At 67.4% G+C, this 55,408-nt stretch carries 57 protein-coding genes (1 of these 57 cut by a window edge); 27 read left to right on the plus strand and 30 right to left on the minus strand.

Translation table 11 applies throughout. The annotated features are described in order from the left end of the window. Nucleotides 1-214: 214 nt before the first annotated feature. A complete protein-coding gene (locus tag FDK12_RS03650) occupies nt 215-673 on the plus strand; it encodes a GtrA family protein (protein ID WP_137368309.1) in 459 nt (152 codons plus the stop codon). A 135-nt stretch (nt 674-808) separates the two neighbouring features. Further along, on the plus strand, nt 809-1,552 hold the full coding sequence (locus tag FDK12_RS03655; RefSeq protein ID WP_137368310.1) for a hypothetical protein: 744 nt from the start codon (nt 809-811) through the stop codon (nt 1,550-1,552). 60 nt (nt 1,553-1,612) lie between these two features. Here the strand turns inward: FDK12_RS03655 and FDK12_RS03660 are convergent, their stop codons facing one another. From FDK12_RS03660 to FDK12_RS03670, 3 genes are all read right to left on the minus strand, one after another. Then, complete coding sequence (locus tag FDK12_RS03660; protein ID WP_317616709.1) at nt 1,613-3,442, minus strand: immune inhibitor A domain-containing protein; 1,830 nt, start codon at nt 3,440-3,442, stop codon at nt 1,613-1,615. A 221-nt stretch (nt 3,443-3,663) separates the two neighbouring features. Next, complete coding sequence (locus FDK12_RS03665) at nt 3,664-4,800, minus strand: aminotransferase class V-fold PLP-dependent enzyme (protein ID WP_137368311.1); 1,137 nt, start codon at nt 4,798-4,800, stop codon at nt 3,664-3,666. Next, on the minus strand, nt 4,801-5,772 hold the full coding sequence (locus tag FDK12_RS03670; RefSeq protein WP_137368312.1) for a D-cysteine desulfhydrase family protein: 972 nt from the start codon (nt 5,770-5,772) through the stop codon (nt 4,801-4,803). Nucleotides 5,773-6,085: 313 nt separating this feature from the next. Here FDK12_RS03670 and FDK12_RS03675 point away from each other — a divergent pair, with 313 nt between their 5' ends. After that, nucleotides 6,086-6,673, plus strand: a complete 588-nt coding sequence (locus tag FDK12_RS03675; RefSeq protein WP_137368313.1) for a GNAT family N-acetyltransferase — start codon at nt 6,086-6,088, stop codon at nt 6,671-6,673. Nucleotides 6,674-6,751: 78 nt separating this feature from the next. Here the strand turns inward: FDK12_RS03675 and FDK12_RS03680 are convergent, their stop codons facing one another. The 5 genes from FDK12_RS03680 to FDK12_RS03700 form a co-directional block, all read right to left on the minus strand. Beyond that, nucleotides 6,752-7,741 carry an MsnO8 family LLM class oxidoreductase gene (locus FDK12_RS03680; RefSeq protein ID WP_137368314.1) on the minus strand — a complete coding sequence of 330 codons (990 nt, stop codon included), beginning with the start codon at nt 7,739-7,741 and terminating at the stop codon, nt 6,752-6,754. A gap of 214 nt (nt 7,742-7,955) precedes the next feature. Continuing rightward, complete coding sequence (locus tag FDK12_RS03685) at nt 7,956-8,369, minus strand: universal stress protein (protein WP_137368315.1); 414 nt, start codon at nt 8,367-8,369, stop codon at nt 7,956-7,958. After that, a complete protein-coding gene (locus FDK12_RS03690) occupies nt 8,366-9,892 on the minus strand; it encodes a tripartite tricarboxylate transporter permease (RefSeq protein ID WP_137368316.1) in 1,527 nt (508 codons plus the stop codon). The genes FDK12_RS03685 and FDK12_RS03690 overlap by 4 nt, the downstream gene beginning before the upstream one ends. Before the next feature lie 9 nt (nt 9,893-9,901). Next, a complete protein-coding gene (locus FDK12_RS03695; RefSeq protein ID WP_223263074.1) occupies nt 9,902-10,507 on the minus strand; it encodes a tripartite tricarboxylate transporter TctB family protein in 606 nt (201 codons plus the stop codon). Nucleotides 10,508-10,509: 2 nt separating this feature from the next. Next, nucleotides 10,510-11,526, minus strand: a complete 1,017-nt coding sequence (locus FDK12_RS03700; RefSeq protein ID WP_137368317.1) for a Bug family tripartite tricarboxylate transporter substrate binding protein — start codon at nt 11,524-11,526, stop codon at nt 10,510-10,512. A gap of 135 nt (nt 11,527-11,661) precedes the next feature. On the opposite strand from FDK12_RS03700, the gene FDK12_RS03705 reads away from it, so the two are divergent. From FDK12_RS03705 to FDK12_RS03760, 12 genes are all read left to right on the plus strand, one after another. Continuing rightward, a complete protein-coding gene (locus FDK12_RS03705; RefSeq protein WP_137368318.1) occupies nt 11,662-12,546 on the plus strand; it encodes a LysR family transcriptional regulator in 885 nt (294 codons plus the stop codon). A gap of 135 nt (nt 12,547-12,681) precedes the next feature. Next, entirely contained in the window at nt 12,682-13,596 is a 915-nt protein-coding gene (kdgD, locus tag FDK12_RS03710; protein WP_137368319.1) for a 5-dehydro-4-deoxyglucarate dehydratase, read from the plus strand. A gap of 9 nt (nt 13,597-13,605) precedes the next feature. Next, the gene (locus FDK12_RS03715) at nt 13,606-15,216 is read left to right on the plus strand and encodes an aldehyde dehydrogenase (NADP(+)) (RefSeq protein WP_137368320.1); all 1,611 of its coding nucleotides are present in this window, start codon (nt 13,606-13,608) and stop codon (nt 15,214-15,216) included. 59 nt (nt 15,217-15,275) lie between these two features. After that, nucleotides 15,276-16,544, plus strand: coding sequence for an enolase C-terminal domain-like protein (locus FDK12_RS03720; RefSeq protein ID WP_137368775.1), 1,269 nt, complete (start codon nt 15,276-15,278; stop codon nt 16,542-16,544). 91 nt (nt 16,545-16,635) lie between these two features. Then, complete coding sequence (locus tag FDK12_RS03725; protein WP_137368321.1) at nt 16,636-17,556, plus strand: AEC family transporter; 921 nt, start codon at nt 16,636-16,638, stop codon at nt 17,554-17,556. A 66-nt stretch (nt 17,557-17,622) separates the two neighbouring features. Next, nucleotides 17,623-18,804: an L-talarate/galactarate dehydratase gene (locus FDK12_RS03730; RefSeq protein WP_137368322.1), complete on the plus strand. Its 1,182-nt coding sequence runs from the start codon at nt 17,623-17,625 to the stop codon at nt 18,802-18,804. Continuing rightward, nucleotides 18,801-19,484 carry a FadR/GntR family transcriptional regulator gene (locus tag FDK12_RS03735; RefSeq protein ID WP_137368323.1) on the plus strand — a complete coding sequence of 228 codons (684 nt, stop codon included), beginning with the start codon at nt 18,801-18,803 and terminating at the stop codon, nt 19,482-19,484. The genes FDK12_RS03730 and FDK12_RS03735 overlap by 4 nt, the downstream gene beginning before the upstream one ends. Nucleotides 19,485-19,679: 195 nt before the next feature. Continuing rightward, on the plus strand, nt 19,680-20,846 hold the full coding sequence (locus FDK12_RS03740) for a Gfo/Idh/MocA family protein (protein ID WP_137368324.1): 1,167 nt from the start codon (nt 19,680-19,682) through the stop codon (nt 20,844-20,846). Continuing rightward, nucleotides 20,843-22,057, plus strand: a complete 1,215-nt coding sequence (locus FDK12_RS03745; protein WP_137368325.1) for a dihydrodipicolinate synthase family protein — start codon at nt 20,843-20,845, stop codon at nt 22,055-22,057. Before FDK12_RS03740 ends, FDK12_RS03745 begins: the two co-directional genes overlap by 4 nt. Next, nucleotides 22,054-22,935, plus strand: coding sequence for a sugar phosphate isomerase/epimerase family protein (locus FDK12_RS03750; RefSeq protein WP_137368326.1), 882 nt, complete (start codon nt 22,054-22,056; stop codon nt 22,933-22,935). The genes FDK12_RS03745 and FDK12_RS03750 overlap by 4 nt, the downstream gene beginning before the upstream one ends. A gap of 120 nt (nt 22,936-23,055) precedes the next feature. Next, the gene (locus tag FDK12_RS03755) at nt 23,056-23,901 is read left to right on the plus strand and encodes a metal-dependent hydrolase (RefSeq protein ID WP_137368327.1); all 846 of its coding nucleotides are present in this window, start codon (nt 23,056-23,058) and stop codon (nt 23,899-23,901) included. Nucleotides 23,902-23,983: 82 nt separating this feature from the next. After that, the gene (locus FDK12_RS03760; protein ID WP_137368328.1) at nt 23,984-24,223 is read left to right on the plus strand and encodes a hypothetical protein; all 240 of its coding nucleotides are present in this window, start codon (nt 23,984-23,986) and stop codon (nt 24,221-24,223) included. On the opposite strand, the gene FDK12_RS03765 is transcribed toward FDK12_RS03760, so the two are convergent. Continuing rightward, the gene (locus FDK12_RS03765) at nt 24,220-24,915 is read right to left on the minus strand and encodes a DsbA family protein (protein WP_137368329.1); all 696 of its coding nucleotides are present in this window, start codon (nt 24,913-24,915) and stop codon (nt 24,220-24,222) included. The genes FDK12_RS03760 and FDK12_RS03765 overlap by 4 nt on opposite strands. Nucleotides 24,916-24,976: 61 nt before the next feature. Further along, nucleotides 24,977-25,171 (minus strand): hypothetical protein, encoded by a 195-nt coding sequence (locus FDK12_RS03770; protein ID WP_137368330.1) that lies wholly within the window; start codon nt 25,169-25,171, stop codon nt 24,977-24,979. Between the two features lie 132 nt (nt 25,172-25,303). Between FDK12_RS03770 and FDK12_RS03775 the strand changes: the two genes are divergently transcribed. Next, complete coding sequence (locus FDK12_RS03775) at nt 25,304-26,767, plus strand: protein adenylyltransferase SelO (protein WP_137368331.1); 1,464 nt, start codon at nt 25,304-25,306, stop codon at nt 26,765-26,767. A gap of 59 nt (nt 26,768-26,826) precedes the next feature. Here FDK12_RS03775 and FDK12_RS03780 read toward each other — a convergent pair whose 3' ends face one another. From FDK12_RS03780 to FDK12_RS03795, 4 genes are all read right to left on the minus strand, one after another. Further along, nucleotides 26,827-27,630 carry an ABC transporter permease gene (locus FDK12_RS03780; RefSeq protein WP_137368332.1) on the minus strand — a complete coding sequence of 268 codons (804 nt, stop codon included), beginning with the start codon at nt 27,628-27,630 and terminating at the stop codon, nt 26,827-26,829. An 11-nt stretch (nt 27,631-27,641) separates the two neighbouring features. Continuing rightward, on the minus strand, nt 27,642-28,571 hold the full coding sequence (locus FDK12_RS03785; protein ID WP_137368333.1) for an ABC transporter permease: 930 nt from the start codon (nt 28,569-28,571) through the stop codon (nt 27,642-27,644). Between the two features lie 178 nt (nt 28,572-28,749). Further along, nucleotides 28,750-29,949, minus strand: coding sequence for an extracellular solute-binding protein (locus FDK12_RS03790; protein WP_137368334.1), 1,200 nt, complete (start codon nt 29,947-29,949; stop codon nt 28,750-28,752). Between the two features lie 50 nt (nt 29,950-29,999). Further along, entirely contained in the window at nt 30,000-31,067 is a 1,068-nt protein-coding gene (locus FDK12_RS03795; protein WP_137368335.1) for an ABC transporter ATP-binding protein, read from the minus strand. 182 nt (nt 31,068-31,249) lie between these two features. Between FDK12_RS03795 and FDK12_RS03800 the strand changes: the two genes are divergently transcribed. Continuing rightward, a complete protein-coding gene (locus tag FDK12_RS03800) occupies nt 31,250-32,032 on the plus strand; it encodes a winged helix-turn-helix domain-containing protein (protein WP_189636257.1) in 783 nt (260 codons plus the stop codon). Continuing rightward, nucleotides 32,029-32,841, plus strand: coding sequence for a cache domain-containing protein (locus FDK12_RS03805; protein ID WP_137368337.1), 813 nt, complete (start codon nt 32,029-32,031; stop codon nt 32,839-32,841). Before FDK12_RS03800 ends, FDK12_RS03805 begins: the two co-directional genes overlap by 4 nt. 44 nt (nt 32,842-32,885) lie before the next feature. On the opposite strand, the gene FDK12_RS03810 is transcribed toward FDK12_RS03805, so the two are convergent. Further along, nucleotides 32,886-33,947: a glycerophosphodiester phosphodiesterase family protein gene (locus FDK12_RS03810; protein ID WP_137368338.1), complete on the minus strand. Its 1,062-nt coding sequence runs from the start codon at nt 33,945-33,947 to the stop codon at nt 32,886-32,888. A gap of 197 nt (nt 33,948-34,144) precedes the next feature. On the opposite strand from FDK12_RS03810, the gene FDK12_RS03815 reads away from it, so the two are divergent. Then, entirely contained in the window at nt 34,145-34,600 is a 456-nt protein-coding gene (locus FDK12_RS03815) for a VOC family protein (protein ID WP_137368339.1), read from the plus strand. Next, nucleotides 34,597-35,094, plus strand: a complete 498-nt coding sequence (locus tag FDK12_RS03820; protein ID WP_137368340.1) for an SRPBCC domain-containing protein — start codon at nt 34,597-34,599, stop codon at nt 35,092-35,094. The genes FDK12_RS03815 and FDK12_RS03820 overlap by 4 nt, the downstream gene beginning before the upstream one ends. A gap of 41 nt (nt 35,095-35,135) precedes the next feature. Here the strand turns inward: FDK12_RS03820 and FDK12_RS03825 are convergent, their stop codons facing one another. The 12 genes from FDK12_RS03825 to FDK12_RS03880 all read right to left on the minus strand — a co-directional run bounded on the left by FDK12_RS03825 (nt 35,136) and on the right by FDK12_RS03880 (nt 47,311). Continuing rightward, nucleotides 35,136-35,654 (minus strand): gamma carbonic anhydrase family protein, encoded by a 519-nt coding sequence (locus tag FDK12_RS03825; protein WP_137368341.1) that lies wholly within the window; start codon nt 35,652-35,654, stop codon nt 35,136-35,138. Further along, entirely contained in the window at nt 35,651-37,111 is a 1,461-nt protein-coding gene (locus FDK12_RS03830; protein WP_189636258.1) for an aldehyde dehydrogenase (NADP(+)), read from the minus strand. The genes FDK12_RS03825 and FDK12_RS03830 overlap by 4 nt, the downstream gene beginning before the upstream one ends. A 26-nt stretch (nt 37,112-37,137) precedes the next feature. Continuing rightward, complete coding sequence (locus tag FDK12_RS03835) at nt 37,138-38,112, minus strand: C-terminal binding protein (RefSeq protein ID WP_137368342.1); 975 nt, start codon at nt 38,110-38,112, stop codon at nt 37,138-37,140. Beyond that, on the minus strand, nt 38,112-39,302 hold the full coding sequence (locus FDK12_RS03840) for a fumarylacetoacetate hydrolase family protein (RefSeq protein ID WP_137368343.1): 1,191 nt from the start codon (nt 39,300-39,302) through the stop codon (nt 38,112-38,114). The genes FDK12_RS03835 and FDK12_RS03840 overlap by 1 nt, the downstream gene beginning before the upstream one ends. A gap of 35 nt (nt 39,303-39,337) precedes the next feature. Then, nucleotides 39,338-40,222 (minus strand): amidohydrolase family protein, encoded by an 885-nt coding sequence (locus FDK12_RS03845; RefSeq protein ID WP_189636259.1) that lies wholly within the window; start codon nt 40,220-40,222, stop codon nt 39,338-39,340. Continuing rightward, on the minus strand, nt 40,222-41,010 hold the full coding sequence (locus tag FDK12_RS03850) for an enoyl-CoA hydratase (protein ID WP_137368345.1): 789 nt from the start codon (nt 41,008-41,010) through the stop codon (nt 40,222-40,224). The genes FDK12_RS03845 and FDK12_RS03850 overlap by 1 nt, the downstream gene beginning before the upstream one ends. After that, a complete protein-coding gene (locus FDK12_RS03855; protein ID WP_223263076.1) occupies nt 41,007-42,185 on the minus strand; it encodes a CaiB/BaiF CoA transferase family protein in 1,179 nt (392 codons plus the stop codon). Before FDK12_RS03855 ends, FDK12_RS03850 begins: the two co-directional genes overlap by 4 nt. An 84-nt stretch (nt 42,186-42,269) precedes the next feature. Beyond that, nucleotides 42,270-43,637 carry an ABC transporter substrate-binding protein gene (locus tag FDK12_RS03860; RefSeq protein ID WP_189636260.1) on the minus strand — a complete coding sequence of 456 codons (1,368 nt, stop codon included), beginning with the start codon at nt 43,635-43,637 and terminating at the stop codon, nt 42,270-42,272. A 64-nt stretch (nt 43,638-43,701) separates the two neighbouring features. Further along, entirely contained in the window at nt 43,702-44,586 is an 885-nt protein-coding gene (locus FDK12_RS03865; RefSeq protein WP_137368347.1) for a carbohydrate ABC transporter permease, read from the minus strand. Beyond that, a complete protein-coding gene (locus FDK12_RS03870) occupies nt 44,583-45,584 on the minus strand; it encodes a carbohydrate ABC transporter permease (RefSeq protein ID WP_104116727.1) in 1,002 nt (333 codons plus the stop codon). Before FDK12_RS03870 ends, FDK12_RS03865 begins: the two co-directional genes overlap by 4 nt. Then, a complete protein-coding gene (locus FDK12_RS03875) occupies nt 45,577-46,476 on the minus strand; it encodes an NAD(P)-dependent oxidoreductase (protein WP_137368348.1) in 900 nt (299 codons plus the stop codon). Before FDK12_RS03875 ends, FDK12_RS03870 begins: the two co-directional genes overlap by 8 nt. A gap of 67 nt (nt 46,477-46,543) precedes the next feature. Continuing rightward, complete coding sequence (locus FDK12_RS03880) at nt 46,544-47,311, minus strand: RraA family protein (RefSeq protein ID WP_104116725.1); 768 nt, start codon at nt 47,309-47,311, stop codon at nt 46,544-46,546. A 193-nt stretch (nt 47,312-47,504) separates the two neighbouring features. Here FDK12_RS03880 and FDK12_RS03885 point away from each other — a divergent pair, with 193 nt between their 5' ends. Continuing rightward, on the plus strand, nt 47,505-48,218 hold the full coding sequence (locus FDK12_RS03885; protein WP_137368349.1) for a GntR family transcriptional regulator: 714 nt from the start codon (nt 47,505-47,507) through the stop codon (nt 48,216-48,218). A gap of 112 nt (nt 48,219-48,330) precedes the next feature. Here FDK12_RS03885 and FDK12_RS03890 read toward each other — a convergent pair whose 3' ends face one another. Continuing rightward, nucleotides 48,331-49,350, minus strand: coding sequence for a TerC family protein (locus FDK12_RS03890; protein WP_137368350.1), 1,020 nt, complete (start codon nt 49,348-49,350; stop codon nt 48,331-48,333). 223 nt (nt 49,351-49,573) lie between these two features. Between FDK12_RS03890 and FDK12_RS03895 the strand changes: the two genes are divergently transcribed. From FDK12_RS03895 to FDK12_RS03905, 3 genes are read left to right on the plus strand one after another with little or no spacing between them, the layout of a single operon-like run. After that, entirely contained in the window at nt 49,574-50,275 is a 702-nt protein-coding gene (locus FDK12_RS03895; RefSeq protein ID WP_137368351.1) for an MSMEG_4193 family putative phosphomutase, read from the plus strand. Between the two features lie 15 nt (nt 50,276-50,290). Then, entirely contained in the window at nt 50,291-50,842 is a 552-nt protein-coding gene (locus tag FDK12_RS03900; protein ID WP_137368352.1) for a DUF3090 domain-containing protein, read from the plus strand. Next, complete coding sequence (locus FDK12_RS03905) at nt 50,842-51,609, plus strand: SCO1664 family protein (RefSeq protein WP_137368353.1); 768 nt, start codon at nt 50,842-50,844, stop codon at nt 51,607-51,609. Before FDK12_RS03900 ends, FDK12_RS03905 begins: the two co-directional genes overlap by 1 nt. Before the next feature lie 229 nt (nt 51,610-51,838). Here the strand turns inward: FDK12_RS03905 and FDK12_RS03910 are convergent, their stop codons facing one another. Further along, on the minus strand, nt 51,839-52,309 hold the full coding sequence (locus FDK12_RS03910) for an Lrp/AsnC family transcriptional regulator (protein ID WP_223263077.1): 471 nt from the start codon (nt 52,307-52,309) through the stop codon (nt 51,839-51,841). 148 nt (nt 52,310-52,457) lie between these two features. On the opposite strand from FDK12_RS03910, the gene FDK12_RS03915 reads away from it, so the two are divergent. Then, nucleotides 52,458-53,426, plus strand: a complete 969-nt coding sequence (locus FDK12_RS03915) for a DMT family transporter (RefSeq protein WP_137368354.1) — start codon at nt 52,458-52,460, stop codon at nt 53,424-53,426. Between the two features lie 27 nt (nt 53,427-53,453). On the opposite strand, the gene FDK12_RS03920 is transcribed toward FDK12_RS03915, so the two are convergent. Next, nucleotides 53,454-53,948: a MarR family winged helix-turn-helix transcriptional regulator gene (locus tag FDK12_RS03920; RefSeq protein WP_137368355.1), complete on the minus strand. Its 495-nt coding sequence runs from the start codon at nt 53,946-53,948 to the stop codon at nt 53,454-53,456. A 103-nt stretch (nt 53,949-54,051) separates the two neighbouring features. Between FDK12_RS03920 and FDK12_RS03925 the strand changes: the two genes are divergently transcribed. Both FDK12_RS03925 and FDK12_RS03930 read left to right on the plus strand, forming a co-directional pair. Further along, nucleotides 54,052-54,984: an NADP-dependent oxidoreductase gene (locus FDK12_RS03925; RefSeq protein ID WP_137368356.1), complete on the plus strand. Its 933-nt coding sequence runs from the start codon at nt 54,052-54,054 to the stop codon at nt 54,982-54,984. Between the two features lie 407 nt (nt 54,985-55,391). Beyond that, nucleotides 55,392-55,408: the 5' portion of a hypothetical protein gene (locus FDK12_RS03930; RefSeq protein WP_137368357.1), read on the plus strand. The gene runs 775 nt beyond the window's last position; only the first 17 of its 792 coding nucleotides appear in the window; its start codon is at nt 55,392-55,394; its stop codon lies beyond the right edge, outside the window.

Below are 55,408 nucleotides of genomic sequence, written 5' to 3' on the forward strand. Positions count from 1 at the left end.
ACAGCAACACCTTCAGGAAGGGCCGCACCCCATAGGTGTGGCCCTTCCTTTTCTGCGTGCGCCAGGACTACCTGGCGAGGAAGGCGAGCAGGTGGTGGCTCCACTCGTCGCGGAGCGCTCCGCTGGCCACGGCGCCTCCGGCTCTCTCATTGACGATTAGTAACTTAGGTTGCCTAAGTAGTAGTTTGGAGGGTTGTCGGGAGAGGGAGCGGGTGTGAGCGGAGCGTTGCAGCGCCTCGGTTCCTTCACCGCCGTGGGCACCGTCGCCTTCGTCGTCGACATCTCGGCCTTCAACATCCTGGCGTCCGGTGTCGGCGTCGGGCCGATCACTGCGAAGGTCATCTCGGTGGTCCTGGCCACGGCCGTCTCGTGGCTGGGCAGCCATTACGTCACCTTCCGGGAGTTCGCCGGCCGCCCTAAGCGCCAGGAAGCACTGCTTTTCGGACTCACGAACCTCGCCGGGCTCGGCATCGCAGCGGCATGCCTCGCCGTCTCCCACTACGTCTGCGGACTCACCAGCCCTCTCGCGGACAACATCTCCGCGAATGTCGTCGGGGTCCTGCTCGGCAATGTGTTCCGCTACATCGCCTACCGCTTCTTCGTGTTCCGACCAGCGGCACAGGCACCGGCACCTGTCGGCACAGCCGGCACCTCGCTCCACCACAGGCCCTGACGTCCACAGCAAGGGGGCGCTGCGATGTCGGTGATGGATAGGAACAGGAACCGTCACGGCGTAGCATGAACCCGAACCATCAGCATGCTTCGCACTTCATCTGCCGGCCCCGTCCCCCTGTGAGAAGACCCTGCCATGCGCGTCCGCACGACGATCCCCGCCCTGGCGCTCAGTAGCGCCTTCCTCCTGGCCGCACCCCCGCTGGCGTCCGCAGTGTCGCAATCACCACCATCGAATCGGATGGTTGCACAGGCGGGCACGGTCACTGCTCCCCCTCAGCGGGAAGCGACCAGCCCGCCCGGTGATGCAGCACTGACCGGACCGCCATCCGAGTCCCCGCCGGTACCGGAGCCAACCGAGCCCGCGGTGGATCCGTCCGCAACCCCCTCGGCGAGCGGGCAACCGGTCGCTACCCCCAGTGGTGGGGCGCCCACCCCGATCGATCTGCCCGCCGTCGCGCGGGAACCCGCCCCGACCCCGGCTGTTCCCTCGCCGTCCGCCGGGCCTCCCTCGCCGGAAGAGTCCGAGCCGTCCGCCGAGCCCCCGCCGCCCTCACCTGTAGAGCCTGCCGCTCCCCCTGCCCTCCTGGCTCCTCCGCCCCCGCAGCAGCCGGGCGGGGCCGCCGTCGGGGCAGGAGCCTTCCCAGCTCCCGCATCGCTCCCCGGCATCCCGAGCCCGTCGTCGCGAGCGGCCCGGGTGTCTCCCCCGGCCACACCGACCCTGCTGCCACAGGCTGAATCGATCGTGACCGAGGCGCAGATCAGCGCCGGCCCCCCGCTGCGGTACCTGGCAGCAGGGATCCTGAGCATCGTTGCAGCTGTCCTGGCCCTCGCGATCGCCGTGGTCTCGCAACCGCGGCGCCGGCGGCGCGCCCACTAGGACACCGGACGGAGGAAGCCGGGAGTCACCTCCCGGCTTCCTACGTCTCCGGACTGCCTGCTAGCGCACCTGCAGGGTCATCATCCCGGTCGGATTGGACTGGATGACCTCGATCTTGGTTCCCGTACCTGCGACCACGACGGAGCCCTGCGGGTTCGCGGCGTCGTAGTAGGCGGTGGGATCGGTGTCGTCGAAGACGGCGACGCCTGCCTGCGACGGCGCCCGGAGGGTCGTCATGCCCGCCGAGGTCTCGCGGTGCAGGTTCAGCGCATCGGTGGCCTGCTTGCCGAAGGTGGCGTCGAAGCTCTGGATGCGGTTACGCACCACCGTGCCGTCGGACCAGGTCAGGGCCTTCGGGTGGGCGTCCACGGGCAGGGCGAGGCCTGCACCGGGGTGCTGGCGCGTGTTGTTGTTGCTCTGTGCAGTGTTCCAGTAGGTGATGCTCAGGCCGTCCTGGTAGGCGTAGTGCTCCACGGTGTCAGGCGCGGTGAGGCCCCAGCCGAAGTTGTACGGACCGGTGGCGAGCGTTGCGTCGTAGCCTCCGTACACGCGGTTCTCCGCGATGTAGAAACGGTCCTTGCCGGCGGCGTCCTTCGGCAGGTTCACGACGACGGCCTGCGGAGCCTTCGTGGCGTGGAACGACGGGCCGATCTTGTGGGTCGACTTCTGGCCGGCGGTTGCGACGTCGTAGTCCAGCCAGCCGAGCTGCAGCTTTTCCCAGGCGCCCATGTGGTTCGGCGTGGTCCCGATGGCTCCCTCGCCGTGGCCGAGCCATGACCCGGAGCTCATGAGCGTCCAGAACCCGGTTCCGTTCTCGCCGCCGCTGGTGTCGTACAGGTCGGGCAGGCCGAGGTCGTGTCCGTACTCGTGCGCGAAGACTCCGAGACCGCCGTTCTCCGGCTCGGTGGTGTAGTCACGGATCCAGACGTTCGAGTCGCCGATCCTGATGCCGCCGTACGGGTTGGCTGCTGGGCCGGACGTGCCTCGGCCTGCCTGGCCCACGGCCCAGCGGTGCGACCAGATGGCCGACGACGCCGCGCCGGCCTCCTCGCCCTCGCCCGCGTGGATGGCCTGGAAGTGGTCGATGTAGCCGTCCGCCTCGTCGAAGTCGCCGTCCTTGTCGAAGTCGTAGCGGTCCCACTGGTCGAAGGTCGCGAGGTACGCGTCGATCCCGGCAGGCGTCCTGCCTGCGGCGATCTGCGAGTCGTACCAGGCATCCGCCGTGTCCTGCACGAAGCGGGTCATGTCCGCCTGGCTCTCGGTCTCGCCATAGCTCGCCGAGTTGTAGGGCACGGTGACCCAGTCGCTGACGTCGCCGTCGACCGTGTAACGGCCGCTCGACATCTCCTCGTAGACGCCCTTGAGGGATTCACCCTCGTTGCTGAAGAACATGTCGAGGTAGTGCTCGCGGTCGAAGGTGTCCGACCAGTAGGTGGAGTTGTCCACCGTGCGGTCCGGCTCCTTGATGGTGTTGTGCGTTGGGCCCGCCGTCGAGGTGGGGAAGCGCGGATCGACCATGTCCCCGAAATCGACGAGGAAGGACAGGATCTGATCGCTCTCCTGCAGTCCGTACTGCGCCCACTGGCCGGGGGCTACCTTGACGGCCTTGGAGCCGCCGCGGTCCTCCACCGTGGCCTCGCCGGAGATGACCTTCGCCAGTCCCTGCTGGTTGAGCCGGCGGCGTTCTTCTGCCGCGGGATCGGCGCGGTCGTCGAGCTTCCCGGCCGCACCATCGGCACTGGGCGAGGACGCGAAGGACGAGGTGGCGGCGGTTGAGCCCGCCGCGCTGCCGGTGGTGGCCTGCGCGCTGACAGGAGCAAGCACGACGGCGCTGGTCACGGCGAGCGCCATCGCGCACCGCAGCCCCCGGGTACGAGTGGTGAGATTCAAGGGTTCTCCTTAGTGAAATGTCCCAGCTGATGAGGAGCACACCCAGGTTAGGTGCCTGAGGTTACGAACATGTTGCCTAAGTCACACGTTCTGACGGGACGTTAGCACCGGTCGCGGACACTTCCGAGGACCGGCCCCCTTCCATGGGCCAACCCTTGCAGCGACTCTGGTGCAACCGGGAAGCGAGCCCTATAGTGCGGCGATCGCTAGGACGGAGCCCGCTAGGCGAAGTCCGCCAGCACCTTCGCCGCCTCGCTGAACACCTCGGACCGCGTTGTCGCGTGGACGGAGAGTCGAATACGGTCCTCGCCGTGCCGGGTGGCGGAGATGCCAGCGGCGGCGAGCGCCGCATGGGCATCGGCAGCCCGTCCGGACACCCCGGCCACCACGATGCCCGCGCGTTGCTCCCTGTCCCGCGGCGAGAGAACCGGCACGCCGGCAGCGTCGAGTTCCTCGATCAGGGCGGCGGCATGCGTCGAGACGATGCCGTCGATCGCTCGGGCTCCCACCGACTCCATGAGCTCGAGGGCTTCCGCGAAGGCACCGGTCGCGTAGGGCGACAGGTTGGAGACGGAGAAACGCTCGGCGCCGGGCAGCGGCCGGTGCTCCACGCCGTCGTACCGTCTGGAATCCGTCACGCCTGTCCAGCCGGTCAGCACCGGTTCGACCCGCTCCAGCCCCTGCGGCGAGAAGGCGAGTGCAGCCACGCCCCAGGTGCCGCGCACCCACTTCTGGGCGCCGGTGATCAGCACGTCGGCGAGCGTCCACTCGAGATCGGCGACACCGAAGCCCTGGATGCCGTCCACCACGAGGAGGCGGTCCGGCCCGATCACGTCGCGAATGCCCGCGAGGTCCGCCCGGTAGCCGGTGCGGAAGTCGACGGCGCTCACGCTCACCGCCACAGTGTCGCTCGTCAGGCTGCGGGCAACGACGTCGGGCGTCATGCGGGTGCCGGGAGCGCCGACGAGATCGACACGGGCTCGGCCGATGCCGCCCGTGCGCAGCCAGGGGTAGATGTTGGAGGGGAACTCGCCCGCACTGACCAGCACCGAGCCGCCGGGCAGACCGAAGGCCACCTGGAACAGTCCCAGCGACGTGCTTCCCGTCATCCCGACGCGATCGAGCGGGAAACCGCTGAGGCGGGAGAAGGACTCCCGGGCGCGCAGGTTCTCGCCCTCCAGTCGCTCCGTGGCACCCACGGCACCCTCACCGGCCAGCCTCACGAGGTGCTCGATCCGATCGTGGACCCTGCTCGACGGCGGCCCGTAGCTCGCGAAGTTGAGGTACCCGGGAACCTCCGAGAAGGAAGCCTGGTAGGCGGCGAAGGCGGCGGCGTCGTCGTGCTCGGTCTGCGTCATCTAGTCCATGATCCTCGTCAGGGCGTCGGTGTGCCCCAGTAGACCGGGAAGTCCGCCGGTGTGCCAGAAGACGATGCGCCGGCCGCTCACTAGCTCGCCGCGCCGGACCGCGCCGATCAGGCCGGCCATGGCCCTGGCCGTGTAGGTGGGATCGAGGACGAGGCCCTCGGTGCGTGCCGCGAGGTGCATGGCGGCCAGGACCTCCTCGGTGACCGAGCCGTACCCGGGACCCAGCAGCCCGCCATCGATGCGGAGTGCCGCCGCCTCCTGCGCCCGGCCGGTCAGTTCCGCCACCATCCGGGAGATCGCGGACGACGGTTCGGGCATCGCCCCGGTGTCCACCCCGAGGACGCGCGCTGCGCCGAGCGAGGCGACGAGCCCGGCCATGGTTCCACCGGAACCGACAGCAACCACGACCTGCTGCACGTCGGGGTCCTGCTGCAGGAGTTCCTCCCCGGCATCGCGATACCCGATGGCTCCCAGCGCATTCGAACCGCCGAAAGGGATGACGGCCGGCCGCCGGTGCACCGCCAGCTCTTCCGCCACCTCCTGCACCCGAGCGGCGAGTTCCTCCTCGGAGACGTCGCCACACCAGTGCACCGTGGCGCCGAGCAACGTATCCAGGGCGACGTTGCCGAGGGGCTGGCGCGACCCCGTGAGGACGAGTACGACGTCGACCCCCAGCCGCGCGCCGGCAGCGGCCGTCAGCCGGGCGTGGTTGCTCTGCGCTGCCCCGCTGGTGACCAGCACGTCGGCGCCGCCGGCCAGCGCCGTGCCCGCCGTCCACTCGAGCTTGCGCACCTTGTTCCCCCCTCCGCCGAGGCCGGTCAGGTCGTCATGCTTGACCCACAGGTCGGCGGGACCGAGGCCGAGCGCCGCGGCAAGGCGTGGAGCGGGCTCGAGTGGTGTGGGCCAGGAGCCCAGCCGCGCCCGTGTGGGCGTCCCTGCGTGCTGCACCTGCGGACGGGTCATGTCATCCTCCATGGTTCGCTCTGCCCCAAGGGGGCACATCGATCGGTTCGCCGCATCACGTCGTGGGTCTGCACCGTCCGCCGGGGCGGCACCCGCACGCGATCGATGGCCTCCCCCATTTTCGCCCACGGTCCGCTCGGCGGCACCCTCGGAGTCCACCGCAGACGCCGGGGGCACGGTGCCCCCTGGAGGATGAGCCGGGTTTCCCAGCGCCACCCCCGCCGGGCGGCACCGCAGCTCGCTAGGCTTTATCCATGAGGTCGGCCGACGCCGTCATGGCGCGCCGACATCCACCCAGGAGAGGGAGACCGCAGTGGATTTCGTGATCCACCCCGCCACCGCCCACCGGTTCGACCACGTCGCCACGCTGCTCGGTCCCCGCAATCCGGACTCCCCCACCTGCTGGTGCCTCACGTACCGCCTGCCGTCCAGGGAGAATCGCGCGCTGACCGCGCGGGAACGTCCCGAGAAGGTCCGGGAGCTGTGCGGACGGGACATACCGCCCGGGATCCTCGCCTATGAGGATGACGTGGTGGTCGGATGGTGCGGCGTGGCTCCGCGCTCCGAACTCCACTCCTTCGCCAACAGCCGGAAGATCCCCCATCTAGACGCTCTGCCGGTGTGGACCGTGTGGTGTTTCCGCGTGCGGGGTGGGCACCGTGGTCGGGGCGTCGCGCAAGCGTTGCTGAAGGGCGCCGTCCAGCACGCCCGGCGTAACGGCGCGCCGGCCATCGAGGGGTATCCGGCCGACAACGGCGACGAGAAGGTGGACACGACGATGGCGTTCGTGGGAACCAGGCGGCTCTTCGAGAACGCCGGTTTCGCGAAGGCAGCTGACACCACCGCGATCGCCGGAGGCTTCCCGCGTGTGGTGATGCGTATGGACCTTCGGGACGGCTAGGCGAGCCCAGGGGTCCGCGGCACCGCCGCCGAAGCGCCGCGCGATGTGGCACATCGACTGCCGCGGTCGCGCCGACCGCTAGGCCGCGGACAGCTCCGCGACCAGCTCGTCCGACCGCGCCTGCCCGTCGAGGTCGAACATGCCGCCGCTGACCAGCAGCTCGTCGGCGCCCGTGCGTCCCTGCAGATCCGTCAGTTGCCGCTTCACCTCGTCCGGCGTCCCGTACACCGCGGTGGCCAGGGACTCCTCGACCAGGGCCTCGATCCGTGCCTCGACCCGTGGGCCGAGCGGCTCCGCCGCCGAGGGCTCGAGGGGCGGGAAGTACCCCTTGGTCCGCGAGACGGCGAGCGCGCGGGCCTCCGGCTCGAGGAGCTGCCGGGCTCCCGCCGTCGTTCCCGCCACCGCGACGTTCAGCGACACCACCACGTGCGGCCGGTGCCACCAGCGGGACGGGCGGAAGGAGGCACGGTAGCGCTCGAGCGCAGGATTGGGGTCGCGAAAGAGCGCGGGTCCACCGAGCACGACGGCGAGGCCGGCCCGCGCGGCGATGTCCACGCCCTGCCCCGTTGCGAGGACGAAGACGGGCGTGCGGCCGCCATCCTGCGGGCGGGCGGTGACCGAGGCACCGCCGGAGAGGAACGCGAGCAGTTCGGCGACGTCCTCCTCGAACCGGTCGGCGCCTTCCTTGCCCGTCCTGAGCGCGGCCCGCACCGCCTGGGTGAAACCGAGCGAGCGTCCGACGCCGAGGTCGAATCGGTTGTCGGAGAGGGCGGCAAGTGTTGCTGCCTGCTCCGCGACCACGAGGGGCTGGTGGTTCGGCAACATGATCCCGCCCGTGCCGATGCGGATCGTCGTCGTGCGCGACGCGATGGCGGCAGCCAGCACCGCGGGGGCCGCGCCGGCGATGCCGGGGACGCCGTGATGCTCGGCCACCCAGAATCGGCTGTAGCCCAGCTCTTCGGCTCGTCGGGCCCGCTCGCCGACTCCCTTCAGGGTGTCCGCCTCGGAGGAACCGGATCGTGACTGCGCGCGGTCGAGGATGGAGACACCGTCGAAGGGAAGGGGCATATCAACTGGAACCCATGGCGGGTCCGGGTCATTCCGGGCCGGCCGCCGCATGCTCTGCGTTCGGTCAGGTCCGTCCAGGCGGAGGCCTCTTGGTCGCTCCGCCCCGCCGTCCGTGCCACATGGGCGGGACATGAACCGGGACCATCCTGCCGCGCTACGGTTTTCAGGATGGCCCCGGAACTCCTACGTGCCGGTCGTTCGCCGGCACAAGAGTCTAATGATCGATGCTGAATCCGTCCGTCGCCTTGACGGCCAGGACAGGCCGGTCCACCTGGAGCAGGATGCGTTGGGCATGGCTGCCCATGATGAACTTGCCGACCTGGCTCCGTTTCCGCAGACCGATGACGATCAGGGAGGCGTCCACCTCCTCCGCGAGTTCGATGAACTCCTCGGTGAGGTCGTCTGCGTGACCTGGTTGGCGGACGACGGCATCAACACCTCTCGCCTTCGCCCGCCTGATGAGCTCCGCGACCTGCTCCTCCGGGATCAGGGACGCATCGACAGGAGCTCCCTTACGCGGCGAGTTGAGGATGACAGCGTTCGTCTGGCGCAGTTGCGCTTCCTGCAGCCCCGCTTCGAGCGCTGCTTCCCCTTCGGGGGTCGGTACATAGCCAATGAGGATGCTCATACTGATTCCTTGTGGTCGTTGGTGAGAAGCTCGTCCCGAGTTCCCCGGTGCCTCAGGGCTTTTTGAAGGAAGGGCAGGAGGATCACGAGGATGAAGACGAAGAGCAGGACGGCCGTGATGGGTCGGCCGGCGAACTGTGTCGCGTCACCGCCGAACAACAGCAGTGACCGCCGCAGGCTTTCCTCGAGCAGCGCTCCGAGGACGAATGCCAGCACGAGCGGCCCGGGTTCGAACCCGAACTTCTTCATCAGGTAACCGACGATCCCGAAGAAGATCACGAGCCAGATGTCGAAGATGCTGTTGTTGATCGTGTAGACGCCGATGAGGGTGATGAGCACCGTCACCGGGGCGAGGATCGCCGGACGTACGCGGAGGATCCGCACGAAGATCCCGACCAGGGGAATGCTCATGATCAGCAGCAGGATGTTGCCGATGTACATCGAGTTCACGACGCCCCAGAACAGCTCCGGGTCGTTCTGGACGAGTTGTGGACCGGGTGTCACTCCCTGGATCAGTAGCGCGCCGAAGATGATGGCCATCGTCGCATTTGCAGGGATGCCGAGGGTGAGCAGCGGGATGAAGGACGAGGTGGCGGCTGCATTGTTCGCCGTTTCGGGTCCTGCGACGCCCTCGATGGCGCCGCGGCCGAAGCGGGAGGGGTCCTTCGCACGCTTCTTCTCCATTGCGTAGGCGGCCAGGGAGGACAGTGTTGCCCCTCCACCGGGCAGGATGCCGAGGAAGAATCCGAGCACGGATCCGCGACCGATGGAGCCGGATGCCTGTTTGAGGTCCTTGCGCGAGGGCCACACGTTCGCTACCTTCGCAGGCGCCTGGACCTTGTTGTGGCGCTCTTCGAGGTTGTAGAGGATCTCGCCGAGACCGAAGATCCCCATGGCGATCGGCACGAAATCCAGCCCGTCGGCAAGAGACAAACTCCCGAGTGTGAACCGTGATTCGCCGGTGAACCCGTCCCTGCCCACGGTGGCGAGCAGGAGCCCGATGGCCGCCGCGATCAGCGACTTGAGGCGTCCGCCGTTGCTGACGGTGGCGACCAGGAGGATGCCGAGCAGCGCCAGGGCCGTGTATTCGGGCGGGCCGAAGTCGAGGGCGAAGCCGGCGACGAGGGGGGCCAGGAAGGTGAGCCCGATGATCGCGACCGTGCCACCGACGAAGGAACCGATCGCTGCGATACCGAGGGCGGTACCCGCTCGGCCCTGTTTCGTCAGGGCATAGCCGTCGAAGACGGTGACGACCGAGGAAGCCTCACCAGGGAGCCGGAGAAGAACGGAAGTGATTGTCCCCCCGTACTGGGCGCCGTAGAAGATGCCCGAGAGCATGATGATGGCGGTGACAGGTTCGATGCCGTAGGTCAGGGGCAGCAGGATCGCGATGGTTGCCGCCGGGCCGAGGCCGGGCAGAACGCCGATCAGCATGCCGATGACGACGCCGAGCAGGCAGTACAGGAGGTTGGTCGGCTCGAGGACGACACCGAAACCGTTCAGTACCGGTTCAAAAAATTCCATGGGGGTTCCCTAGAACAGATGCGGGATGGGCACGTTGAGGGCGAGGACGAAGAGCAGGTAGAACGCCACAGTGATCCCGACGCTGAGCAGGGCGGTCATCCTCCAGGTTTCCCTGCCGAGGAATCGGAGCCAGATCACGTTCAGGAGCAGCGCCGGTATCTCGAACCCGATCCGTCCGATGAGGAGGGTGAAGACGATGAGACTGACCAGTCCCGCCGCGACCTGGAGGCTGGAGCGTGAGAACCTCTCTGCGTCGAGGATATTCCGCCCGAACAGGGCAAGGGCTACGCCGAGAACTATCAGGAGGACGCTGATGATGAATGGCCACAGCCCTGGCTCGGGATCCGCAGGCGCTCCGAGGCCGAGCCGCATCGAACCGATGGTGCCAGCAACCCCGATCGCCACGACGACGATCGCCGAGGCGACATTCGCGAGCGGACCGGCTGCGGGAGGTTTCTCCTGCTCCCACTGCGCGGCGAGATCCTCAGGGGTCAGGTCGTCGACCAGGTGGTGCCCATGGCTGGACGCCTGATGGTCAGGAACCTGGTGTTCGGGCTCCTTTTGGAGAGGGTGCGAACCGCCGGTTGCCCGGCGGCCCGCGTCAGGGACGGACACGGTTACTTGCCGCCGAGGTTGATGTCGTACTTCTCCACCAGTTCCTTGTACTTGGCGGCGTTGGCCGTCCACTCCTCCGTAACCTGTGCACCGTCGACCTCATGAGGGGTGAAGAGGTTCTCCTCGTTGAAGGTCTTGTACTCCTCGCTCTCGAACGCAGCCGAGACGGCTTCGCGCAGCTTCTCGAGAGCGGGTTCCGGGGTGTCTTTCGGTGCGGCGATCGCGCGGTACTGCGACACGGGCACGTCGTAGCCTGCCTCGAGGGCGGTAGGCACGTCGGGGAGGTACTGGTTCCGCTCCTCGGAGAACGTCACGATCGGAGTAAGGGTGCCGGCTTCGATTTGCGGCATCGCCTCGCCGAGCTGGATGGTTGCGAAGTCGACCTGGTTCCCGAGGATGGCCGTCATGGCTGGAGACCCGCCGTCGAAGGGCACATCCGTTCCTTCGACACCGGCCTGCTTGAACAGCAGCGCCTGTGCCAACTGGCTCCCCGTGCCGACACCGGTTGTCGCGAAGTTGAACGCCTTGTCTGCGGCGACGATGTCCTCGACCGTCTTGTACTCGGACTCCGCATTGGCAACCAGCACATAGTCGTCCTGGGAAATGCCGCTGATGATCTCGAGGTCGTCGAGAGTCACAGCTTCATCCTCGCTGACCGCCAGGGGCGTGATCGCGATCAGTGAGGCGTTCAGAAGAATGAGGGTCTGCCCGTCCGGTGCCGCGTTGGCGACCTCCTGGGTCGCCAGGGCGCCGTTTGCGCCGGGCTTGTTCACGACCGGCATCGGCGCTCCAAGGGCATCCGATGCGTTTTCCGCGATGGCGCGGCCGATGAGGTCGGTGCTGCCACCCGGATCCTGCCCGATGGTCAGGGTGACGGGGCCGGAGGGGAACTCGCTTGCCTGCTCGCTTCCGCCACCGGAAGTGGCGACATTGCCACCGCAGGCGGAGAGAGTCAGTGCCAGGACAGCTGCTGCACCCATGGTCGACGCTGAGCGACGGGCGAACTTCGAGTGAAACATGAAAATCTCCTTTGATGGAGGTCTAGGAGTGACCACCTGTGATGGCAGTCACCCTGAGCCTGTACCGAAAGCTTAGAAACCAGCATCATGCATGTCTAAGCCCAATAAAGTATGAGCTGATACCCTCTGTGCATCATGTACTCACTCGATCAGTTACGCGGATTCGTCGCGGTCGCCGAAGAACTTCACTTCGGCAGAGCGGCCGAACGCCTGCGCATGACGCAGCCACCACTTAGTCGGCAGATTCAGAAGCTGGAGAAGGCAATCGCCGTCCAGCTGTTCGAGCGCGACAGCCGGGGCGTCACCCTCACGGCCGCCGGCACCGCCTTCCTCGGCGAGGCGCAGCGGCTCCTGGCACTTGCCGAGAGCGCTCCGGATCTGGCCAGACGCATCTCGAAGGGATCTGCCGGATCAGTCCGGCTCGGATTCACCGCAGCGTCGACCTTCGGCATCCTCGGCGCCCTCCTCAACGAGATCTCCGGTGAGTTGCCCGAGGTGGACGTCGAACTGCGTGAAATGGTCACGAGCGAGCAGATCGAGTCGCTCCGGGACGGGGACATCGATCTGGGCCTCGCCCGTCCCCCTTTCGACGAACAGGTCTTCGGTTCCCGGTTGCTGTACCGCGAACCCCTCGTCGCTGCAGTCCCGGAAGGTCACCGCCTCGCCGCTCTGGGCCGGCCCGTGACGATCGAGGACCTGAGGAGCGAGGCGCTCATCATGCACTCCCCGACCCAGGCGAAGTATTTCTATGATCTCATCGTCCGTCTGGCCCCTGCCGCTCAGCTGCAGCCCGTCCATACGGTGGCCCAGATCCTCACGATGGTGTCCCTTGTCGCTGCCCACCGCGGCATCGCCCTCGTGCCGCACTCGACCACTGTTCTCGGCATCGACGGCGTGCAGTACTGCGACCTCGACGGCTTCGGGTCAGATCCCATCGAGCTCTTCGCCATCTGGCTCAAGGAATCCAAGAATCCCGCCCTGCATCGCGTTCTCGACGTCATCACAGAAAGCCACGGCTAGGGCGGCGATACCGCTAAGGTATCAAGCCATTCTAAAACAGTCTTAGACACGTATCGCTGCTGTTCATACTCTGGGACCTATCGAACTTCCCTGGCGCTCCCGACGGTCGCGCCACCTCTACCGAAGGGTCTCCCCGTGGCTCACCTGAATCCCTCCGAGCTGGCGCAACGCATCAAGTCGGGTCTGCTCTCGTTTCCCGTCACTCACTTCGACCAGCAGTTGCAGTTCGACGAGGCCAGGTACAGGGAGCACCTGACATGGCAGTCCGACTTCGACGTCGCAGGCCTCTTCGCTGCCGGCGGCACAGGCGAGGGCTTCTCGCTCACGACCGCCGAGATGGACCGGGTGGTCCGCGTCGCCGTCGACGAGATCGGAGGTAAGGTGCCGGTCATCGCCCCGGCCACGGGGGGCACGTTCTCGGCGATCGAGCATGTCCGCGCCGCTGAACAGGCAGGGGCCGACGGGATCCTGCTCATGCCCCCCTACCTCACCGAAGCCGACCAGGAGGGACTCATCGAGCACGTCAGCGCTGTCTGTGCAGCAACGTCCCTGGGCGTGATCGTCTACAGCCGGGCGAACGCGGTGCTCAACGACCGGTCGGTCGCGATCCTCGCCGACCGCAACCCGAACCTCATCGGATTCAAGGACGGCATCGGCAACATCGAACAGATGACACGCATCTACGCCCGGGTCGGTGAACGACTGACCTACATCGGTGGCCTGCCTACCGCCGAGACCTTCGCGCTGCCCTTGCTGCAGCTGGGCGTGAGCACCTACTCCTCCGCCATGTTCAACTTCGTTCCCGAGTTCGCCCTCGGGTTCTACCGCGACGTCATCGCACAGGACAGGACAGCCGTCTACGAGAAACTCAACGACTTCGTCATTCCCTACCTGGACATCCGCGACCGCGTGAAGGGATACGGCGTCAGCATTATCAAGGGAGGCCTCGACGCGGTGGGCCGAAACGGCGGTCCCGTTCGTCCGCCTCTGCAGAACCTCACCGAGGCCGACCAGTTCGAACTGTCCACCCTGATCAAGAAGATCAGCTAGGAGCTCCATATGACCACCACCTCCAGCCCGTCCATCACGGGCCAGTCCCTCATTGCCGGCCGACCGGTCAGCGGATCCGCAGGCACCGCGCGGGCCATCAACCCGGCCACCAACGAGCAACTCGAACCCGCCATCACCCTGATCGACGGGTCGGAGCTGGCCGAAGCCACCGCAGCCGCGGCTGCCGCGTTCGACACCTACCGTGCCACGAGCCCTGCAGAGCGAGCCGCCTTCCTCGAGCGCATCGCCGACAACATCGACGCCCTGGGTGACGAGCTGACCGAGCGCGCCGTGCTCGAGACCGGCCTTCCCGCCGCACGCATCGAAGGGGAACGAGCCCGAACCGTCGGACAGATGCGCCTGTTCGCCGGCGTCGTACGCCAGGGCGATCACGTGCAGGCGCGGATCGATCCGGCACTGCCCGCCCGTGCCCCGCTCCCTCGACTGGACATCCGCCAGCGCCATATCGGGCTCGGGCCTGTCGCGGTCTTCGGAGCCAGCAACTTCCCGCTCGCCTTCTCCACGGGTGGAGGCGACACCGCATCGGCCCTCGCCGCGGGGTGCCCCGTCATCGTCAAGGCGCACAACGCCCACCCCGGCACCGCAGAACTCGTCGGTCACGCGATCACTCGGGCCGTCGAGGAATCCGGGCTTCCCGCCGGCGTCTTCTCCCTGATCTTCGGCGCCGGCACCTCCGTCGGACAGGCACTCGTGGCGGACTCGAACATCAAGGCCGTCGGCTTCACGGGCTCCCGTGGAGGTGGAACCGCCATCATGGCGACCGCCGCCGCGCGTCCCGAACCGATCCCCGTCTACGCGGAAATGTCGTCGATCAACCCGGTCTTCGTCTTCCCGGGAGCGATCGAGGACGACGTCGACGCACTCGCGTCCGGGCTCGTCGGCTCGCTGACCATGGGGGCCGGCCAGTTCTGCACCAACCCCGGCCTGATCTTCGTCCCCGCCGGCGCCCAGGGCGACCGGTTGGTTGCGGCGGCGTCCGAGGCACTTCGCGAGACGCAGGGCTCCACGATGCTCACCCGCGGCATCGCCGAGGCCTGCTCGGAAGGGGTGGCGAGGCTCCGCGACGAAGCCGACGTCGACGTCGTCGCCGAGGGCCGACCCGGCCCCACGGCGAACGCGCCAGGCGCGGTCCTGTTCAGCACCACCACGGACACCTTCAAGGACAATGTGCAGCTCCAGGAAGAAGTCTTCGGCGCCGCCGGGATCTTCATCCGCTACAGCAGCGATGACGAGCTCCTTGCCTCCGCCGAGGCGCTCGAGGGTCAGCTGACGGCCACAATCCACGCGGCCTCGTCGGACAACACCGCAATCGCACCGCTGCTGCCCGTGCTCGAGCGCAGGGTCGGCCGGATCCTCTTCAACAGCTGGCCCACCGGCGTGGAGGTCGGACATGCCATGGTTCACGGGGGGCCGTACCCGGCAACCTCGGACCCACGCTCCACGTCCGTCGGCTCACTGGCGATCATGCGCTTCCAACGGCCGGTCAGCTACCAGAACATCCCGGACGAACTGCTGCCGGCAGCGCTCCAGAACGCCAACCCCTGGGAACTCAACCGCCGCATCGATGGCACCGTCGTCAGCGCGGAGGAGGCCCAGTGACTTCGTCCACACCGACCATCGCTTCGATCGAGGTCGTTCCCGTCGCTGGCCACGACAGCATGCTGCTGAACCTCAGCGGCGCGCACGGGCCGTACTTTACGCGCAATATCGCCATCATCACCGACACCTCCGGTCGCACCGGTCTCGGCGAGGTGCCCGGCGGCGAGGCTATCCGCACGACGATCGAGGAATCCGGCGAGCTACTGGTCGGCCAGTCGATCGCGCTCTACCGGCAGCTGCTGCGCCAGGTGTCCGAACGCTTCGCCGACCGTGATGCCGGCGGCCGCGGTGCGCAGACTTTCGATCTGCGGACCACCATCCACGCCGTCACTGCTATCGAGTCCGCGCTCCTGGACCTCGTGGGTCAGCACCTCGAGGTTCCGGTGGCGGAGCTCCTCGGCGAGGGCCAGCAGCGCGACCGTGTGCAGATGCTCGGTTATCTCTTCTACATCGCCGACCGCACCAGGACCGACCTGCCGTACCTCAGCGGAGATGACACCTCGGACGCCTGGGGTCGGTTGCGGCGCGAGGAGGCCGTGACCCCGGAGGCGATCGTCGCGCTCGCCGAGGCGGCGCACGACCGGTACGGGTTCCAGGACTTCAAGCTCAAGGGCGGAGTGCTGTCCGGCGCGGAGGAGGTGGAAGCGGTCAGGGCGCTGGCAAAGCGTTTCCCCGACGCCCGCATCACCCTCGATCCCAACGGAGGATGGCTGCTCAAGGACGCCATCGAGCTGTGTTCCGACCTGCACTCGGTCCTCGCCTATGCCGAAGACCCCGTGGGAGCAGAAGGCGGGTTCTCCGGTCGGGAGACGATGGCGGAGTTCAAGCGAGCGACCGGTCTGCAGACCGCGACCAACATGATCGCCACTGACTGGCGCCAGATGGCACACGCCATCCGCTCGAATGCTGTCGACATCCCCCTCGCCGACCCCCATTTCTGGACCCTGCAGGGTTCGGTCCGCGTCGCGCAGCTCTGCAACGACTTCGGCCTCACCTGGGGATCACACTCCAACAACCACTTCGACATCTCACTGGCCATGTTCACCCACGCTGGTGCCGCGGCCCCCGGAAGCATCACTGCTCTGGACACGCACTGGATCTGGCAGGACGGCCAGCCCCTCACGAAGGAACCCCTCACCATTCGGGACGGGTACATCACCGTTCCCGAGCGGCCGGGCCTGGGTATCGAGCTGGACCGCGACGCTCTCAAGGCAGCGCACGAGCTCTACCTCGAGCATGGCCTGGGCTCCCGGAATGACGCCGCCGCCATGCAGTACCTCGTTCCGGACTGGCGATTCGACCCGAAGAAACCCTGCCTCGTTCGTTGATCGCCACGACCGGGACGCGCCTGTCCGTGCCGCTCCGGCCCCCCATCGATCCCAGGGCCGGGGCGGTCACTCCTCGCCGCAGCACCCCGTCGTGATCGGGGTGCTCGCCGGGTTCACCGTCATCGGCATCGTCATCCTCGTCGGCTACATCGCCGGGCGCCTGCAGATCGGCGGTCCGGCGGCACCGCAGGCGCTCACTGGTACCGCGTTCTTCCTCACCAATCCTGCACTGCTGCTGACCGTCGTCGCCGAAGCGGACCTGACGGATATCTTTTCCGCGTACGTGCCCGTCGCCGTCATCTCCGCGCTCGGCACGGCAGCGCTGTTCATCCTGGCGAGCAGGCTCTTCTTCCGGCGGCCGGCACCGGAGACGGCCATCGGGGCGATGTCGAGTTCCTACGTCAACGCCAACAACATCGGTCTCCCCATCGCCGTCTACGCCCTCGGCGACGCGACGCCCGTCGTGCCGGTCCTGCTCCTGCAACTGCTCGTCCTCGCCCCTGCCTATCTGGCGCTTTTCGACCTCACGTCGGGGCATCCACCATCGGTGGGGCGCATCATCAGCCAGCCCGTGCGGAACCCCATGATCATCGCCAGCTTCCTTGGTGTGGCCCTGTCCTGGAGCGGCGTGACGGTGCCTGCCGTTTTGTGGGAGCCGTTGCTCCTGCTCGGAGGAGCCGCGGTACCCCTGGTCCTGCTCGCTTTCGGCATGTCGCTTCGTGGGAATGCGCCCCTCGCAAGTCGGGCGAACCGGGTGGACGTCATGACCGCGACAGTCCTGAAATCAGTCGTCATGCCGGTGATCGCCTACGTGTGTGCGGCTCATGTCTTCCACCTCGACGATCAACTCGTCTTCGGCGCCGTTCTCATGGCCGCCCTGCCCGCTGCCCAGAACGTCTTCATGTTCGCCAGCCGCTACGGCCAGGGCGTTCCGACAGCCCGGGACGTCGTGGTCCTGTCCTCCGCTGCCGCCGTGCCTGTCCTCCTCGTCGCCGCTGCGTTCCTGGCATAGCAACTCATACTACAGGTTACAAACCTGTAGTATGAGTAGACCACCTCGCCACGGAAGATGAGCAATATGACCAGTCAGACCGGATTCTCCAACCCCCTCGCCGCACTGTCCGGAGGGGCCGCCACCACGGACCGCATCCGGCACGTCAAGCTCTCGACCCTGACGCTTCCACTCCCCACCCCCATCAGCGACGCGAAGGTGCTGACCGGGCGGCAGAAGCCCATGACCGAGATCGTGTTCCTCTTCGCGGAGATCACGACGGAGAACGACCACCGAGGCATCGGCTTCAGCTACTCCAAGCGCGCCGGCGGGCCCGCGCAGTACGCCCACGCCAGGGAGGTGGCGGACAACCTCCTCGGCGAGGACCCAAGCGACATCGGCCGGCTCTACCAGAAGCTGCTCTGGGCCGGAGCCTCCGTCGGCCGCAGCGGAGTGGCCACCCAGGCGATCGCCGCCCTCGACATCGCCCTGTACGACCTGAAGGCCAAGCGCGCCGACCTGCCCCTGGCCAAGCTGCTGGGCGCCTACCGTGACTCGGTCCAGACGTACAACACCTCGGGCGGATTCCTCCAGGCACCCATCGAGGAAGTGAAGGAGCGCGCCACCCATTCACTCCTCGAGGGCATCGGTGGCATCAAGATCAAGGTCGGCCACCCCGACTCCCGCGTCGATCTCGCCCGCGTGTCGGCGGTCCGGGAGCACCTCGGGGTTGAGATACCCCTCATGGTCGACGCGAACCAGCAGTGGGACCGGCCGACAGCCATGCGCATGGGCCGGACGCTCGAGCAGTTCAACCTGGTCTGGATCGAAGAACCCCTCGATGCCTACGACGCAGAAGGCCACGCCCAGCTCGCACAAGCCCTCGACACCTCGATCGCCACCGGAGAGATGCTCTCCAGCGTGAGCGAACACATCAACCTCATCGACAACAGGTCCGCCGACATCATCCAGCCCGACGCCCCCCGCATCGGAGGCATCACACCGTTCCTCCGGCTTGCGGCGCTCGCCGATCAGGCCGGGCTCCAGCTGGCGCCGCACTTCGCCATGGAGATCCACCTGCACCTGGCGGCCGCCTACCCGCGCGAGCCGTGGGTGGAACACTTCGAATGGCTCAACCCGCTGTTCAACGAGCGGCTCGAGACCCGCGACGGTCGGATGATTGTCCCTGACCGGCCCGGCCTCGGCTTCACCCTCAGCGACCAGGCCCACGCCTGGGTCTCGGACACCGTAGAGTTCGGGAGGAGATGAGCAACCTCAGCACCACCATCGTCGACACCATACGGCAACAGATCGTCGAGGGGCACCTGCGCCCGGGGGACAAACTGCCGGCCGAAAGCGCGCTCGAAAACGAGTTCGGAGTGAGTCGCACAGTCGTCCGCGAAGCGCTGTCGCGTCTGCAGGCCTCAGGGCTCGTCGAGAAATACCGCGGTAAGGGCACCTTTGTCCTCACGCGACCCACCGACCACTCCTTCACGGCGCCATCGCAGGAAGTCCGCAGCCATCAGGACCGACTCGACCTCCTCGACTTCCGCATGGGCATCGAGGTCGAGGCTGCGGCACTGGCCGCCCAGCGGCGGACGAATACGCAGCTCACCGCGATCAGCAAGGCCCTTGACGCCTTCGAGCATGCAAGTCAGAAGCCGTCCGCCGCTGTGAGCTCCGACTTCGACTTCCACCGCTCCATCACCGTCGCCGCGAACAACCGGCTCTACCTCGACCTGCTCCAGTCCCTCGGGCCGACGATGATCTCCATGCCGCAAACACGGCTTCTGCAAGCGGACCAGGACGCGCAGGACAAGCACTACAACCGCGTCCTCGATGAACATCGCTCCGTATACGACGCGATCGCCCACCGCGATGCGCCAGGAGCCGCCGCGGCAATGCGCACCCACCTCTCGAACACCCGGATCCGCCTGGCGCCGCTCTGACCGAATGACCGGATGGGACGTTTCGTCCACCTCGTATACCGAGCGAGTGTGCGCGCAGCACGGGTCGGCACCCGTCCTGCGCGATCGCGTCCCTGATGGAATCGCTGTGCAATCGGCGGGAACGGCATTGACGACGGGCTTCATCTGCACCTAGTCTGGAAAACGCTTTCCACTTGAGCCGCAGCAGGAGCTGACATGACCGAAATCCGAACCATCCGCATCGCAATGAATGGCATCACCGGGCGCATGGGATACCGCCAGCATCTGCTGCGCTCCATCCTTCCCATCCGCGAGGCCGGCGGCTTCTCCCTCGAGGACGGCACGCGCGTCCAGGTGGAGCCGATCCTGGTCGGTCGCAATGAAGCGAAACTCCGGGAACTCGCAGAGCAGCACAAGGTCGAACGCTGGACCACGGACCTCGACGGGATCATCGCCGATCCCACCGTCGACGTCGTGTTCGACGCATCCATGACGTCGCTACGCGCAGCGACGCTCCGCAAGGCCATGGCCGCGGGCAAGCACATCTTCACCGAGAAGCCGACCGCCGAAACACTCGACGAGGCCGTGGACCTGGCCCGCCTGGCCCAGCAGACCGGCGTCACCGCAGGAGTCGTCCACGACAAGCTCTACCTCCCGGGACTCGTCAAGCTCCGCCGGCTCGTCGACGAGGGATTCTTCGGCCGCATCCTCTCCATCCGCGGGGAGTTCGGCTACTGGGTCTTCGAAGGTGACGTCCAGGCTGCCCAGCGCCCGTCCTGGAACTACCGCAAGGAGGACGGCGGCGGAATGACGACCGACATGTTCTGCCACTGGAACTACGTCCTCGAGGGCATCATCGGCAAGGTCAACAGCGTCAACGCGAAGACCGCCACCCACATCCCCACCCGCTGGGACGAGCAGGGCAAGGAATACAAGGCAACGGCCGACGACGCCTCCTACGGCATCTTCGAACTGGAGACGCCGGCCGGCGATCCGGTGATCGGCCAGATCAACTCCTCCTGGGCCGTGCGCGTCTACCGTGACGAACTGGTCGAGTTCCAGATCGACGGCACCCATGGGTCCGCCGTCGCAGGACTCAACAAGTGCGTCGCCCAGCAGCGTGCCCATACGCCGAAGCCGGTCTGGAACCCGGACCTGCCGGTCACGGAATCCTTCCGTGACCAGTGGCAGGAAGTGCCCGCCAACGCTGAACTGGACAACGGCTTCAAGCTGCAGTGGGAGGAGTTCCTCCGCGACGTCGTCGCCGGCCGTGAACACCGCTTCGGGCTCCTCTCTGCCGCCCGCGGCGTGCAGCTCGCGGAACTCGGCCTGCAGTCCTCGGCCGAGCGCCGCACCATCGACATCCCGGAGATCGTCCTGTGAGCTTCCTCGACCTGCCCGCCGCTGACGGAGGGATGAAGCGCTACTCGCTCAGGGGTGGCACTTCGTGGGCGCGTCCGGCCGCTCCCCTGACGTCCCGCACGGTCTACGCGGCCGCGCACGTGATTCCCGAGGTCGGTGCGGACAATACGCCCGGCGCTCCCGCCGTCCTGGACTGGGACAGCACGCTCGCCTACCGCAGCGAGCTGTGGTCGTACGGGCTCGGTGTCGCCGACGCGATGGACACCGCCCAGCGCGGCATGGGACTCGACTGGGCTGCGACCCAAGAACTGATCAAGCGCTCGGGTGCCGAAGCGGCAGCCGTCGCCGGATCCGGTGCCGCGGCGACCGCGGGCAAGTCGGTGCGTGACCTGCTCGCATGCGGTGCGGGTACCGATCAGCTCGACCTGACCGCGCTGCCCTCGGGCAGGGCCGGGCTCGACGTCGTCCTCGAGGCGTACCGCGAGCAGATCTCCGTGGTGTCCGGTGCCGGCGCGAAGGTGATCCTGATGGCGTCCAGGGCCCTGGCCGCCATCGCGGAGGGCCCGGAGGACTACCTCTACGTCTACGGCACGCTGCTGGCCGAGGTGGACCAGCCGGTCGTCCTGCATTGGCTCGGCACGATGTTCGATCCCGCACTGGCGGGCTACTGGGGCAGTACCGACGTCGCCCGGGCCACCGAGGTGTTCCTCGGCCTCATCATGGACAACGCGAGCGCGGTGGACGGAGTGAAGGTCTCACTCCTCGATGCCTCGCACGAGGTGTCCCTGCGGGCTGCCCTCCCGGCGAGCGTCCGCCTCTACACGGGCGACGACTACAACTACCCCGAACTGATCCACGGCGACGGCACCCACCACTCGGACGCCCTGCTGGGGATCTTCGCCGCCATCTACCCTGCCGCGTCCGCCGCGATCCAGGAATACGACGCCGGTAACCCCGACGCCGGGCGGGCGATCCTGGACTCAACGCGCGATCTCGGGCTGCACATCTTCAGCGCACCGACCTTCTACTACAAGACGGGTGTGGCCTTCCTGTCCTGGATCAACGGACGGCAGCCTGGCTTCCAGATGGTGGGCGGCCTGCAGGCAGGGCGGTCGATCCTTCATCTTTCGAGGACCTTCGAGTTGGCCGACGCGGCCGGCCTTCTCGAGGACCCGGAGGAGGCCGCACACCGGTTCGGGCAGCTCCTCGGCACCTACGGAGTGGGCGTATGACGGATTTCAGCCGGTTGTCGATCAATACGGCGACGACCAAGAACATCTCCCTTGCCGACGCCGTGCGCCTCTACTCCGACGCCGGCCTGGCACACATCGGAGTCTGGCGGGACCGCGTGGAGGAAGCGGGCCTGGACAAGGCAGCCCGGCTGATCTCGGATGCGGGCCTCACGGTGTCCAGCCTGTGCCGGGGCGGGTTCCTGACGGCCGCGGACACAGCCGGCCAGCGCGAGGCCCTGGACGACAACACCCGCGCCATCGAGGAAGCAGCAACGCTCGGCACGCGGGAACTCATCATGGTGGTCGGAGGCCTTCCCGCAGCCGGTGCGCTCATCGGGGGTTCGGCCGGAACCGATCCGCGTGGAGGCAAGGACGTGGTGGGAGCGCGAGCGCGGATCGCGGACCGCCTCGCCGAACTGGTTCCCGTAGCCGCCGAACACGACGTCCGGCTGGTGCTCGAAGCGCTGCACCCCATGTACGCGGCCGACCGGGCCCTGCTGTCCACCCTTGGCCAGGCACTGGACCTCGCGGCACCTTTCGCGAAGGAGAACGTCGGTGTCGTCGTCGACACCTTCCACGTCTGGTGGGATCCGCAGCTCGAGGACCAGATCCGGCGCGCCGGTGAGGAAGGGCGTCTCGCGTCCTACCAGGTGTGCGACTGGAACCTCCCCATCGCGTCCGACGCCCTGCTGTCCCGGGGCTACATGGGTGACGGCTATATCGATTTCGGGAGTATCGGACCTTGGGTGGCGGACGCCGGGTACACCGGCCCCGTCGAGGTGGAGATCTTCAACCGGGAGATCTGGGACGCGCCGCCCGCCGAGGTGGTGGAGATCGTGAAGACACGGTACGCGGAGCACGTTCTGCCCTACCTCTAGGCAGGGACAGCCCTCGCAGCTGTCCGGCGTGTTCCGAGAATGACGGTGGCACGCGTCAGGATGGGACTTTGCGCCGGCCGATTCCGCAGCCAGCGCGGTCTCACCGAAAGGACTCCCGCCATGATGGGCGCCCACCATGCTGCCTGCGGCGCCGCCGCCTGGGTTGCCGCCACCACCCAGATCGAGGTCCACGCCGGGCGGTTCCTGCCGATCCTTCCGGAGTCCGTCACCCTCGGGTTCGGCGCGCTGGACGTCAGTCCGGTCGGCGTGGTCACCGGTGCGCTCGTCACCGCGGGTGCGGCGCTCCTGCCCGACGCCGATCACCACAGCGCCACGATCGCCCACTCCCTGCCGCCGCTGTCCAACCTGCTGTGCGCGGGGATCGGCGCCATCTCCGGCGGTCACCGCCGCGGCACCCACTCGCTCCTCGGCGTCGCCGCGTTTGTCGCCGTCGCCTTCGTGGCCGGGCTCTGGACCGTCGAGACGGTGGACTTCGGCACCGTCTATCCGGGTGCGGGCCTCCTGACGGTGCTGCTCGTCTCCTTCGCGGCGAAGGCCCTGAAGATCATCCCGGACAGCATGCGGAGGTCTCCCTGGGCCGTGGGCCTGACCGCCGGGGCCTTCGTCACGGCCTTCGCACCCGAGGAGCAGTTCTGGTTCCCGCTGGCAGTGGGCATCGGGGTCGTCGTCCATATCCTCGGCGACATGCTGACGACCGGCGGGTGCAACCCCGTCTACCCCTTCCGGCTGCGACGGCCGCGGAGCCTCGCACACCTCCCGGTTGTTGCGCAGGTGTGGCGGCCCAACGGCAACATCGCGGTGCCGGTACTCGGAAATGCGGGCTCCGTGCGGGAGTGGTGCCTGCTGGTACCTGTCTCGCTCTATGCGGTCGGCGGCGTCGGGTGGGCCATCGCCAGGATCGACGACGGAGCCACAGTGGTCGCGCGCCTGTCCGGGCTCGGCTGACCAAGGGCCCACGCACCACGAAAGGAACCGGAAACACGGCCGCGCTAGTGTCGGAGCAGAAACCGGAGGCTGAGGGGGTTCAATGCATCGCGAAGGGTTGTTCTTCGATCCGCTGCAGGAAGGGTCGGGCGCGCCGCGCGCCGAAAACGGTGCGCCCGAGCCGGGGCGCAACCGACGGCTGGACGCCGAGGAGTTGCAGGCACAGCGCCAGCGGGAGTTGGCGCGGGTGCAGGAGGAGTTGCGGAGAATGGCGCAGGGCTTCGGACCTGCGGGCGACGGCGGACCACGCGGCCGCCGTCGTCGTCCTGTCGTGGAACGCTAGCAGCCGTCCGGGCCGCAGGCAGGGCCGTCGGCCGACGGCGTCAGTGACACGAGCGGGTGCGATTCCTGCCACGCCTGGTCGAGCGCCTGACGGAACAGCTCCGTCGGCTGCGCCCCGGAGATCCCGTACTTGCGGTCGACGACGAAGAACGGCACGCCCTGGACCCCGAGGGTCCGGGCCTCCTCGATGTCGCGGCGCACTTCGTCGGTGAAGCGGCCACCGGCGACGGTCTCGCGGATCTCGTCCTCATCGAGCCCGATGACCGTGCCGAGGGCGACGAGGACCTCGACGTCGGACGTGTCCAGGCCCCGCTCGAAGTGCGCCGACATGATGGCCTCCTTGGCGGCGTCGCCGAGCCCGTGGGACTTCGCAAGGTGCAGGAAGCGGTGCGCTGTGAAGCTGTTGCCCACCACGATGCGGTCGAAGTCGAAGTGCAGGCCCTCGCCCTCCGCCTGCTGGGCGAGGTGCTGCCACATCTGCCGCACCTGCTCGGGGGCGATGCCCTTGCGCTCTGCAAGGTACTGCTGTTCGGTGCCGTCGTAGTGGTCGGGCAGCGTGGGATCCAGCTGGTAGCTCTTCCAGGTGACCTCTACGCTGTCACGGTGCGGGAAGTCGGCGAGCGCCTTCTCGAACCGGCGCTTGCCCACGTAGCACCACGGACACTTGACGTCGGACCAGATTTCGATGTGCATGTCCGGTACAACCGCGGGGCGCTCGGGCCCTATTCCCTGATGGGCGGGCCCGAGCGTCGTGCTAGCGGCGGTTGAGCAGGTTGCGGAGGATGCCGCCGACCTTGCCCGACGGAACGGGCGTGCCGCGACCGCCGGAGCCGAGGCCACCTGCACCCAGCCCGCCGCCCCTGGTCCGCCCGGTGGTCGGCGTCGTGCCGGTGCCGGACCTTCCGAGGTAGCGCCCCGCCGCGTTCTTGACCATGTTGCTGATGCCCATGACGATCTCCTTTGATTTCCGCCTGCAAACCCCGGAAAATCAGGGTGCTTAGCAGTTTACGACCGCACGGGCATTCCGGCCAGCATCCGGTAAGCCGGGCGGGCCTTCTGCGCGCGGGCGTACGGTGGTGGAATGAGCGTGCCTACAGATTCCACGGTGACCTTCGGCGGGCGCTTCGCCCGCGAACTGCCCGAGATGGCGGTCTCATGGGGAGCCGATAAGGCGCCCGAGCCCCGCCTCCTCGCCCTCAATGAGCAGCTCGCCGCAGAACTCGGCTTCGATCCGGAGTTCCTCCGCTCCCCCGACGGACTCGCACTGCTGATCGGCACCTCGGTCCCCGAGGGCGCGACGCCGGTGGCGCAGGCCTACTCCGGCCACCAGTTCGGCAGTTTCAATCCGCGTCTCGGCGACGGACGCGCACTGCTTCTCGGTGAGGTGACCGACGTCGAGGGCCGGCTCCGCGACATCCACCTGAAGGGGTCCGGCCGCACGCCCTTCGCCCGTGGCGGCGACGGCCTCGCCGCCGTCGGCCCCATGCTCCGCGAGTACATCGTGAGCGAAGCGATGCAGGCGCTCGCCATCCCGACCACGCGATCGCTCGCCGTCGTGGCCACCGGACGCGAGGTGCGCCGCGAGACGATGCTTCCGGGCGCCGTCCTGACGCGCGTGGCGGGCAGCCACCTGCGCGTCGGGAGCTTCCAGTACGCGGCGGCCACGGGAAACCTCGACCTCCTGAAGCGCCTCGCCGATCACGCGATCAGTCGCCACTACCCGGCCGCGGCCTCCGCCGAGCGCCCCTACCTGGCACTCTTCGAGTCCGTCATCGCCGCGCAGGCCTCGCTCGTGGCGCAGTGGATGCTCGTCGGGTTCATCCACGGCGTCATGAACACGGACAACATGACCATCTCCGGTGAGACCATCGACTACGGGCCCTGCGCCTTCATGGACGTATTCGACTACTCCACGGTCTACAGCTCCATCGACCACGGCGGCCGCTACGCCTATGCCAACCAGCCGCTGGTCGCCGAATGGAACTTGGCTCGCCTCGCCGAAGCGCTCCTGCAGCTCATCGACGACGACCAGGAGCAGGGCGTCAAGCTCGCCGTCGGGGCGCTCGAAGCGTTCCGCCCGCAGTACAGCAGCGCCTGGCTCGCGGGCATGAAGGCCAAGCTGGGGCTGCCCGACGGCGTCGCGGACGAGGTCGCATCGCCGCTCGCGAACGACGTGCTCGCGCTCCTGCAGGAGAACCACGTCGACTACACGGCATTCTTCCGCGGACTGGGTTCCGCGGTGCGCGGCGACGCCCGACCGGCGCGGGACCGGGTGCTCGACGTCGCCGCCTTCGACGCCTGGGCCGAGCGGTGGCTGGCCTTGGGGCCGGACGCCGACGCGATGGACCGCGTGAATCCGGTCTACATCCCGCGGAATCACCTCGTGGAGGAGGCGCTCGAAGCCGCGACCGCGGGCAACCCCGATCCGATGACGCGGCTGGTCGACGTCGTCACCAGGCCGTTCGACGAGCGCCCGGGGCTGGAGCGCTACGCCGCTGGAGCCCCGGACGACTTCGGGGCGTATACGACATACTGCGGCACCTGAGCGGCCCGGCCACCTTTCATCCGGCGGTCGGCGCCATGCCCAGGGCCGATCGCCGCGACCTATTTCCTGTCGTCCCCGGTCATCCTCTGGCTCAGGTAGACCGGGATCATCGACAGCAGCACCAAGACGGCGGCGATGACGTTGACGACCGGAGCCTGGTTGGGGCGTGCCATGTTGTTGAAGATCCAGATCGGCAGGGTCTCGGTTCCCGGTGGGGCCGTGAACGTCGTCACGACGATCTCGTCGAAGCTCAGCGCGAAGGCCAGGAGCCCGCCGGCCAGGAAGGCGGACTTGAAGCCGGGCAGGGTCACGGTGAAGAACGTCCTGATCACGTTCGCGCCCATGTCCATGGCCGCCTCCTCGAGGCCCCTGTTCATCCGGCCCAGCCGCGCCTGCACGTTGTTGAAGACCATGACGATGCAGAAGGTGGCATGGCCGACGATCACGGAGAACAGGCCGAGCCCGATACCCAGGGGCTCCAGGACGGTCTTGAACGTGTTGTTCAGCGCCACGCCGGTGACGATGCCGGGGAGTGCGATGGGCAGCACGACGAGCAGGTTGACGGTGTTCTTCCCGAAGAACTCGTAGCGCGACAAGGCGAAGGCGATCATCGCGCCGAGGAGCAGGGCGATCACCGTGGCGACCGTGGCGACGCGCAGCGAGGTCCACAGCGCCTCGCGCACTCCCTCGTTGGTGAAGGCCGCTTCCCACCACCGCGTGGTGAAGTCGGTGATCGGGAACGCCCCGGAGGTGGTGGCGTTGAACGAGTTCACGATCACCAGCAGCAGCGGCAGGTAGATGGCAGCCATCACGGCGGCGGCGAAGATCCGCAGCGTGATCTTCGCAGAGCGGGAGAGTCTCATCGGGATGGCTCCTAGAGCTGCTTGAGGGCGCCGGATTTACGGGCCAGGAAGAGGTACAGGACGACGACGACGATCGGGACGGTGCCGAAGGCGGCGGCCAGGGGCGGGTTCAGGTTGATGTTGGAGGCGATCACGGTGCCGATCACCTGCGTCTTGCCACCGACGAACTGCGCGGCGATGTAGTCTCCGAGGCTCAGCGAGAAGGTGAAGATGGAGCCCGCGATGAAGGCGGGTTTGAGCAGCGGCACCGCCACGGTGCGGACGGTGGCCCAGGGTTTCGCGCCGAGGTCGGACGAGGCATCGAAGAGGTTGTCGGGGATCTGGCGGAAGGCCGAGTACACCGGGACCGCCATGTACGGGAACCAGAGGTAGGCCAGGGTGATGACCAGCGCAGCAGTCCCGTATCCCGGCCCGGTCAGGCCGAGCGGTGCCAGCAGCCAGTCCAGGGGCCCACCGCTCATGAACGTGATCCGCCAGGAGAACACCTTCACGAGATAGCCTGCCCACAGCGGCAGCGTGATGCCGATGGCCAGCACCGCCCGCATGCGCGGTGAGGCCACCTTCGCCATGTACAGCCCCAGCGGAAGGGCCAGGACCGCGCACAACACCGTGACCGCCAGCGCGATGCCGATGGTGCGCAGCGCCGTCAGCTGGTAGGCCGGGACGGTCACGATCTCGACGAAGTTCTCGAGCGTGAACGCAGGAACGACCTTCGACGTGAAGGTATCCGTCGTCCAGAACGCCGTGACGAACAGCAGGATCAGCGAGCCGATGTAGAGCACGCCGAGCCACGCCAGCGGCAGGGCCAGGAGTCCGGCCAGCCTCAGTTTCGGCCGCGCGTGCAGCACTCGCGAGATGGTGTCGCCGGTGCCGCTGCGGGCCGCGACAGGCGCCGGCGTGCTGTCGGAGGTGATATCCGGCTTGATGGTTGGTGTTGCCATGGCGGTTTTTCGGCGGTGGTCCCCGCCGCTCTCCTTCGGGTGTGGTGCTGGTGACGGTGCACGGGATTCGCGTAGCCGGCCTCGTGAGGTGGAGCAGAGGGGAACCAGGGCAGGGGTGCGACGCCGGCGGTCACCACACGCCGCACCCCTGCTGTCCTGGTTGCCGGTAACGGCAGGCTCAGCCCTTGATCTCGGTCCAGGCCTTGGTCCACTCCTGGTAGTTGGTGCAGGTGGCGTCGGTGCGGCCGTCGATGCACTCCTCGACGGGCGTCGTCCACATCCACACCTGCTTGTAGTACTCCTCGTCCGTGGCGTGGAAGGTGGCGCAGTGTTCCTCGTTCTTCGTCGAGCCCTCACAGGCCAGGGCATTCGCCGGCGCCATTCCAAAGTTCTGCGCGATCTGCGCATTCACCTCCGCCGAGGACGCCCAGTCCATCCACTTGTAGGCGCAGTTCGGGTTCTCCGTCTCGGCCGCGAGCATCCACGTGTCCGACCAGCCCGTGGCCCCCTCCTTCGGCAGGACCGATTCCACGGTGCCGCCGTCGGCCTGCGCGATGTTGACGATGACCTGCCAGCCGGTGCCCAACGCTGCGGTGCCCGAGGAGATGGAGGAGACCGCCTTCAGCGCGTCGTTCCAGTACTCGCCGGCGATCTCGTTCTGCCCCTTCAGGAGTTCGACGGCTGCAGCGAGCTGCTCCTTGTCGAGGGCATAGGGGTTGGTGATGCCGAGCTCGGGCTGCGTGGCCATCAAGTAGACGGCTGCGTCGGCGATGAAGATCGGCGAATCGTAGGCCATGATCTCGCCGGCGTACTCGCTGCTCGGGTCCCAGGTGGCCTCCCAGGAATCCGGCGCCTCGGGAACGGCTTCGGTGTTGTACATGAGGACGTTCGCGCCGCGGCCGATCGGTACACCGTAGCTCTTGCCGTTGAGCGTGTCGTAGATCTGGCCCTTCAGCCCGTCGACGATGTTGCCGAAGTTGGGGATCAGGTCGGTGTTGATCGGAGCGACGTCGCCGCCTGCGATCAGGCGGAGGGATGCGTCGCCGGATGCCGAGACGAGATCGTACTCACCCGTGCGCATCAGCTGGACCATCTCGTCGCTAGTGGCGCCGACCTTGCGGTTCACGACGCAGCCGGTCTGGTCCTCGAACTCGCTGACCCAGTCGGCCTCGGGATTGGTGGAGCCGTCCTCGACGAACCCGGCCCACGCGATGATGTTGACTTCACCCTCGCCCTCTCCGACCTCGGTGGCGGCGGGGATGTCGGGGACTTCGATGCCGCCGGACGCAGCGGGTGTGGGAGCGGAACCGCCGCAGGCGGTCAGTGCCAGCGAGAGTGAGGCGAGCACTGCCAGTGGCAGTGCCTTCGTGATCTTCATGGGGGTGTGCCTTTCCTTGAGGGTGCGTCGTGGGTTGGAAGTATCGGGAACTAGACGGTGTAGTTGAACCTGGAGGACCACTCGAGCCGCACGCGGTCGCCGCGTCGCGCACTCGAGGCGCGCGAGTCGTTCTGCTCCTGCACGATGAGTTTCTGACCGGCCGAGGTCCGCGCTACGAAGCGGGTGCTCGGGCCGGTGTAGACGACCTCTTCGATCACCGCTTCGACGCTGGACATCCCGGCGGATTCGAGCGGCTCATCCGGCTGCCGGATCTGGATCCGCTCGGGCCTGATGCTCAGCAGTGCGTCCGATCCGGTGAGCCCTCGGGCGAGCTCGCCCTCGACGAGGTTTGTGTTGCCCAGGAACGAGGCCACGAACCGACTGCTCGGCCTCTCGTACAGGTCCTCCGGCGTGCCTACCTGTTCAACCAGGCCCTCGTTGAAGACGGCGACGCGATCGGAGAGGGTGAGTGCTTCCTCCTGGTCGTGCGTCACGAAGACGAAGGTGATGCCGACCGTGCGCTGTATCTGCTTCAGCTCGACCTGCATCTGCTCGCGCAGCTGCTTGTCCAGGGCTCCGAGTGGTTCGTCGAGCAGCAGCACCTGGGGGCGCAACACCAACGCGCGGGCCAGGGCTACGCGCTGGCGCTGCCCTCCGGACAGCTGGGACGGCAACCGGTCCGCGACGTGGGGCAGGCGGATCATCTCCAGCGCTTCGGCCACCAGCCGACGCCGGTCCCCGCGGCTGGTCCTGCGGAGCTTGAGCCCGTACCCGACGTTCTCGGCGACGCTGAGGTGCGGGAACAGCGCATAGTCCTGGAAGACGGTGTTCACGTCCCGCTCGAAGGGCGCCTTGCGCGTCACGTCGCGGCCGGCCAAGTCGAGGCGGCCCGACGACGGCAGTTCGAAGCCGGCGATCATGCGCAGCACCGTGGTCTTGCCGGACCCCGACGGCCCCAGCAATGAGAAGAATTCGCCCTGCCGGATGTCGAGGTCCAGACCCTTGACGGCGGTGAACTCGCCGAAGGTCTTGACGACGTTCTGCAGGGAGATGGCAGGAGTGACGGCAGCTGCCGCGCTGTCGAGGGAAGCGGCGCCGGAAGCGGCTGTTGCTTGCACGGGCTCTGGCCTTTCGGAGTACGAGTGTGACGTGGACTACAGGTCGTTCTTTACCTATGAAAGCAGATGTTAGATGTTAAGTTGGTCACGTCAGGTAAATTTCTTGTTACGGAAGGCCCGGCGCTCAACATGGCAGGAGGGACTGCCGATCCCCTGAACAGCGGTCTGGAAGGATGAAGCGCATGCCTCACGACGCGTCGCCCCGCCAGCGGCTGCTCGCCGCTGTCTTCGCCCCGCTCGGCGAGGGCGGGAAAGCGCAACGCGTGGAGGACCGGATCATCGAGGGGATCTCTGCCGGTGTGCTCGCGGACGGCGACCGGCTCCCCAGTGAGGCCGAGCTCGCCTCGTCCATGGGCGTGGCGACGGTGACGGTCAGGGAGGCTCTGGTGGGTCTCCGGTCACGCGGCCTGGTCGCCACGCGCCGCGGCCGCGACGGCGGAACCTTCATCACGGTTCCCCTGGGTCGTCGTGGTGAACTCATCCGTGACCGCCTGAGCGGAATGAGTCGCGTAGAGCTGCGCGACCTCGCGATCCACTACCGTGCCATCGCGGCCACCGCAGCGGAGCTCGCCGCCGACTTCGCGGGCCCCGACGAGGCGGAGGCCCTGCGACGCATCCTGCGCGGCTCCGGCCGGTCCGGGCTGAGCGGATCGCTCGTGGGCGAGTTCCTGCTCGAGTTGGCGGCGCTGAGCCAGTCCGCCCGATTGACCCGGGAATTCGTCCGGCTCTACAAGGCGTTCGGCCCACTGCTGTCGCTGCTCCACGAGGACGAGGAGTTCGACGCCGGGATGGTGCGGTTGTGCGAGCGCATTGCAGACGCCGTCGCTGCGGGCGATGCCGCCGAGGCCCGCACGACCGTGGTGGAGCAGATCTCCACTGGACTGGTCGCCCTGATCGATGAACACGCACGGCTTACCGCTACGCCGGGGACGACGCCGGCAAACGCCCAGAGGAGGACGGGATGAGTTCGACGACTGACCGCTACGTGGCACGCGGTACGCATCCCCTCGACGAGGTAGGCAGCTTCTTCGACGGGATCCTCGCGCAGGTCTCGACCTGGGTGCCGGCACTCGGGGCCCTCTTCGACGACCCGCTGAGGCCTCCGTCCACCAAGGCGGTCAACGCCGTCACCCAACCTTTGGCCGCCGGCTTGATCAACAGCGGGCAGTGGCCGGTGGTCGGTGCGGGGTTCGTGGCGGCCGAGCATGCTATAGCCGACGCCGTCTGGCATATGGCGTGGTGGCAGGGTGAGGCGATGGAGCGCCTGGTACTGCCGGCCGTGGCCTCCGCGTCGGCCGCCTACACGCGGCGGGAGTGGTTCACCAGGCCGATGGATACCGGGTACGCCCATGTCACCGGACCGTACGTCGATTTCCTCTGCACCGACGAATACACGATGACCATGACGGTTCCCGTCCTCGCGGGTGGCAGGCGCGTCGGAGTAGCGGGCGCCGATGTCTTCGTCGAATCGCTGGAGCCGCTCCTGCTTCCCGCGCTCCGGAAGCTGCACCCCGCCGCCGCGCTCGTGAACCACGCGGGGCGCGTCATCGTCTCCGCCGAGGTACAGGTAGCGGCCGGGACCCTCCTGGCGCCCGGCGCGGTACCCCGCACCTCGGACATCAGCGCAGAGGATGACGCCGCCATGCCCAGCCGCGGCGAACTGGAAGCCCCGCGGTTCGTCCAGCCACGCACTCCCCTGCACGCCGGGGAGCGGCTTCTGGTGCGGCCCTGCGGCACCTTGCCGCTGGCGGTCGTCCACCCGTCGGCGGGCTAGCCCGGCAGCCCCGGCTCAGCCCGCCCGTGTACGGCGTCGGTCGGTCAGCCCTTGGCCCCGGGAATGGAGAACTGCTTCGGCAGCTTCATCCCCCGCTCCGCCATAGCGTCCCGCAGGCGATCGGGACGGTCCGTGATGAGCCCGTCGATCCCGAGACCCATGAGGTAGCGCATCGTGGCGGGGTCGTCGACGGTCCACGGGATCACCTCCATGCCGGCACCATGTGCGGCGGAAACCATCTCCGCGGTGACGTAGGGCTGGTAGCCGGCGTCACCGATCGTCCCGCCCTGTGGGTTGCCGTGCACGGGTGAGATGGCGTCCACGCCCAGTTCACGCGCCAGCGCGACGAGGTCCCCGTCGAAGTCGTCGGCGTCGAGCCCTCCGAGCCATGGCGAGGCCCCCGGCTGGCCGACCTGGAGGAAGCTGCCGTTGGTCAGGGCAACACGGGGCAGCGACGGGTCGAGCTCCTCCACCAGGCGCAGGGACCCCCAGTCGAAGCTCTGGATGCTCACCTGGCGGTCCATGCGGTGCTCGTGGATCTCCTCGAGCACCGCGGCGACGAACTTCTCGCGTGGCGCGGTCTCGTGGGGGGCGCCGGCCTCGACCTTGGTCTCGATGTTCAGCATCACGGTGTTCGCCCGGTACTGCCTGACCAGCGTGAACACGTCGGCCAGTTCGATCATCGGACCGGTCGCCAGCTGCTGGTCAGGGAACTGAGGCAGTTGCCGATGCCCGCACTCCACCGTCTTCACCTGCTCGAGCGTGAGGTTGGTAATGTATTTCCCCACATAGGGGAACACCGGGTCGCCGGGGGTGGCCGGAGCTGTGTCGCGGCACTTCGCTGCGCTGATCTGGCGATCATGGGTGACCACGACGGCGCCGTCGGCCGTGACCTGCGTGTCCAGTTCCAGGGTGGTGACCCCGAGTTCCAGGGCGTTCCCGAAACTCGCGAGGGTGCTCTCGGTGAAGAGCCCCGTGCCGCCCCGGTGCGCCTGAAGGTCGAACCGGTCGTCCGGCCGCTCCGCGTTGGCAGGAGCTGTTCCGAGCGTTGTCGCGGCAAGGACCAGAACGGCCGTGATCAGCACGGTGGGACGGGAGGCTCTCATGGGGTGGTCCTTCGCTGGGGGTCGGTGGCATCCCGACACTAGGGTTCGCCGGTTAAGCTCCCTGCACGGTGGATCAACCACCAGATGAACAGGACTTTCCTCTGCGCCGATGAATTCGCCCGACGGCTTCCGTCTATCTGTTGCCGGACGGACATAGGGTCAGAGCAACGCCACAAACGTGGCACGAGGAGCGCAGCATGTCGTCACCCCAGATCTACATCAGTTTTCCAGGGACCGCGCGGGAAGCGCTCGGGTTCTACGCTGAGGTCTTCGGCGGTACCGCAACGCTCTTCACGTACGAGGACTTCGGCAGGACGGACGGTCCGCCCGCCGCCGTCGCCCACGGGGTGCTCGAGGGCGTCGTCTCCCTCGCGGGAGCGGACGCGGCAGCTGGGGAGGCGACGATGCGCTGCAAGGGGATGATGCTCTCGCTGCTCGGCACGGCCGAACCACCGGTCCTGCACGAGTGGTTCGACAGGCTTGCTGCCGGTGGAACGGTCGTCGACCCGCTCGCGCCCAAGCCGTGGGGTGCGTCGGATGGTCAGGTGATCGACCGCCACGGAGTGCACTGGCTCGTCGGCTACGAGCCGGACCAGACCCAGCCGGACCAGACCCAGCCGGACCAGTCCCAGCCGGAAGAGGGCGCACGATGAGCAGCGCCGGCACTCCCCGCGGTTTCACGCTGACCCGCGATCTGCGCGCGCCCCGTCACCAGGTGTTCAGGGCCTGGACCGAGCCGGAGCACCTCGCGTGGTTCTACAACCCGGCGATGCCCATGCCGACGACTCCCATCGAGGTCGACCTCCGGGTAGGCGGGACGTGGCGCCAGCAGATGGTGGTCACCGAGGACCTCCAGTACCCGACCGGCGGGGTGTACCTCGAGATCGTGCCCGACGAGAGGCTGGTCTTCCGGTGGGGAGCAGCCGGAGGATGGCCCGACCTCTCGGGCCCCCGCGAGCAGGAAGCACCCGTCGTGACCTTGGAGCTACGGGACACCCCGGAGGGAACGCGGCTGGAGCTGGGGGTCGCGTTCTCCGACCATCTCGACGACGAGGAAGTGCGAAGCCTGATCGAGGGCGGTACCCGTGACGGGTGGGGCGCCACGATCGACCGCGTCGCACTCAGTACCGCCCTCACCTCGGCGTGAAGCGCGAGCACGCGAGGGCGACAGCCGGAAGCTGCGCCGACTCAGGCTCCCTGCGCCGCCCGGTGCTCCTCGGCCAGACTCCTGTATCGCTCCGCGTTCGCCTTCACGCCGGCTACCTCGTCGTCGCTCAGTTGCCGTCGCACCTTCGCGGGAACCCCCGCCACGAGCGATCGCGGCGGCACCGATGTGCCCTCCAGGACCACGGCGCCGGCTGCGACCAGCGATCCGCTGCCGATGACCGCGCCGTTCATGACGGTCGCGCTCATGCCGATCAGGCAGTCGTCCTCGATGGTGCAGCCGTGCACCACTGCACTGTGGCCCACGCTGACCCGGTCACCGATGGTCGCGGGGAACCCGGGGTCAGCATGGACGACGACGTTGTCCTGCAGGTTGGACCCCTCCCCCACGCGTATGGGCGCCGTGTCGGCACGGACGGTGACGCCGTAGAAGACGCTCGCTCCCGGGCCGAGGACGACGTCGCCGATCAGTGACGCCGTCGACGCGACGAACCCCGTGTCATGGACTGCGGGTACATGCCCGCGGAACGGGATGATGCTCACGCCGACACCAGCTTCCCGTTGAGCATGCGCTGGACCGGCGTGGGTGCGTCGTCGCGCAGCACCCCCGGCAGCCGGGACTGCGGGAAGCCCTGGTAGGCGACGGGCCGGAGGAACCGGAGGATGGCGGCGGTTCCGACGGACGTCGTGCCGGCCTGGGTGGTTGCGGGGTAGGGTCCGCCGTGGTGCTGCGCATATGTGACGGACACGCCGGTGGGCCACTGGTTCCAGAGGAGGCGCCCGGCCCGCTTGGCGAGTTCGCGGATGAGGTCCTGCACGTCGTCGTCGTCCTCGCCGTGGATGCTCGCGGTCAGCTGACCCTCCAGCACGCGGGCCAGGCGCACCAGATCGCCCTCGTCCTGGTAGGTGACGACCAGCGCGGCCGGGCCGAACCGCTCGGCGAGCAGACCGGAAGGATCGCCCAGCACATCCCCGATGCTCGTCACCAGGAGCGTTGCTTCCGGTGGATCCGAGAAGGCCTTCTCGCTTCCCAGCAGGGGCGCGACTCCCGGGTGGGACACGAGCTCCTGCAGGGAACGGACGTACCCCTCCTGGATCCCTTCGTTGAGCAGTGGCGACGGCGGCGGGGGCGTCTGCGAGCGCAGGTGGACCAGCATGTCCTCGGGGACGACGAGCACGCCCGGCTTGGTGCAGAGCTGCCCGGAACTGGCCGTCATGGAGGCGAAGAAGGCCGAGGCGATGTCTGCGCCCCTTGCGTGGGCGGCCGCCCTGGTGACGAAGGTCGGGTTCACGCTGCCCATCTCCGCGAAGAAGGGGATGGGCGTCTCGCGGGCGTTGGCCAGATCGAAGAGCGCCCGCCCTGCCGCGATCGATCCGGTGAAGGATCCGGCCTGCACCCTAGGGTCCACCAGGGCTGTGCGCCCGGCGTCGAGGCCGAAGATGACCGAGTACAGCCCGGTCGGGGCGTCGGCGTCACGCAGGGCGGCCTGGATGACGTCCGCTGTCGCGACCGACAGCTCGGGATGCCCGGGGTGGGCCTTGAGGATGACCGGGCACCCGGCCGCGAGGGCGGCAGCCGTGTCGCCGCCGGCCCCGCTGAAGGCGAACGGGAAGTTGCTGGCCGCGAAGACCAGGACGGGGCCCACGGGTTCCAGCACCCGGCGCAGGTCCGGGCGCGGAGCCCCCATGGGCCACTGCTCGTCCGCGGTGTCGATGCGGATGTCCTGGTAGGAGCCGTCGTCGAGCACCTCGGCGAAGAGCCGGAGCTGGAACGTCGTCCTCTTCAGCTCGCCGCGCAGGCGGGCCTCGGGAAGGAAGGTCTCCTTGGTCCCCAGGTCGACGAGAGTGTCCGCCGCCCCGTCCAGGTGGTCCGCAATGGCGCGAAGCGCCGCAGCCCGGTTCCGGGCGGGCGTCGCGGCCCACGGATCCGCGGCAGTCGCTGCCGCGGACAGGACCTGCTCGAGTTCCTCGGTCCGGGTGTCCTCAATCGTGCTGTTCATGGCCCGTCAGTCCTCTCCGATGCTGCTCATGCTGTCTGTGCTGTCTCCGGCTGGTTCACGAGGCAGCGTAGCGGCTCGCCCCGACCTGCACGGTACGCCTCCTCGGCGGCGAGCCGTTGCAGCGCGGCCAGTGACGCCTCGGAGTAGAAGGCTGCGTGCGGTGTCAGGACCGCGTTGGCATGTCGCCTCAATCCGTGGTCCGCGGGCAGGGGCTCCGGGTCGAAGACATCCAGGGCGGCTCCTGCGAGCTGTCCGGCGTCGAGGGCGGCCAGGACGGCGTCCTGGTCGACCAAAGTCCCGCGCGCCGTGTTGACGACGAAGGACCCCGGCTGCATCTTCCGCAGGTTCTCCGCGTTCACGACCTTGTAGGTGTCCGGAGTCGCAGGTGCGTGGAGTGAGACGACGTTCGCCCTGCGGAAGAGGGTGTCCAGGTCCACGAGCTCGATGCCGTGGTCGGCCGCGACCGACGGATCGAGGAAGGGGTCGAAAGCCAGGACGGGGAACCCGAAGGGCTTGAGCCGGCCGACGACGCCGAGCCCTATGCGGCCCAGCCCGATCAGCCCGACCGTGGTGTCTGCGGAAGCACGGATAGGGGCCAAAGAGGGCGGCGAGATCCAGCCTCCCCCACTGAGCACCCGATCGAACTGCACGAGCTTGCGCACGAGGACGAGGATCAGGCTCAGCGTATGGTCGGCCACGGTGTCGGCGCCGTAGTCGGGGACGTTGCAGACCGAGATCCCCCGCTCGTTCGCCGCCTGGAGGTCGACGTTGTCGTAGCCGATGCCGTACCGGATGACGACCGCGCCGGCCGGCAGCTCGTCGAGAACTGCGGCCGTGATGGGTGCGAAGTTCACCAGGACGACGTCGGCCCCGCGGACCGCCTCGCGTGCGGCCTCTTCCGTGGTGGCCTGATACACCTCGAAGCCGGCGCTGAGCGCCTCGGCAGCCGCGCGCTCGTCCTCGAGTCCCCGGAAGTTGTGGTCCGTGACGACGATGCGCATCACCGCACCCCCACCGTTGCGGCCAGGCCGCGCTCGGAGAGGCTGCGGATGAGGTCGCGGATGCCGAATTCCCAGGGCTGTGCCGCCTCCGAGGAGGTGACGCGGTTGACGAGGGTGCCGAGCTGAGGGCTGGAGATCCTGACGATGTCGCGCGGATGGTGGGTGAATCCCATGTCCGCGCCGTCCCGGTCGGCGGTCGGGGCGAAGAGCGTTCCGAGGTAGAGCAGGATGCCGTCGGGGTACTGGTGGGAGTCCCCGACCGTATAGCGGGCCAGCGCCTCCGGGTCCCGCGAGATGAGGGGCATGGAGCTGGCTCCGTCGAGGACGAAGCCGTCGTCCTCGCCGAGTACCTCGAGCCGGACCTCGGCGGCCCGGACGTCGTCGAGGCTGAATGCGTCGTCGAACAGGCGGATGAACGGGCCGACGGCGGCGGAGGCGTTGTTGTCCTTCGCCTTCGGCAGCAGCAGCGCCGACCGGCCTTCGACGTCCCGCAGGTTGACGTCGTTCCCCAGGGTCGCGCCGACCACCTGCCCCGTGGACGTCACGAGGATCGCGACCTCCGGTTCGGGGTTGTTCCAAGTGGAGACGGACGCGACACCGATGTCCTGGCCGCAGCCCACCGCCGAGAGGACGGGTGCCTTGGTGAACACCTCCGGGTCCGGGCCCAGTCCCACCTCCAGGTACTGCGACCACAGGCCCTTGGCCGACAGTTCGGCCTTCAGGGCGTCCGCGTCGGCGCTGCCGGGCCGGACCGTCGTGAGGTCGGCTCCGACGAGCTGCTCCAGTTCGGCGCGGAAGGAGGTGGCGGCGTGCTTGTCGCCGCCGGCGCGTTCCTCGATCAAGCGTTCCATGAGCGAGTTCGCGAATGTCACTCCGGCGGCTTTCAGCACGGACAGGTCGACGGGAGCGAGGAGGCGGACGCCGGTGTGGCGCTCGTCGAGCGAGTTGCGCAGGACGTCGTCGAGGTCCCAGCTGCGGGTTCCTTCCGCCGCAGCGACCTGTGCCGCCGGGTTCGCGGATTCGAGCAGGTCGCTCATGGTGGGGAAGGCGTCCGTGATGTCGTGGACGCGGCGGTCGCGTACGACGACGACGCACGGCCCGTCGACCTCGGGATCGAGGACCCGGCCCACGAGGGTTGCTGCGTCTGCGTCGACCGGCAGGACATCGGCGTGGTTTTCGAGAAGGTGCATCGGCTTCTTTCAGGAGCTCGTGCTCGCGTGGTTCCTCACGCGGCGGGAATGGATTCGTGCAGCCGGTAGGCGTTGATCGCGGCCCCGCCGCGCACGGCTGCCAGGTCGGAGGCCGACAGGCCGGTGGCGGCCACGAGCGCGGAGAGGTCCTGCCACGCTTCCCGGTAGCTGCGCTGGAGCAGGATGACGGGCCAGTTGCTGGCCAGCATCGACCGCTGCGGGCCGAACTTGGCGAGCGCCCAGTCGACATAGCGGGCGAGTTCGTCGGGCCGCCACTGGGACCACGCGGTCAGGACGTCGATCCCGACGGAGATCTTGATGGAGACGGAGGGCGACGTCGCCAGTTCGGCGATCTGCCCCGCCCACGGCTCCCAGCCGGCGGAATCCACCGGCGGACGCGCGAGGTGGTCGAGCACGACCCGGAGGTCGGGGACGGCGCGGGTCAGGGCGCCGACCGCCGACACCTGGTCGGGAGTGACGGGCACGATGTCCCAGGACAGTCCCCGCTCGGCGAGGTCCGCGAACAGGGAGATGACGTCGGGATTGCCCAGCCATTCGAGCGAACGCTTCCCCACGAGGCAGCGGACCCCTGCCCACGCCGTCGTGTCCGCGCGTGCCAGCTCGGCCCTGGCCGCGTCGGGCTGCTCGAGCGGGAGCCAGCCGACGACGCCGGCCACCGTGCCGCACGAGGAGGCGTAGGCCGCGAGCCGGTCGTTCTCGTCGCTGCTGTCGACCGACTGGATGAGCACCGTCGCATCTACTCCGGAGTCGACGAGCTCCGAGGCCAGGTCGGCGGGTTCGTAGTCCCGCGCGATGTGGCTGTGGTCGGACGTGCGCCAGGCCTGCTCCTGGGCCTCGAGCTTCCAGTAGTGGTGGTGCGCGTCGACGACGCGGGGTGCATGCTCCTGTGCCTGCTCCATCAGTGTCCCTTCCATCGGGGTGTGCGGTGCTCGGTGAAGGCTGCGACGCCCTCCTGGAAATCTGCGCTGCCGTAGCACTCGAGCAGGAGGTCGTCGCCGTTCGCGGCTGGATCCTCCTGCAGGCGCCGGTCCATCTCCTTGAGCGCGGCGATGGTGACAGGGGCCGTCTGGCTCATCCTGGTGCTGAGCTTGGACAGCGTGGCCTCGAACTCCTCGTGCGCCACCACCTTGTACACGAAGCCTGCCTTCTGTGCTTCCCCGGCGGGCAGGAGTGCTGCGGCGAGGAGCATGGCCATGGTGCGTCCCTGGCCCATGCGGGCCTGGAGTCGCCTCAGCACCACGGGAGGAATGCAGTTGCCGACCGTCCGGGCGATCGGCACCCCGAACGTCGAGGACTCGCTGGCGATGACGACGTCGGAGCAGGCGGCGATCGCCAGTCCGGCGCCGACGGCGGGACCATCGACGGCGGCGATGACCGGGATGCCGAGCTTCAGCAGCGAGTCGAGGATGGCGCCGACCCGCTGCTCGTACTCGAGCCCCTGCTCGCCGGTCGTGAAGGACGAGAACTGCGTGATGTCGGTGCCGGCGGCGAAGGCCCCGCCCTGGCCCCGGATGACCAGGACCCTGACCGACGGGTCCGCCGCCGTCTGCGCGAGGGCTTCAGCGAGCTCGTCGTACATGCGCCAGGTGAGGGCGTTGTGGCGCCCAGGATGGGACAGGACCACCTGGAGGATGGGCCCTCTCCTCTCGAGCAGGATCCGCCCCTCGTCAGCAGCAGTGGCCCTCATCTTCCCAGCACCTCGTCGTTGTGCTCCCCAAGCAGCGGTGGGTGCCGGCGGATGGTGGGAGGAGTCCTGCTGAGCCGGATGGGGGATCCGATGACCTCGACGCGCCCTTCGACGGGATGGTCCATGAACTTGATCATGTCCCGTTCCTTCACGTGAGGGTCCTCCTCGAGGACCTGCTGGTAGTTCTGGATGGGACCTGCGGGAATGCCCGCGCCCAGGAGCACGTCGACCCACTCCGCCGTCGTCCTCCCGGTGAAGACCGCCTCCAGCTCCTCGACGAGCGCTGCCCTGTTGGCCATCCGGCTGGGGTTGTCGATGAAGCGCGTGTCCGAGAGGAGCCGGGTGAGCTCGGTGCACTCGCAGAGACGGTTCCACAGCCGGTCGTTGTTAGCTCCGATCGTGACGTACCCGTCCTTCGTGGCGAGGGCCTGGTACGGCGCCGACATGCGGTTCGCGGATCCCAGGGCCAGCGGCGCATCGCCCGTCGTCCAGAACTCCGTGGACTCCCAGACGGAGAGGGCGAGGGTCGATTCGAAGAGGGAGGTCTCGAGGTATTGCCCCTGCCCGGTCTCCTTGCTCGAACTCCAGGCGGCGAGGATCCCGACAGCACAGAACAGGCCCGCGCCCAGATCAGCGACCGGGATGCCGCTCTTCACGGGGCGGCCGTCGGGTTCCCCGGTGATGCTCATGACGCCGGCCATGGCCTGCGCGATGAGGTCGTACCCGGGCCGCGTCGCGTAGGGGCCGGTCTTCCCGAACCCGGAGATGCTCGCGACGACCAGGCGGGGATTGATGGCGCTGAGGGTGTCGAAGTCGAGTCCGAGCCGTTCCGCGACGCCCGGCCTCCAGTTCTCGATCACGACATCGGCGGTCCGTACGAGGCGGTAGAAGGAGTCGCGCCCCTCCTGGGTCTTGAGGTCGAGGGTGATACTGCGCTTGTTCCGGTTGAGGCTGAGGAAGGCCCGGCTGTCCTCCCCCTTGCCGGAGGTTCCCCAGGAGCGCCGCGTCTGGTCTCCGTCCTGGGGGTTCTCCACTTTGATGACGTCGGCGCCCAGATCGGCGAGCACCATGGTGCAGAACGGTCCCGCCATGACCTGGGTGAGGTCGAGGACGGTCATGCCGGTGAGTGCCTGGGCGGCAGGTGGCCCTGCGGGCGGCGGTGGTGATGGGGGCACGGGGCTCTCCTCTGTCAGGTCGGTACGGGGATCGGGTGATCGGACGGGCAGGGGCGGCAGCGGGCCGCCCCTGCCCCGGGTGCGTTATCCCGTAGCGCCGAGCCCTGCGTTGACCTCGGTGAAGAATTCGGACACGGCCTGCTCGATGGAGACCTCGCCGAAGCTCACGCGCTCGTAGGCACGGGTGTAGGACTCCTCGAAGGTGGCCTGGTAGCCGGGAGGGTAGACGACCGTGGGCGGCTCGGACTCGGCAATCTGCTGGTAGAGCTCGAGGTCGTGCTTGCGGAGCTCCGGCAGTTCGGGGTTCTCCAGCTGCGCCTCGAGGTGGCGGGAGTTGGTGACAGCACCGTTCGACGACGCGAACACGGCCGCCGCTTCGTCGTCGTTCGCCCAGAAGTCGATGAAGGCTGCCGCCGTCGGGACGTTGTCGCAGTTGACGGGAATGGCGAAGCCGGACGTGAACAGCACGTTGCCGGGCCCGGCCTCTCCCGCAGGAAGGGGAAGGGAGGTCAGTGTCTGTCCGTTCCCGAGCCCGTCCAGGGTGGCCTGCGAGTTGATGATCGAGTTGCCCGGTGCGGTGTCGGCGACCGTCACTCCGCGGGAGACGTAGCTCTGCTCGGGCTGCTCGGGCTGCTCGCTCATCTGCGCCGGCGTTGCCGTCGCTCCGGCTTTGCGCATCTCCTCCCACATGGTCCAGTACTCGGCCAGTGCCTCTTCGGAGAAGCCGAGCTTGCCGTCCTTGAAGAGGGTCTCGCCCTTCGCCGCCATGTAGCTGATGAGGAAGTTCGGGCGACCACCGCTCAGCGAGAGTGCGGAGACTCCCTCCGGCAGGTTCGGCTGCATCTCCATGGCCCAGCTCTGCAGGTCCTCCCAGGTGTAGCCCTCGGGCAGCATCTCGCTGCCGGCCTGCTCCACGAGGGTCTCGTTGACGACGAGGGCGTCGTAGGCGGCACCGTAGGGGACGACGTACAGGTTGCCGTCGGTCCCGCGGCCCGTGTCGAGGACCTCCTCGGGGATGTCGCTGACGTCGATCGCACCGGATTCGATCATCGGATCGAGGGGGAGGAACAGGTTGCGGGACGTGTAGTCGTTCAGCTGCCGGCCCTGCATCTGGGTGAGGCAGGGCAGGTTGCCGCTTGTTCCCTGCACGTTGAGCCGCTGGAAGTAGGCACCGAAATCGGCGAACTCGCGCTCGATGGTGACGCCCTCGTGCTCCTCCTCGAACATGTCCGCGACGGCGTTGGTCACCTCGTTGCGCTGGCCGGCCCCCCACCAGGCGAGCCGGGCGGAGCCCGTGACCTCGCCCTGTCCGTCCACGACCTCGTCGCCGCCGGGAGCCTCTCCTACGCTGGTGCCGCCTGCACACGCGGACACTGCCAGCAGTGCTCCCAGTGCTGCCGTGGCCGCGACCGTGCGGTGCCGGCGTCGTGTGGCTGAAGATTGAATCGTCATTGTTTCCTCCATGGTTGTGTCGGGTGATCGGTGGTTCCGGCGAAAATGGGACGGGCCGGCGGTGCTATTTGAGTCCGCTGGTGGCGATGCCCTCGATGAGCAGTCGCTGTGCGGCGAAGAAGAAGCCGACAACGGGCGCCAGTGAGAGCGTCGCCATGGCGAAGAGGGGTCCGAACGAGGACTGCCCGGTCGCGTCCAGGAAGCTGTTGAGGCCCTGGGTGACCGTCCAGAGCTCCGGGCGGTTGAGGTAGAGCAGCGGGCCGAGGAAGTCGTTCCAGGTATTGATGAACGTGAACAGCGCCGTCGTGCCGAGCGCCGGGATGGACAGCGGCAGGATGATCCGGCGGAAGATCCCGACGTGGCCGCAGCCGTCCAGCCGTGCTGCGTCATCCAGTTCGCGGGGAAGGGTGCGCATGAACTGGACCATCAGGAAGATGAAGAACGCATCCGTCGCGAGGAACTTCGGCACCGTCAGCGGCAGGATCGTGTTGATCCAGGCCAGTTCGTTGAAGAGCACGTACTGCGGGACGAGGGTCACGTGGTACGGCAGCAGCATCGTGCCGAGCATGACCGCGAAGAGCGTCCGCTTGAACGGGAACTCGAGCCGGGCGAAGGCGTAGGCCGCCAGGGCGCAGGCGATGACGTTGCCCACCACGGACAGCAGGGTGATCAGGAGCGAGTTGAAGAAGTACCGCGAAAAGGTGAAGGACCCGAGGGTCCAGCCGTCCACGTAGTTGTCCAGGGTGAAGTTGCCCGGCCAGAGGCTGAGGGTGTTGAACGTCTCGTTGGCCGGCCGGAAGGATGCTCCCACCATCCACAGCAGGGGGTAGAGGATGACGATCAGGACGACGATCATCGTGAAGTGCCTCGCGATGGCGAGCACCATCCTGTTGCGGGACATCGTGCGGCCGAACAGGGGCTTCCGGGGAGCGGGTGCGTAGGTGGTCATCGTTCGTCTCCGTAGTGGACCCAGTACCGGGCCGATGCGAACAGGAGGGCGGTGAAGATTCCGAGCACCACGACCAGTGCCCATGCCATGGCGGATGCGTACCCCATCTCGAGGTTGGCGAAGCCGCGCTGGTAGAGGTAGAGGGTGTAGAACAGGGTCGAGTTCAGCGGACCGCCACTGCCGTTGCTGATGACGTACGCGGGGGTGAATGCCTGGAAGGCGTTGATCGTCGTCATCAGGATGTTGAAGAAGATCAGCGGCGTCAGCAGTGGCAGCGTGACGTGGCGGAAGCGGCGGAAGACGTTGGCCCCGTCCACGGACGCCGCCTCGTGCAGCTCACGCGGCACCTGCCGCAGCCCTGCCAGGAAGATGATCATGGTGGAGCCGAAGGTCCAGACGTTGAGGACCACGAGCGTGTACAGCGCGCTGTTGGGGTTGCCGATCCAGCTCTGCCCCTGGATCCCGAAGACCGCCAGCACCTGGTTGAAGATGCCCTCCTGCCCGAAGACCTGGCGCCAGAGGAGCGCGATGGCGACACTGCCGCCAATCAGGGAGGGAAGGTAGAACGCCGCGCGGTACACGGACAGCGCCTTCATGCCCTGGTTGAGGATCAGGGCGACGCCGAGGGAGGCGACCAGCACGGCCGGCACCGAGACGACGACGTACAGGAAGGTCACCTGGACGGAGTCGATGAACCGGGGATCGGCCGCCAGCATGCGTTCGTAGTTCGCGAAGCCGGCCCAGACCGGCGGCGAGAGGAGGTCGTACCTCGTGAAGGACAGGTACAGGGAGTAGAGCATCGGGCCGATGGTCAGCAGCAGGAGCCCGACGATCCAGGGCGACAGGAACCCGAAGGCGACCCACGCCTCCCGCCGTGAACCTGACCGGCGGGACGCCGTCCGGCGCTTCGTGCCGGTGCCCCCGCCGTCGGACGGACCGCCGGCGAGCGGCGGCGTGTCCAGGAGGGCGGCCTGTGCGGTTCTGGTGACGTCAGTCATCGTTGTCCTTCCCGTCGTGGTCGTGTCCCTCGCCGGCCGCTGCGTCCCGCGCATGGGACTCGACGTAATCCGGCAGCAGCTGGCTCAGGAGGGCTGCGAAAGGGGCGGAGGTTTCTGCTGTCCGTGCAGCGGTGAGGAATTCGAAGAGGTCCTTGCTCCAGGGCCTGTCCTTGACCGCTGTTCCACCCGCGGAGTACGCGGCCGCCGTGTCGTCGAAGAACCCCCAGTTGGCGGCCACCCATGACGCTCCGGTGGACGTGGCCACGGCCTTGAGCACCGTCTCGGGAGCTACCCCGTACTTTCCGGCCACGTCCAGCGCCTCGTGGGCACCGGCGAGCGCGGAGAACATCATCATCTGGTTGGCCAGCTTGGTGGCCGCTCCGGTGCCCGGAGCACCCGCCAGCAGGACCTCGCTGCCGACGGCACGCACCACGTCCTCGACGGCGTCGAAGTCCTCGCGCTCCGCTCCCACGAACACCGTCAGGTCGCCCTTGCGCGCCCTGGCCGATCCTCCGCTGACCGGAGCGTCGATGAACCGCGTCCCGTGCTCCCTGGCCGCCGCGGCGAGGGACTGCGCCGACGCCGGGAGGATGGTGCTGTGGACGATCACCGCTCCGTCGGTGCTGGTGGCGAAGTACCCCCGCTCCCCCAGCAGGATGGACTCCACGGCGGCGTCGTCCGGAACCACGAGCACGAGGACGTCCGCGGACGCGAGCTCCTCGACGGACTCAGCGCTCTTCGCGCCGGCGTCCACACAGGATCGGGCTTTGTCCGGCGCCGGGTCGAAGACGGTGAGGGGCCAGCCGTCGTCGAGCAGGGCGTGTGCCATCGGCAGGCCGAGGTTCCCGAGTCCGGCGAGGCCGATCGTTGTGGTGCGTGGCTTCGTTGCCATACTTCCTCCGGAAGCGTTGCAGTGGTGCCGGGCGGGCCCGGCACCACTGACTGACAGTGATGGGGAGTTACAGGCCTTCGTAGTAGGCGACGACGGCGTCGATGTCGACGGAGCTGTCCTTCGGCCGGCCCTGCGCCTTGTACAGCTTCGTGCGGGCGTGCATGTCCGCCAGCAGGATCGCGCGGGCGTGGGTCGCCACTTCGTGGGCTACGGCGGCGGGGACGACGATGATGCCGTCGTCGTCGCAGCCGACGATGTCCTCGGGCTGGACCTGCACTCCGCCGCAGGCGATGGTCGTTTGGACCTCAACGACCTCGATGCGGCCCGGGATGATGGTGCGTCCGCGTTCCCGGACACAGATGGGGTTGCGCTGGAGGGTCACCTCGCCGGTGTCGCGGCAGTAGCCGTCCGTGATGATGCCCGCTGCGCCTGCGCCGACGGCGGCCATGACGTTCTCGGAGCCCCAGAAGCCCACTTCGCGGCCTCCGCCGGAGTCCATGACGATCACGTGACCGGGCCGCAGGTCCGCCGGGAGCTTCTTGTGGCCGTGCTTCTCGAACCAGATGCGGTGGGCCTCGACGATGTCCTGGGTCGAGTCCAGCTTCCACATGGGCTTGTTGGACGGCACGCAGCGGATGGTTGCAGCATGCCCCCAGAACTTCATGCCGTACCAGAGGGGGTGGATGGCGGGGTCCATGAGGTTGATGTCGAAGTAGCCGATGCCGTCGAGGGCGTCGGCGACGTCCGCCACGCGGAGGTGCTTGTACAGGCTGTTGAGGTTCTCGGGATCGGCCTTCTCGTAGTCGGGGGCCGTGCTGTTGGTGAGCGTCGTCATGGGACACCTTTCGCTTCTTCGGGAACAGTTGTCGCGCAGCGACCTGTCATCGATCTGCTGCCGGGATTCGCTTCAGTGACCCGTGTCACTTTTTCGCTTGCATATTGTCTACAGCATTCAGTCGACATAAGACAAGGGCTGCCGGCATAATGGTCGGAACGCCTCACCCTCAACCCCCGATGGAGGATCCCCCGTGGTCACGTCCACCAGTGCCTCCGCCCCGTCGGCCTCCGGCCGCATCAAGTCCTCGAGCCTCGTCGACCTCGCGGCCGAGGCCATCCGCAAGCAGATCCTGTCCGGGTCACTCGGCCCGGGTGACCGCCTCATCGAGGAACGCCTGACCGAGGAGTTGGGTATCAGCAGGCCGCCGCTGCGCGAGGCGCTGCGCATCCTGTCCCAGGAGGGGCTCATCGAGACGCGTCCACGTCAGGGCTCCATCGTCGCCACCCTCACGGACCAGGATGTGTTCGAGATCCTGACCCTGCGCTCCGCCCTCGAGAAGCTCGCGGTGGAACTCGGCGTGCCCGTGTCGGACCCGTACAGGCTCGAGCGCTGCCGGCATGCCCTCGAACAGATGGAGGACTGCGCGCGGCGCGAGGACAGGGCAACGCTCGTGGAGCGGGGGTACGCCTTCCATGCGTCCATCGTCGCCCTGGCAGGGCACCGCAGGCTGGAAACCACCTACGCCTCGGTGCAGCAGCAACTGCTGCTCTGCATGGCACGGAACCTGTACGTACGGGAGCACTACCACGAGAACCTCGTGGACCACGTGGCCCGGCACCGGTTCCTGCTGGAGCTGATCGAGGCGGGCGATCCGCAGGCTGTGCTCGCGGAGCTGGCCGTGCACGGGGAGCGGTCGTTCACGGAGCCGCAGCCGGGAAGTTCGGACGGACGGCAGAACACCTAGGGAAGGCACCGGCGCCGGCCGGTGCCTTCCCCAGGATGAGCGGAGAGTCCTACCGGGAGGATCCTGCCGTCGAGCTCCGGGTCTCGTCGGACTCGGGATCGTCGGTCCGTTCCTAGGAGTCCGCGGTGGTCACGGCTCCGCCCTCCACCTGCCCGCGGTCGTTCCTGGCGTCGTCGCCCCGGGTCCTGAGCAGGCTCGCGACGGTGGCGACGGCGATGGTCGCGCCGATGAAGAGCAACGAAAACCAGATGGGGATCTCCGGGACCCAGAGGAGCGGCTGACCGCCGTTGATGAAGGCCAGCTCGTTGACGTGCAGGGCGTGGAAGACGAGCTTCACGCCGATGAACGCGAGGATGACCGCGAGCCCCTGGGCGAGGTAGACAAGGCGTTCGAGCAGTCCGCCGATGAGGAAGAACAGCTGGCGCAGGCCCATGAGCGCGAAGGCGTTGGCCGTGAAGACGATGTACGCCTCATTGGTGAGGCCGTAGATCGCTGGAATAGAGTCGACGGCGAAGATGAGGTCCACGAAGCCGATCGCGATGATCGTGAGGAGCATCGGCGTGACGAAGCGCGTGCCGCCCTTCTTCACGGTTAGCTTGTCCTCGTGGTACTCGTCGGTGACGGGCAGCACGCGGCGGACGAGCCGCATGAACCTGCCGTCGGCCGGGTTGGCGTCGTGGCTGCCGAACGCCTGCCTGTAGGCGAGGAAGAGCAGCAGGGCGCCGAAGATGTAGAAGATCCAGGAGAAGTTCTCGATCAGTCCCGCACCGATGGCGATGAACCCGCCGCGGAGGACCAGGGCGATGATGATACCGATCATCAGCACCTTCTGCTGGTACTTCTTCGGGACCGCGAAGCCGGTCATCACGATAAGGAAGACGAACAGGTTGTCGATCGACAGGGCCTTCTCGGTGAGGTAGCCGGCGAAGTACTCGCCGCCGAACCTCCAGCCCGAGACGACGCCGATCCCCACGCCGAACAGCAGGGCGAGGCCGATGTAGAACGCGGACCAGCGTGCGGATTCGGCGATGGTCGGTTCGTGGGGTTTGCGCACGTGCGCGAAGAATTCGTAGACGAAGAAGGCGATCGTCACGGCAAGCGTGATCAACCAGATCAGGGGTGTGACCTGCATGAAGTGTGCTCCCAAGGGTAGGCGTCGGGCATAGGCGCCAAGGTCTCCTCCGCCCGGACGGAACCGGAACCGATTGCCCGGGATGCAACGGTGCATCCGTAGTGACGGGTCAATCGCAGTCGGGAGTACTCCCCTTGATACATCCAGCTTAACGGACGCTCGGCTGTCCCCGTTCCCGAGGTGCTGCACCCGACGCCGTCGGGCGGGTGGCTAGGCTGGGTGGATGGCGACAGTGATCCTCGTGCGGCACGGCCGCACCACAGCGAATGCGTCCGGTCTGCTGGCCGGCCGTACGCCCGGCGTGAGCCTCGACGACGTCGGCCGCGACCAGGCGGCCGCCACCGGAGCGCGGATCGCCGCGGTGCCCGTCGTCGGGGTCGTGTCCAGCCCGTTGGAAAGGTGCAGGCAGACCGCGCAGTTCATCCTCGACCGCCAGGGCGGGACGCCCCCGTCACTGCTCGACGACGACCTCACCGAGTGCGACTACGGCCAGTGGCAGGGCCGCACGCTCACTGACCTCGCAACCGAGGGCCTGTGGTCGGTGGTGCAGTCGCAGCCGTCCGCCGTCACCTTTCCCGGTGGCGAATCCATGGCCACGATGCAGGCTCGGTCGGTGGCCGCGATCCGGCGCCGCGATGCAGCTCTCGAAGCCGAGCACGGGCCCGGGGCCGTGTGGGTGGCGGTGAGCCACGGTGACATCATCAAATCGATCCTCGCCGACGCGTTCGGCATGCACCTCGACCTGTTCCAGCGCATCGCGGTGGGTCCCGCATCCGTGTCGATCGTGCACTATGGCTCGAGCCGCCCGAGCGTATACGCGACCAACACCGACGCCGGGGACCTGTCCTGGCTGGCCGCCAGCGCCTCCTCCGCCGATGCCACGGTGGGCGGTGGCGCAGGGCACACGGCGCCACCGGCCCGTTGAGCCTAAAATAAACCCATGCCTACAACTGTTCACGAGTTCGCCTGGCCTGATCGCGTCGTCGTCGGCACCATCGGCGTTCCGGGGCAGCGCACGTTCTACCTGCAGGTGCGCACGGGGAAGCAGATCGTCAGCATCGCCATGGAGAAGCAGCAGTCGGCGCAGCTCGCCGAGAAGATCGACGAGATCCTCGACCAGCTCATCACCCTCGACGGCAACCCCTTTAGCGTTCCCGCGAGCACTCCCATCGAACTCGTCGACAATGACCAGCTCGAGCCGGTCGAGGAGCAGTTCCGCACCGGGGTCATGAGCCTGGGCTGGGATCCCACGACGGCGCAGATCGTCATCGAGGCGTACCCGATCACCGATCTCGAGACCGAGGACGAGGTGTTCCCCGAGGATGAGGACGCGGAAGCGGCCGAGGTGCTGCGCGTGCGCATGCCGGTCGGGACCGCGCGGGCCTTCGCGAAGCGCACGCGGGAGATCGTGGGCGCCGGGCGTCCGATCTGCGTGATCTGTGGCCAGCCCATCGACGCCGACGGACACACCTGCACCATTCCCGAGGTCTGATGCCGGCGCCCGATCTGGTGACCGCCGAGCTGACGCTGACCGGCCGCATCACGACGGCGTCGAACGCCACCTTCCTGGGCAGCATCGGTGACACCGCGGTCGTGTACAAGCCGATCAAGGGCGAGAAGCCGCTGTGGGACTTCCCCGACGGCCAGCTGGCGCACCGCGAGGTGGCCGCCTACCTCGTCTCGGAGGTTCTCGGCTGGAACATCGTGCCGCGCACCTGGCTCCGTGAGGGCCCGTTCGGTCCGGGCATGGTGCAGCTCTGGCAGGAGACGGACCCCGACCAGAACGCGGTGGACCTCGCCGCCGCGGACGACGTGCCTGAGAGCGGCTGGAAGCAGGTCCTCGAAGGTCAGGACGAGAAGGGTCGGATGGTCGCCCTCATCCACGAGGACACCCCGGCGCTAAGACGCATGGCGGTGTTCGACGTGATCGTCAACAACGCGGACCGCAAGGGTGACCACATCCTCGCTATGGGTGACGGGCGCCGGTACGGCGTGGACCACGGGCTCACCTTCCACGGCGAGCACAAACTGCGGACGGTGCTGTGGGGGTGGGTGGGCGACGCATTGACAGCCGAGGAGCTCGAAGGCATTGATCGTATCCGCGACGGATTGCAGGGGTCGCTCGGTCGTGAGTTTGCGGAGCTGCTCACCGCCGAGGAGATTGCGTCGCTCGCTGCTCGTTGCGCAGCACTGCGAGCGACCGGGAGGTTCCCGCCTCCGCACGGGGAGATGCCGGCGGTGCCCTGGCCGCTGTTCTAGGTGCTGCCCTCACAAACTTCCGCCGATCAATTTTCTGCTAGCACGTGGTGTCTGCCATCTCTTCAGCTTGGCATGTCACCTTCAGGTGTACGACCAAGGCCGGTTACTGCTACTGCTGGGCGTTCGCCCCCCCCCGCACCGGCACGCGGTGCCTGCATGTGTCGGCGTCAGAGTCCCCTTCGATCACGCCGCTACTCGGTGGTCATACTGAAGGTGGACCTGTTCCTCGCTACACCTTCGGGCCGGTTGGAAGGTGAATGGGGAGTGGTTGGAGGTGAGCGTACACAACACTGGTGTTGACATTGGCGACCTCCGGTCGCTCTGTCAGCCTGTCGATGACGAACGCGTAGAGTCCGTCCGTGTCCTCGACGGCGACGTGCACAAGGAAGTCCTGGGCGCCCGAGGTGACGAAGACCCCGATCGTTTCCGGCAGGGCCGATACCCAGTCCCTGAAGTTCTCGATGTTGGTTCGGGACGGAGGGTGAATACTGATCGCAATCAGTGCCTGGACCGGTCTTCCGATCGCCGCCAGGTCTACCTGAGCGTGATAACCGGTGATGATGCCACGTGAATGCAGAGAGTTCACGCGTTGGATTGCGGTCGACGGGGCGATCCCGGTTGCGTCAGCAAGCCGCCGGTTAGTCGTCCGCCCGTCCTTCTGCAGCAAGGTCACGATGGTCTGATCGGTCTCATCCAGCAACTGAGCTCCTCGTTTCGCGTGCCGAATTTAGTACGGTCCCGGGTCTACCCTGAAGGGGTAGCGGAAACAAAATGCGGTTTTAGGAGCGCTAGGCAGTCGGTAATTCTGCCGTTTGCGCCCAAGTAAAATTCTATTCTAGCTTCAGAGCATGTTGTCCGAACGAAACACTGTAGGCGTAGTCCTCGTTCTGCTTGCCGCAGCCATCTGGGGAACCGTCGGTCCAGCTCAAGTATTATCGGGCACGGAGGCTGATCCGGGTGCCCTCGGCGCTCTGCGGCTTCTTGTAGGTGGGGCTGTTCTGTCGCTTCCTGCATTGCGCCGGGTGCCCTGGCGGGCGCTTGCGAAGAGGGATACCTGGCCGTGGGTTCTGGCTGCCGCAATGTCGACCGCCATGTACCAGGCGACGTTCTTGTATGCGGTGGAACTCACAGGGGCTGCGATCGGGACGACTGTCGCTTTGGGGTTTGCCCCTTTTGCGACAGGTCTTTTCGCTTGGTGGTGGGCAGGCCAGAAGCCGGACAGGCGATGGCTCATCGGAACGCTTGCAGCAGTCCTTGGATGCGCGCTGATTCTTGCCCCATCGGGGGAAGTGCGGGTCGATGCTATGGGCGTCGTATTCGCTGTCGTGAGCGGTTGCTGCTACGGCGCCTATACCGTCTCGGCCAAACGATTCATCAACACAGGGATTGCCCCAACCGCCACTATCGCCATCACCCTCGTCATCGGTGGCATGCTCCTGGCGCCATTGATTGTCTGGCGATCCGAACATCTACTCGAACCCAACACGCTGCTTTTCGTAGCCTGGATCGGCGTGATCGGCACAGCTGCCGCTTATCTCCTCTTCGGGCGGGGGCTGAATCTTATATCCGCGACTGTGGCCGGCACGCTCAGTCTGGTTGAACCCCTGACGGCGGCACTGCTGGGTGTCCTCGTTCTAGGCGAGTCCATGACGCCCTTCATGATGCTTGGCAGTGTGCTACTTCTTACCGGGATTCTCGTTATCAGCCTGCCCATGGAAGATCGCCGAAGGCGGCCGGCGAAGGGGGCTGCCGATACCGAGGAAGTGGCTACACCAAAGACGCTTCCGGCTGGCAGGCGTACGAGCACGATGCCCTGACGAGGCCCTTATGAGATTTCGAGGGAACTATGCCTTCTGTCGTCGGGTGGCTGAGCGGGGCGGGGCTGAGCGGAGGTGTGTGCTGACCTGTCCGAGGATGCGCGCGAGTTCGCCGGCATCGTCATCGGTGAGCGGAGTGAAGAGGAGTTCGCGGACGGCTTCGATGTGACCGGGAAATACCGCCTGGAGTACGTCCCTGCCGGCGGCGGTGATGGCGACGATGGTGCTGCGTTCATCGTCTGGCGAGGGAGAGCGGGCAATCAGGCCGCGCTCCTCGAGCAACTGCGCCTGATAGGTCAGCCCACTGCGGCTGTAGACCACACCATCGGCGAGGTCCGTCATCCGTGAGCGACCGTCGGCGGCATCGCCCAGACGAGCCAGGAGTTGGAACTGGACGTAGCTCAGAGCCCCGACATCACGAAGCTGCTTCTCGACCGCGGGACGCAGGAGACTGCTCACCTCCGACAGGGCGAAGTACGCGCGCAGCTGTGTCGGCGTCAGGGAATTGGGCTGTTCAGTCATGAATCCATCATAGGGGTTTGCTTCGAACTCGAAACGGTGTATGTTGTTGGTATCTGCTTCGAAGTCGAAGCATCGAACGAGTCATCAGATGAAGGGTTAGATCATGAAGGCAATTCAGTTCCAGCAGGTCGGCGGTCCCGAGGTCCTTGAGTACACGGAGATCCAGCAGCCGACACCGTCTGCGGGTGAAGTGCGGCTGCGTGTTGCGGCGTCGGCATTCAACGCCGCTGATAACGGCATGCGAACCGGTTTCCTGCCCATTCCGATCGAAATGCCGCATGTTCCCGGGTACGACGTCTCCGGAACGATCGACTCCGTTGGTGAAGATGTTGAAGGCCTCACGGTAGGCGACCCGGTGATTGCCTTCCTGCCAATGGAGCGCGATGGTGGGGCGGCCGAGTATGTGGTCACCCCAGCAGATGCTGTTGTGGCAGCTCCGAGGAGTATTCCGCTGGCCGATGCCGCGGCGCTGCCGTCGGTGGCGCTGACTGCCTGGCAGGCGTTGTTCGACGAGGGCGGGCTACAGGCTGGTCAGCGCGTGTTGATCGTCGGCGCAGGAGGTGTCGTGGGGAAGTACGCTATCCAGCTCGCCAAGCGGGCAGGCGTGGAGGTCATTGCGACGGCCAGCCCGCGCAGCATTGATGCCGTTCGGGCAGCGGGCGCGGACCAGATCATCGACCACACGGACACCGATCTCCTCGGCGCCCTTCACGGGCAGGTCGACGTGCTGCTGAACCTCGCACCGATCGAGCCGGAGCAATTCGCCGCGTACGTCGCCGCTGTGGGCGACGGCGGGTCGGTCGTGAGCACAACAGCCTTCATGGCAACGCCCGGGGATGACAGCCGACGCGTCGAGGCGAAGACCGTGTTCGTCCTGCGCAACCAGGACCGCCTTGCGCAGCTCGTGTCACTCGTCGACGAGGGCTCACTGAACGTCGAGGTAACCCGCAGGATCACACTCCCGGAACTGCCAGCCCTACATGCCGAAGCAACCACCGGCCGCATCACAGGCAAGGTCATCATCACCCCCGCCTGACCCATCACGAGTGGCTGACAGGCAGGGCGAGGTGGCCTACAAGCCCAAAGGGATCGGGTAGGCCATCCTCAGCAGGCTGGTCATGAGTATTCACCGAGAGAACCATCACCCAGCAGACGTCCAAGATCGGGCGGGAGGTACCCATGCTGCAACTTGCTGCTGAGCCGTGCTGTGCACGCAATCAGAGAGCTGGACGAGAAGAGTTTGGAACTGTGAGGCCAGATGCTCAACAGGCGTCGTCACCACGAGCAAGAAACGGCGTAGTCGGGCGACACTGGGTGCGGCACCGACTCTCGGACGTCAGGTACCAGTGCACGTTTTCTACTGACCACCGACAGTCCCGGCGCTACTCAGCCGGTAGGGCAGGATTGGCTACGTTCAGATGTCCAGGAACAGGGGGTACGGGAATGAGTGACGACACGAT

It is taken from the genome of Arthrobacter sp. NamB2 (genome assembly GCF_005281365.1).
Classification (GTDB): domain Bacteria; phylum Actinomycetota; class Actinomycetes; order Actinomycetales; family Micrococcaceae; genus Arthrobacter_D.

What these genes read in the sequence shown, in the direction of transcription:
- FDK12_RS03915 (WP_137368354.1), top strand. Translation starts at nt 52,458, where the DNA reads ATGTTGTCCGAACGAAACACTGTAGGCGTAGTCCTCGTTCTGCTTGCC.
- FDK12_RS03655 (WP_137368310.1), top strand. Translation starts at nt 809, where the DNA reads ATGCGCGTCCGCACGACGATCCCCGCCCTGGCGCTCAGTAGCGCCTTC.
- FDK12_RS03895 (WP_137368351.1), top strand. Translation starts at nt 49,574, where the DNA reads ATGGCGACAGTGATCCTCGTGCGGCACGGCCGCACCACAGCGAATGCG.
- FDK12_RS03850 (WP_137368345.1), bottom strand. Translation starts at nt 41,010, where the DNA reads ATGAGGGCCACTGCTGCTGACGAGGGGCGGATCCTGCTCGAGAGGAGA.
- FDK12_RS03665 (WP_137368311.1), bottom strand. Translation starts at nt 4,800, where the DNA reads ATGACGCAGACCGAGCACGACGACGCCGCCGCCTTCGCCGCCTACCAG.
- FDK12_RS03735 (WP_137368323.1), top strand. Translation starts at nt 18,801, where the DNA reads ATGAGCAACCTCAGCACCACCATCGTCGACACCATACGGCAACAGATC.
- FDK12_RS03920 (WP_137368355.1), bottom strand. Translation starts at nt 53,948, where the DNA reads ATGACTGAACAGCCCAATTCCCTGACGCCGACACAGCTGCGCGCGTAC.
- FDK12_RS03820 (WP_137368340.1), top strand. Translation starts at nt 34,597, where the DNA reads ATGAGCAGCGCCGGCACTCCCCGCGGTTTCACGCTGACCCGCGATCTG.
- FDK12_RS03765 (WP_137368329.1), bottom strand. Translation starts at nt 24,915, where the DNA reads ATGCACATCGAAATCTGGTCCGACGTCAAGTGTCCGTGGTGCTACGTG.
- FDK12_RS03840 (WP_137368343.1), bottom strand. Translation starts at nt 39,302, where the DNA reads ATGCACCTTCTCGAAAACCACGCCGATGTCCTGCCGGTCGACGCAGAC.
- FDK12_RS03865 (WP_137368347.1), bottom strand. Translation starts at nt 44,586, where the DNA reads ATGACCACCTACGCACCCGCTCCCCGGAAGCCCCTGTTCGGCCGCACG.
- FDK12_RS03845 (WP_189636259.1), bottom strand. Translation starts at nt 40,222, where the DNA reads ATGGAGCAGGCACAGGAGCATGCACCCCGCGTCGTCGACGCGCACCAC.
- FDK12_RS03805 (WP_137368337.1), top strand. Translation starts at nt 32,029, where the DNA reads ATGAGTTCGACGACTGACCGCTACGTGGCACGCGGTACGCATCCCCTC.
- FDK12_RS03680 (WP_137368314.1), bottom strand. Translation starts at nt 7,741, where the DNA reads ATGCCCCTTCCCTTCGACGGTGTCTCCATCCTCGACCGCGCGCAGTCA.
- FDK12_RS03690 (WP_137368316.1), bottom strand. Translation starts at nt 9,892, where the DNA reads ATGGAATTTTTTGAACCGGTACTGAACGGTTTCGGTGTCGTCCTCGAG.
- FDK12_RS03835 (WP_137368342.1), bottom strand. Translation starts at nt 38,112, where the DNA reads ATGCGCATCGTCGTCACGGACCACAACTTCCGGGGACTCGAGGACGAG.
- FDK12_RS03720 (WP_137368775.1), top strand. Translation starts at nt 15,276, where the DNA reads ATGCTGCTGAACCTCAGCGGCGCGCACGGGCCGTACTTTACGCGCAAT.
- FDK12_RS03925 (WP_137368356.1), top strand. Translation starts at nt 54,052, where the DNA reads ATGAAGGCAATTCAGTTCCAGCAGGTCGGCGGTCCCGAGGTCCTTGAG.
- FDK12_RS03685 (WP_137368315.1), bottom strand. Translation starts at nt 8,369, where the DNA reads ATGAGCATCCTCATTGGCTATGTACCGACCCCCGAAGGGGAAGCAGCG.
- FDK12_RS03755 (WP_137368327.1), top strand. Translation starts at nt 23,056, where the DNA reads ATGATGGGCGCCCACCATGCTGCCTGCGGCGCCGCCGCCTGGGTTGCC.
- FDK12_RS03670 (WP_137368312.1), bottom strand. Translation starts at nt 5,772, where the DNA reads ATGACCCGTCCGCAGGTGCAGCACGCAGGGACGCCCACACGGGCGCGG.
- FDK12_RS03750 (WP_137368326.1), top strand. Translation starts at nt 22,054, where the DNA reads ATGACGGATTTCAGCCGGTTGTCGATCAATACGGCGACGACCAAGAAC.
- FDK12_RS03790 (WP_137368334.1), bottom strand. Translation starts at nt 29,949, where the DNA reads ATGAAGATCACGAAGGCACTGCCACTGGCAGTGCTCGCCTCACTCTCG.
- FDK12_RS03815 (WP_137368339.1), top strand. Translation starts at nt 34,145, where the DNA reads ATGTCGTCACCCCAGATCTACATCAGTTTTCCAGGGACCGCGCGGGAA.
- FDK12_RS03905 (WP_137368353.1), top strand. Translation starts at nt 50,842, where the DNA reads ATGCCGGCGCCCGATCTGGTGACCGCCGAGCTGACGCTGACCGGCCGC.
- FDK12_RS03715 (WP_137368320.1), top strand. Translation starts at nt 13,606, where the DNA reads ATGACCACCACCTCCAGCCCGTCCATCACGGGCCAGTCCCTCATTGCC.
- FDK12_RS03810 (WP_137368338.1), bottom strand. Translation starts at nt 33,947, where the DNA reads ATGAGAGCCTCCCGTCCCACCGTGCTGATCACGGCCGTTCTGGTCCTT.
- FDK12_RS03730 (WP_137368322.1), top strand. Translation starts at nt 17,623, where the DNA reads ATGACCAGTCAGACCGGATTCTCCAACCCCCTCGCCGCACTGTCCGGA.
- FDK12_RS03870 (WP_104116727.1), bottom strand. Translation starts at nt 45,584, where the DNA reads ATGACTGACGTCACCAGAACCGCACAGGCCGCCCTCCTGGACACGCCG.
- FDK12_RS03780 (WP_137368332.1), bottom strand. Translation starts at nt 27,630, where the DNA reads ATGAGACTCTCCCGCTCTGCGAAGATCACGCTGCGGATCTTCGCCGCC.
- FDK12_RS03775 (WP_137368331.1), top strand. Translation starts at nt 25,304, where the DNA reads ATGAGCGTGCCTACAGATTCCACGGTGACCTTCGGCGGGCGCTTCGCC.
- FDK12_RS03880 (WP_104116725.1), bottom strand. Translation starts at nt 47,311, where the DNA reads ATGACGACGCTCACCAACAGCACGGCCCCCGACTACGAGAAGGCCGAT.
- FDK12_RS03760 (WP_137368328.1), top strand. Translation starts at nt 23,984, where the DNA reads ATGCATCGCGAAGGGTTGTTCTTCGATCCGCTGCAGGAAGGGTCGGGC.
- FDK12_RS03705 (WP_137368318.1), top strand. Translation starts at nt 11,662, where the DNA reads ATGTACTCACTCGATCAGTTACGCGGATTCGTCGCGGTCGCCGAAGAA.
- FDK12_RS03700 (WP_137368317.1), bottom strand. Translation starts at nt 11,526, where the DNA reads ATGTTTCACTCGAAGTTCGCCCGTCGCTCAGCGTCGACCATGGGTGCA.
- FDK12_RS03740 (WP_137368324.1), top strand. Translation starts at nt 19,680, where the DNA reads ATGACCGAAATCCGAACCATCCGCATCGCAATGAATGGCATCACCGGG.
- FDK12_RS03785 (WP_137368333.1), bottom strand. Translation starts at nt 28,571, where the DNA reads ATGGCAACACCAACCATCAAGCCGGATATCACCTCCGACAGCACGCCG.
- FDK12_RS03800 (WP_189636257.1), top strand. Translation starts at nt 31,250, where the DNA reads ATGCCTCACGACGCGTCGCCCCGCCAGCGGCTGCTCGCCGCTGTCTTC.
- FDK12_RS03875 (WP_137368348.1), bottom strand. Translation starts at nt 46,476, where the DNA reads ATGGCAACGAAGCCACGCACCACAACGATCGGCCTCGCCGGACTCGGG.
- FDK12_RS03900 (WP_137368352.1), top strand. Translation starts at nt 50,291, where the DNA reads ATGCCTACAACTGTTCACGAGTTCGCCTGGCCTGATCGCGTCGTCGTC.
- FDK12_RS03830 (WP_189636258.1), bottom strand. Translation starts at nt 37,111, where the DNA reads ATGAACAGCACGATTGAGGACACCCGGACCGAGGAACTCGAGCAGGTC.
- FDK12_RS03770 (WP_137368330.1), bottom strand. Translation starts at nt 25,171, where the DNA reads ATGGGCATCAGCAACATGGTCAAGAACGCGGCGGGGCGCTACCTCGGA.
- FDK12_RS03860 (WP_189636260.1), bottom strand. Translation starts at nt 43,637, where the DNA reads ATGACGATTCAATCTTCAGCCACACGACGCCGGCACCGCACGGTCGCG.
- FDK12_RS03890 (WP_137368350.1), bottom strand. Translation starts at nt 49,350, where the DNA reads ATGCAGGTCACACCCCTGATCTGGTTGATCACGCTTGCCGTGACGATC.